Genomic DNA, 40,674 nt, shown 5'->3' on the forward strand with positions numbered 1-40,674 from the left:
CGGTACTTGTGCGCTATCGGTGTAGTAGTAGTATTTAGGGTTGGAGAGTGGTCTCCCCGGCTTCAGCCCGGATTTCCCGTGTCCTGGCCTACTCTGGATCCGGCTATCTAGGGTTTTCCTTTCGCATACAGGGCTATCACCTTCTATGGCTTGTCTTTCCAAACAACTTTGCTAGAAAAACCCCTTGAATGTTGCCGTCCTCAACCCCGAGTGCAAGCACCCGGTTTGCCCTCTTCCCCTTTCGCTCGCCACTACTGAGGGAATCTCACTTGATTTCTTTTCCTCTAGCTACTGAGATGTTTCACTTCGCTAGGTTCGCTCTCTATAAATAGAGTAATCCACATTGCTGTGGATTGGGTTGCCCCATTCGGACACCTACGGATCAATGCTTCTTGACAGCTCCCCGTAGCTTATCGCAGTCTAGTGCGTCCTTCATCGCCTCTACTACCCAAGGCATCCACCATCCACTCTTAATATCTTGCTTGCCACTCTAGCATATCCGCATAGAGCGTTGCATAAGAGCCACACCGCCTTATTGAGTATAATTCTTTTGGCTTTGTAGTTTTTACCTTTACATAGGCTATTGACAATAAAAAGTCAAATAACACGCTTTTAAGATTGATGCCTTAGAAAAAAGTTTTCACCTTTTCAATGTAAGCTTTCTTAGAAGCAAAACGCAATTTTAGCGATTTTAAGCTTAAGTGGGGCTTAAATGTTGGGGATTTTTGGGGGGTGGCAACGGATTTAAAAAAATTCGATTTAATAGAGCAAGTTAAAGGGGTCGCATGCACTATATTTTGATTTGGCTATGTGTGGAAGTGGGGTTGTTCTTAGCAATTGTGGCATTCCATGTGGTCTTTGCGATCTTGAAAGCCATCTTTCTTACCATCGCAACCAAAAAACCCAAGCCACAGCCCAAATCTACTGATGGTAAAATCACGCTCCAAGATTTAGAAGAATCGAAGAAGGGCGATTTGAGCGATGTCAAGCAAGAATCACAGGATATAGAGGTGGACACACAAACAACAAAGACAGACATAGAAAACACCACCCCACCAAAACAGGAGAAAGCCATGTCTAAAGCCCCAACAAAGGAGACTCCCATGCTAGAAGCTTCTAAAAACATGGGAATTTATGAGCTAAAACGCTTTTTATTGTTGCAAGGCAGAGACGATTTAGCACAATGGGCACCCAAACAGGCGTACCTCAATTTTGGCTGGCTCGTCTTAGACGGGTTGTTCCAATACGATCGTTTTGCGTGGGAGCAAATCGCTAATCAAGTGTTTTGCCACAAAGAGCAAAGCCAAACCCATTACTTTTTTGCAGGCATTCACGCCCAAAGGAGGAACGATTGCTCCCGCTTTGGTTTTTATGGCATGTATGAAATTGCACACTTCCTGGTGGGTTTATGTACCCCTTTTGCCTCTTACGATCCCTATTATTTAGAGTGCCAGCGCGCCCTTAAAAAAGACCTTGAAGGCTTAGAGGAAGAGGAGAGGGTGGAACTCTTGCAGGGCGAACACCCCGAGGATTATGCCGCACACCAAGCCTTAGAAAAATGGAAGTATCATTTTAAAAACATGCTCATCTCGCGTTTGGAGCGTGCTGCTACCCACTTCCAAATCCACGAACAAGTCTTTTCAATTTTTCCCCCATGCATCGCCCAAGCCTTAGAAACGCATCGTGAAGGAAATTTCTATCGTTTTCAAATCACCGACACCTCTTTAGAAACAATCCAATTTGACCCCGAGATTTTGCGCGCACACCTCCTTAAATCTCTCAAATCATTCCAAGAACACCTAGAGGAATGCGCCTAAAACCTAGCCCCGCCCTTAAAAAACCTCCTCCTCACCCATGAAATACGGCAACAACTCGCCAAGCTTTGCTTGGCGCAACATTGCGGTCTCATCACACCCGAATACACCAAACATTTCAAACTCCACGACCCCGAAGATTCCGAGGCGATTCAAGCAGTTGCTAAACAATTCATTGAAGAGAATCTACCCAGTTTTAAAGATAAAATTAAAATCTCTGAAGAGAATGCATACTTTACTTTGTGGCGTTTCTTCGTGGAGGGGCAAAAGCACTACTACATGGAGCAGGCATTATGGGTGTGGGTCTACCAACGCTTGCTAGAGATTTTTAACGGCTCTTTAGAAACAAGGCAGGTGCGCGCCCAACTCTTAGTCCGCTTAAGCCCAGAGCAAGCCCAAGAATTTACACAGGCTTTTAGTAAAAATATTGAGGAGAAACAAAACACAGCCTTGTGGTGTCTCATCTGCCACTTGTCCTTCCCGCTTGCCCTTTTTCAACACGAGAAGCAGCTCATCATCGCCAAGAACCCCGCTTTTAACCCCGCTGTGTTTCTAAGAGAGAGTGCGCATAACAACGATATTTTGCGTATTTTATTCTTTTTTGGAAGGGTGTTGAAAGAAGAGGACATAAGCGACCTGCTCCAAACTAACAGCGATCACATCCCCGCCTACACCTCTAAAGGGAGCACAGAAGCCAAACCCACAGAAAATAAGGCTACAATCACAGGCAAAACAAGGGAGTTAGAAATCCACGCGTATAAGGGGGTTTATATGGATCGTTTTAAAACACCCATGGACTTTTACGATCTCAGGGCGTATTTAATTAAGCACAAAGCAGGCTGTCTTTCATGGATCGCTGAAAAAGCATATCAAAACTTTGGCTGGGTGGTCTTGGATCACTTCCACCAAGCCCAAGGCGCGCACATCGCATGGGGGGACATTACAGACGATCAAATTTATAAGGGCAAATTTATAAGGGCAAAGAAGTCCATTACTTCTTTGCGGGCATTTGCGCCCAAAGGCAGGCCGCCCAAAACCCCATTAGTTTTAAAGACAAGACAGAAGTCTTCATCTTTCTAGTAGAGTTGTTTAAGCCCTATGCCCTCCAAGACCCAAACCATGTCTATCATCTCAAAAAAGCCCACGACAATTTGCAAAGCGTGGATATCCCTACTAAGCGTTTTGGCAGGCGTTTATATTTAGAGATTGTCAAAATATGGGAGGTAGAGTTTGCCACGACACTAGAAAAGATTTTGCAAAGCCAAGAAGATTTGTTTGGCAACCCCATGTGTGTAAAACTCCCTTTAAAAGACTTACCCTTTTTGCCTAAAGAAGCCGCCCTAGCCTTAGAGAAATACCGCCAAGGCGATGTCTATGTTTTTAAAGAAACATACAAAAGCCCCAAGGATTTGCCCCCCTTTGATCGCCAAATCTTACGCAGTGTTTTAAACCAAGCCTTGAAGTTGTGGCAAGGGAGTTTAGCCGGCATGGCCGATCGTTTGGTACGCCCTGAGAGAGAGCCCACACTAAAACGCAAGGCGCGCAAACAGCTGGCTAAAATTTGTCTTAAAAAATTTTATGGGGTGCTGCCCCTTGAGCGTTTTACAGAGTTTAGGCTAGACACCCCCCTCAAAAACAGCCCCTTAGAACAACACGCCTTTATGTGTCAAGGGCAAAAACACTACTACATAGACAGTGCCTTGTGGTTATGGACGGCTGCGCGTTTATTGCAAATTTTTAACGGCTCTGTAGAAAGTCGGGGCATCGAAGAAGAGTTATTGAGCCGTTTAAGCCCCAAGCAAGCCGAAGATTTTACATTAGCCTTTGGCAACGATCCCATTAAGTGTTTAAAAGGCTCTGTTTCATGGGATCTCATCTCCCATTTGCACTTGCCCCTTAGTGTGTTTAAAGATCAAGATCATTTAATCATCGCCCCCAACCCCAACTTTAAACCAAATGTCTTTTTAGACAAAAAACCACATGATAGAGAAATGGTACGCCTGCTTTATAGTTTTAATAGCCTAAGCCCCCAAGAGAAACAAGACGAATTAACTAATTTACGCCATTTAATCCCCGATTACGCCTTGCGCCATAAGCTCCCTATCATCCCCGAAATTTTAAGAGCAGAGTTTATCAAATGGTGCAATGACGGCCTAGACGAAGACACAGAGGTTTTATTTTTTGACGATAGAGAGGAATTTCTTAAAATAATCCTTGACATGCAAGAGCAGTTTTTAACGAAAAACTTGATTCCCAGCACGCCAAAAATTTTAAGTCCAGAAGAAGCCAAGGAAGCCAAAGAAAAAGCCCTTCAAGCCGAAATCAAGCAAGCTAAACAAGCCTTAGAAAAAGACTTTGCGAAGTGGTATGACAACAACATAGACGAGAACACCGAAGCCCTGTTTTTTGACAATAGAATCAAATTTTTTCAAAAAATGCTTCAAATGCAATGGCAATTCATCCACAAAAAAGCAAACCCCCAAACAAGCTTAAAACAAACCCCAACCCCAAGCAAATACTCCCCCAAGGCGATTAAGGCGTATTTAGATCAATTTGTCATCGGGCAAGAAAACGCCAAAAAGGGCATGAGTTTGGTTTTTAGCGACCACTACAAGCGCATCAATGGGCAATCTACTCTAGAAAAGGCGAATGCCATTTGTATCGGACCCTCGGGCAGTGGCAAGACCTACTTAATTGAAATGGCGACCAAGTATCTAGACATCCCCTATTGCATCGCTAATGCCGCCGCCTTCACTCCCACCGGCTACATCGGCAATGAAACCAACCAAATGTTTGCCACACTCTACGCCAATGCAGACAATGACAGAGAGAAAGCCGAGCAAGGGGTGCTAGTTTTAGACGAAGTGGATAAGCTCGGGCAGGGCAGCTGGCATGACAAAGAATGGCGCCAGGGGGTGCAAAACGAACTTTTAAAAGTCATTGAAAAGGGCTTTGTATCCTTTGACTATGGAGATAGAGCCACGGGGCAGAAAATCACCCTTAAAACCGAAAACATGCTTTTCATCATCTTGGGGCATTTTGAAAAGTTATGGCACAACAACGCACCCAAAGAACCCGACAATGTACTCTTTGGCAAAGTCCCCCAAATCCCCCACTTCACCAGTGAAGATTTAATCGAATGCGGCATGAAGCGGGAGTTTTTACGCCGTTTTGCCGTGCGGGTTGTCTTTGATCCAGTGGATGTAGACATGCTCACCGAGCTTTTAGATCGGCGTTTAAAGCCCTTTGAGGAAGAATTTAAAGCCTATGGGAGCGTGTTAGAATTTAGCCAAAACGCCAAACGGGCGTTGGTGGAGAGCGCGCTACATGAGGGCATTGGCATGAGTGGCTTGGATCAAAAACTACATGAAATTTTAATGCCCCTGCGCTTTGACTTGGAAGAGTACACGGGGTTTAAATGCATCATCACCCAAAGCACGCTTAGAAGCGGGCGGGTGCGCAAAACCGAGCTTTAATCAACCCTGCGTACTTCCTTCATAACTAAGTCAAAGGCATCTTTGGTGCCCGGACGCACGGAGCCAAGTAAACTAAAGATAATGATTGCTAAAGAACTGGTGATGAAGCCGGGCACGATTTCATAAATGTCTAAAATACTTCGACCAAACTTGTCATATAAAATCACAGTGCCCGCTCCAAAGACCATCCCTGTGATCGCCCCAAGTCTAGTCATGCGCGCCCAAAAGAGGGAGAATAAAATCACGGTGCCAAAGCTTGCTCCAAAGCCTGCCCACGCATAGGACACGATTTTAAGCACGCTGGCATCGCGGTCGGTGGAGATAAAAAAAGCAATGAGTGCCACTGCCAACACCGAAGCCCGGCTCACCAACATCACCGTTTTAACTGGGGCATTTTTGTTGAAAATCTTGGAGTAAAAATCCTCGGCGATGGTGGAAGAACTCACTAAAAGTTGTGAGCTGGCAGTACTCATTACGGCAGCCAAGATCGCGCTCAGCAGAACCCCACTGATCCATGGATTGAAGAGATCTGCGCTCATGTGGATAAAGATTTTTTCAGGGTCGGCTAGATTTAAGTGGAACTTTGCCACATACGCCACACCAAGTAAGCCGATCAAACACGAGCCAACTAAGCTGATCGCCATCCACGAAATACCCACGGTGGTGGCCTGCGGAATCTCTTTAATGGAGCGAATGGACATGAAGCGCACGAGAATGTGCGGCTGCCCAAAGTAGCCAAGCCCCCACGCCAAACTAGAGATCACCGCCACCACCGAGCTGCCCTCAAGGAAAATTAAATTGCTAGGCTTGACTTGGGAAATGAGGCTAAAACTCTCTTTAAATCCGCCCAAGTGATAGAGCATCATGCAAGGCACCGCCACCAACGCTCCCATCATCAAGAGCCCTTGGATCAAGTCCGTCCAACACACCGCCTTGTAGCCACCCAAAAAGGTGTAAGTAACGATGATTAAAGTCCCCGTGATGAGCGCGTGGTTATACTTCACCCCAAAGGTCGCCTCAAAAAGCTTTGCCCCACTCACCAGGCCTGAGGACACATAAAAGGTAAAGAAAATTAAAATCACCACCGCCGAGATCAAGCGTAAAATGTGCTTATCGTCGCTAAAACGGGTTTCAAAGTAATCGGGGATGGTGATGGAGTTGTCGATCACGCTGGTGTACACCCGCAAGCGTTTTGCCACCAAAACCCAGTTGATCGTAGACCCGATGGTTAAACCGATGGCGATGTGGCTGTTAATGAGTCCGCCCACATACAGCGCACCGGGCAAACCCATTAAAAGCCATCCACTCATATCGCTTGCCCCCGCACTAAGGGCACTCACCACAGGCCCCATCGAGCGATCACCTAAAAAATAATCCTCTGTCGTTTCATTGTTCTTGTAAAAATAAAACCCAATGGCGAGCATTAATAATGAGTAAAGAACAAAAACAATCACAATCTGGTAACTAATTTGCATGGATCTCCCTGATTTTTTTAAGTCCCTGCATTTCAACTGTCACAAAAGCAAAAAAAATCAAAATTACAACCGCCAAATCCCCCAATCTTGGCCTTTATTCTGCGTGTGCCTTAGTTTTAAGCCCCCTTGCACCCAAATTTCCGTAGCGGTGGTAGGAAATGCTGATGGACTTTTCTAAATGGTAGTTTAAGAGCTCAAAGCGCCCACAGCACAGAGCCTTAGCATTTGCCACCACAATCCCTAAAGCCCCGCTGGCTTCATAAAGCGCATCCAACTCTTGGCTAAAGTAGCGCACCCGCCCAAAATTGCCAAGTTTTTGGCTAAACTCCTCTAAACTCTCGTAAACAATGGTGGGGTTGAAGTGGTGTTTTAGATAGTCCACGCACTCTAATAAGAGCGGGGTGTGGGGGTTGTCGCTCTTGCTAACGAGGCTAATGGTGAGCGGGATTTGGCACACAGCCGCAGCCATCAGCACGCTGAAAATGTCAATGAGACTATCCTCAGCACGCATGCGGTAGCCAATGCTAGACACCTTAGTGTAGGTGAACCAATTTTCCTCACCGCGGATTTGCACAAAGTCTTTTTTTTGGCTGAACTCGGTGGCGTGGTAGTGGGCGTAGTTGCGTGCCATTTGCACAACCTCTTTGAGTGTGTCGCTATGGTGTTGGTTGAAAGACTCTAGGGCTTGGATGAAGGGCGTATTCCCTCTGTGGGTGTTCTCTGTAGGGATTTCCTCGATATGGACAAATTGTGTGATGTAGTTGTAAATCCCCACCTTGCGCCCTAGACCCACCGCCGATTTTTTGATCCCGCCAAAGGGCTGGCGCAAGACAATTGCCCCTGTGGTGGGTTTGTTGATGTAGAGATTGCCCACTTCAATGTTGTTAATGTAATACTCCCACTCGCGCTCATCTAAAGACTCCAAAGCCCCCGTGAGGCCATAGCCCGTAGCATTAGCGATCTCTACGGCCTCTTTTAAGTCTTTGGCTTTCATCACAGACAAATAAGGCACAAACAACTCGGTCATGTGCGTGTAGTCGCCCTTTCTAGTCCCGTACTTGATACAGGGCTTCATTAAATAGGCGTTTTCATTCAAAAATTCTGGTTTAATCGCCCACTCCTCATGGGACTCGATGTTGTTGAGTGCCTTTTGCACCTTGGGGCTGGGCGTGTCGGCGAGTGTCCCGATTTTATTCCATAACACCAAAGGATCACCCACGCTTAGGGACTGGGTTGCATCCACAAGAGTGCGTTTAAACTCAGGGTCGTTATAGACTTCCTCTTCTAAAATCAAGAGCGAAGTTGCCGAGCATTTTTGCCCAGAATTGCTAAAGGCCGAATGCACGACATTGCGGATCGCCTGATCTCTATCTGCCATTTTGGTAACAATAGTGGCGTTCTTGCCTCCCGTCTCGGCACTGAGTGCCAAAGTAGGGCTGGCTTCTAGCATGCGTTGCGCCGTATCCTCTGAGCCGGTGAGCACCGAAAATTTAATGTCCGGGCTTTTTAAAAGGAATTTGCTGACATCCTCACCTTTGCAGGGCAAGTAAATTAAGGCATCGCGTGGCACGCCCGCATCCCAAAAACATTCACACAAGCGGTAACCCACCACTGCGCTAAGGCTAGAGGGCTTATAGATCACGCTATTGCCCGCTGCTAAAGGGGCGGCGATCGTGCCTACGGAAATGCCGATGGGGAAGTTCCAGGGGGCGATCACCACGCCCACACCTTTAGGCTTAAAGCGCACTTCGGGGTGCTGTTCTAAAAGTTTTTGTAGGCTGTGGGGGTAAAACTCCAAAAAGTCAATTGCCTCGCTCACCTCAGCATCGCTTTCCATAAAGGTCTTGCCCACTTCAAGCGCACTAAGCCCGATCAAATCCCCCCGTCTGTCTCTAAAGTTCTGCGCCACCTTGCTTAAAATGGCGTGGATTTGGTTAAAGCTTTGATGTCCAAAGGTGCTCGCCTTGGCCGACTCTAGGGCTTGTTGCATCACCGCTTCGTTGGCTTGGGCAATGGTGGCGATTTTTTGGTGGGCAATTTTGTCAAAGACTTGCAAAGTTTTACAGCCCTCTTTGTCGTAATCGCGCCCGATCACAGGGAAGAGCTCCACAATGGCAGCGTTCTTGGTCTTGTCGACAATTTGATCCGCCCATGCGCGGTTTGCCCGCAAAATAAAATCTGTGTCGCTTTCGTTTTTAAAGGGGTGGTTGGGGTAGGTGCTTTGCGCGGGCTGGTGGGTGTTGCGATCCTGGGTGCGTCTAGGGCTGTTGTCTATACTTTCAATACCCGCAATGCTTCTTAAAAAGCGCTCCTCTTGATCCTTCCACGCAGGCGAGTCCACCTTAAGGTTAAAAAACGCCTTCATAAAGTTGTCTGCGGCCGTGTTTTCATCGAGGCGGCGCACCAAATAGGCGATGGCGTTGTTGAAGTGTTTTTCATCACACACGGGGGCGTATAAGATGAGTTTATGCATTTCTTTGAGCTCAAAGCTGGCTTGCAAGCTCATGCCCTCTAGCATTTCAAAGGTGAAGTGCTCCAAAGCTACAGGGTCGTTTAGGGTGTGGATGCGGGTGTAAGCGTAGGCGATCTCAAAGAGATTGTGCGAAGCGATCCCGATGTGGATGTATTTGTAATTTTCGTCGCTAAGCACATAATCTAACATTTTATTGTAGTTGGAGTCGGTGTCTTGCTTGCTGCTAAAGGTAGGTAGCGACCACCCGCGCACGGATGCAATCGTTTCCTCGCTCTCCATGTTTGCGCCCTTAACAAAGCGGATCTTAATGGGGGGCAAATTGCTTAGCACCCGTTCTTTAGAAAACGCCACCAACTCTTTGAGGTACTCATAAGACTCAGGGATATAAGCTTGCAACACAATACCCGCCCTTATAGGGAATTTAGAGATGGACTCTTTAAACGCTGCCACTGTGAGCTCTAAATCCTTATACTCCTCCATGTCTAGGTTGATGAATTTACCCATGCCTTGTTTTTCTTCTTCTTCCAGCGCGAGACCATAGAGTTTGTCCAGTCTTTTCACGATCTCTTCTTTGGACTGCTCGAAGTCTAGGATATTAATTTGGGAGAAAATAGTGGTGATCTTGATAGAAATGTATTCAATATAGCTAGACTTGATCGCCTCCTCGTATTTGTGCATGCGGTAAGACGCTTCCGATTCGCCTAGCACCTCCTCCCCGATTAAATTGATGTTGAGTGTGATTTGGGCTTGCTGGCGTTTTTCAATCTTGTCTTTCAAACTGTCGCTGCTCTCATCAAGCACCAAACTTTGGGTGTCTTGGCGGATCTTACGCACAAAGAAAGGCACACTCACAGAAGGTGCTAATTTGCCCACGCTTAAAAAACCAAAAAGCAGGAACTTTTCAAAACCGCTAAAAAAGTCGGCAATGCCGTATTTTTTCAGCGTGTGCTCGATCAAATTAAAACGGGCATGGTTGTCTTGGCAACGAAAAGAGCGATCTAAAAGCTCGATCAACATCACCTTATTTTCTGCGTTGGCCAAGAGCTTTTGCATCTTGTCGTGGAACGAGCGTTCTTCTAGGCTCAAGTGGTCGCTGATTTTGCTTTGCAAGGTGCGGGCTAGGGTTAGACTGGAGTGGATCACTTCCTTATCTGGTTGGGCTGGCATGCAAGTCCCCTTTCCATGAAAAACTTAAAATAAGCCCGCAGTATAGAGCAATAAAGTTAATAAAATGAGACTGGTGAGCCAAAACTAAGGTAAGTAAAGCGTAAAAAAAGGACAAGAGTGGTGCGCTTGACAGGACTTGAACCTGTGGCCTACGGCTTAGAAGGCCGTTGCTCTATCCAGCTGAGCTACAAGCGCATGGTACGCTTGAAGGGAGTCGAACCCCTAACCCCCAGATCCGAAGTCTGGTGCTCTATCCAATTGAGCTACAAGCGCCTAAACCGATGCAGTAAAATAAAGTAATGGGGAAATGGGGTGGGTGATGGGGCTTGAACCCACGACCCCCAGGACCACAATCTGGTGCTCTAACCAACTGAGCTACACCCACCATAAAAAACTTTCGCTGGTCGGGGCGAAAGGATTCGAACCTTCGACCCCTTGGTCCCAAACCAAGTGCGCTAACCAGGCTGCGCTACGCCCCGCTACTTCATAAAAGCGAATATTTTAGCTGAATTTATATTAATTGTCAAGGTGTGCCAAAATGGGGTGGGCACCCTATCAAAGCCCCAAAAAGCTGGTTTAGCCATATCTTACCTAAATTATGGTATATAGACCCCCCGTAAAAGTCATTTATGGGATTTAAAATCCAAAAAAAGGAGCTTGGATGCTAAAAGAAAAACTAAAACAGCTAAGAAACGCTAATAACTTGACCCAAGAAGAACTGGCACTCAAATGCGGCGTGAGTTTGCAGAGCATCAAGCGCTACGAGAGCGAGCAAAAGAGCAACATCACCCTAGACACCCTAGAAAAGCTTGCCAGTGCTTTAAACACCGATCTGCACTTTTTCACTTCAACACACCAAGAAATGGAAGACATCATTATGGTGCCTTATCTTAAAGACATTAAGGTGAGCGTGAATAAAGACTCCTATAACGCCGAAACCATGACCTTTTTGCCCCAAAGCAAGTCGTTCTTGGTCCGGCGTTTTGGACTCTCTTCCACCGAGCATTTGGGATTTGTGCAGGCGGTGGGCAACTCTATGGAGCCACGCATTAAAGAAAACGATCTCTTACTCTTTCAAAGCGATGGAACGCGCTATGAGGGGGCAGTGTATGTGGTGAATTTGGGCGGGGAGTACTACATCCGCCGTTTAAGCAAACGGCCCGAGGTCTATTTGCTCAGCGACAACCCCGTGTATAAACCCATTGTGGTGGATAACCTAGACGAGCTCACGATTTTAGGGCGTGTTGTGGGCGTGTTACATACCTTTAATATTTAATATTATCTAGAGAAGGTGGGATTTGTTAACTTTTTTATGCCATTATAAAAGGGAGATTAGACTTAAAAACAGATCAATTTATTAAGCGGGTCGTGATGGGTTTTTTGCGTGCGTTGCGAGAAAAGCGTTTCTTTTTGTTTTGGCTCTTTTGCGGGGGGTGTGTGTTGGGCGTGGTGCTGACGGTCTTTACTGTGCAAGCAGTGGAGTGGACGGGGGACGATAAATTTTGTGGCATGTGCCACATCATGACTCCAGAGTTGGACGCCTACCATTTAGACAAGCACGGGGGCCATAACCATGTGGGGATGAAGGCCGAATGCGTGGATTGCCACCTACCCCACGATAATATCATCCATTATTTCGTGGAAAAGACCTTGCTTGGAATGGAAGATGTTTATGGCAACACCATGAAAAACCCCCGCAAATTCGACTGGGAGATGAACCGCCGCGAAGCAAAAAACTATGTTTTTGACTCCGGTTGCTTGCGTTGCCACACTGATTTAAGAGAGGCCACACAATCGAACATGAAGGCCTTCTTGCCTCACAGAGACTACTTTGAAAAATTGACCAAAAAGCACTGCGTGGAGTGCCACTTAGACGAGGTGGGGCATAAGAATCTGAGTATCCATCTTAAGAAATTTTTAAAAGAAGACTACAAACCAACCGTGCGTGCCTTGATCGGCACGATCCAAAAATGAAGGAGCGAAGATGTTGATTTTACTTGAAGGAGAAAAGCATGCGTGTTAGCTTGGCTGGATTCTTGGCCTTTGTGTTGTGTTTAGGGTGGCTTAGCGCACACCCGCCCAAGGGAGGGACGAGCGTAGACAATGCGATGGACACACAACTGCCCTTAAAGACCTTTAGGGGTATGCAAGCCGAGGCAAAGGGCTGTATTGAGTGCCACGCCAAGAAAAATCCGGGGATCGTGGCCGACTGGAAAATGAGCCAACACGCCCACGCAGGGGTGAGCTGTATCGATTGCCACGGCGTTACCAAAGACAGCCCCATGCTCACCATGGATGGGCATGAAGGCTCTAAGGTGCCCATCTCTGTGTTGGTGTCCACCAACACCTGCGCTAAGTGCCACGAAAAGGAAGTGACCGAGTTTCGCCACAGCGGGCATGTGAGAGGTGCTGTGCAAATTTGGGCTAAGGCAAACATGCGCGATTTGATGGTGATGGTGGAGGGTAGAAACCACCCCGATTTGAAACACGCCCCCGCAGCTACGGGCTGTCAACAATGCCACGGCTCCATCATCCAACTGAATAAAAACCACCGCCCCACTCCCGAAACTTGGCCTACCTATGGTATTGGCACTGCTTTTCCCGATGGCTCCGTGGGCAATTGTGCCAGCTGCCACAGTGCGCATAAATTTAGTCTAGAAGAAGCACGAAAACCCGCCGCGTGTGCGAGTTGCCACCTAGGCCCAGATCATCCCGACATTGAGATTTACAACAACTCCATGCACGGGCACATCTTCAACGCTGAGGGGGCAAAATGGAACTTTAATGCAGCCCCTGGCACTTGGAAAGTCCCTGACTTTAGAGCCCCCACTTGTGCCACATGCCATATGAGCGGAAACGCCAAAAGTGCCGTAACCCACAATGTGAGCCGCCGTTTGAAATGGAATTTATTCATGCCCCTTAGCAAACTGCGCACGGGAGGGTATGAAACCGCCAGCGATGATTACAAATATGAAAACAAAATCACCATCGGCAACCCTCTAGCAGGCAACCCTAAAGGCCCTGAGGCCGCCCGTGCGGAAATGGAGGCGGGTTGTGTGGATTGCCACAACAAGCAACACATCGACAACTTCTTTATTATGGCGGATAAAAACATCATGCTCTACAACGAGTATTGGAAAGAAGCGGTGAAAATGAAGGATGAGCTCGCTAAAAAACACCTGCTTGGCAAAGACATGTGGGCAGATGACTTCCAAAACACCATGTACCACATGTGGCACCACGAAGGCCGCCGCATGCGCCAAGGTGGCATCATGGGCGCGCCAGACTACTCTCACTGGCATGGGGTTTTTGAAGTCCAACAAGACATCAGAAAACTGCGCAAAATCTACGCCAAACGCCTCAAAACCAATAAAATTGAGGACTAAGCCCCAAGCCGCCCCCCTAGCGGGGCTAGCCCCCACCGCACTACACACCCTTGTTTGTTTTTTGCAAACCCAAGTTGCCCAAAGGGGCTTTAAGCGGGTGGTTTATGGCCTTAGCGGGGGGGTGGATAGCGCGGTGGTCGCACTCCTGTGCCAAAGGGCGTTTGAAAACAACGCCCACGCCTTGCTCATGTCCTCTCTTAGCACCCCACCAAGCGCGCTAGAACATGCCAAAGAACTTTGCGAACACTTCAACATTGCCTACAGCCAACGCCCCATCGCCCCCCACCACGCCCTTTTTCAAGATAGCCACAAAGACGCAAGCCTGATTAGGCAGGGCAATTTTTGTGCGCGCTTACGCATGGCCACGCTGTATGACTACGCTTTGCAATATCACGCCTTGGTGATTGGCACGAGCAACAAGAGCGAGCGGCTGCTAGGCTATGGCACGATTTTTGGGGATTTGGCATGCGCGATTAACCCCATAGGCGATCTATACAAAAGCCAAATTTACACCCTTGCCCGCCTTTTACAAGTCCCTGAAAATATTCTAAGCAAGCCCCCAAGTGCGGACTTTTACGCCGGGCAAAGCGATGAGGCTGAGCTTGGTTTTAGCTACGTCCAAATCGACCCCCTGCTTTTTGCCATAGAGCAAAACCCGCATTTAGACGCAAAGGGGCTCATTGCCCTAGGCTTTGCCCCCGCTTTGGTTGCAAGCGTGCAGGAGCGCATGGCAAAAAACGCTTTCAAGCTAGAAATGCCCGCAATCTGCGCGTTATGACTTGGCTTGAGCGGTATTTTTACGCCCCCACACTCTGCCAAAAAGCCCTAGCCTACACCCTAAGTCCCCTCTCTTTCATCTATGAGACAATCGCCACCATAAAACGCCAAAGCGCACCCTTTGAAGATTTAAATATTCCCATAATCAGCGTGGGTAATTTAGTCGCCGGGGGTAGTGGCAAAACCCCCTTTATTTTGGCTTTGGTGCAGGTGTTAGCCCCGCTTTATAAAGTGGTGGTGGTGAGCCGGGGATATGGGCGTGCTTCTAGGGGACTTGTGGTGGTGAGCCGGGGGGGCAGGGTGTTGGTCGAGCAAGAGAGAGCCGGCGATGAGGCGTTTTTGATCGCAAGCAAGTTAAACACTTGTGGCGTGGTGGTGAGCGAAAAGCGCAAAGAGGGGGTGCTTGAGGCCAAAAAGATGGGTGCGCAGGTGGTGCTCTTAGACGATGGCTTTCGCTTTAATTTTAAAAAGCTCAACATTGTGCTAAAGCCCGCCTTAAAGCCCTATTTTGACTTTTGTCTGCCCAGTGGCATTTATAGAGAGAGCCCTAAATGCTATGCCCTAGCCGACCTTGTGCTGCAAGAGGGGATTGATTACACGAGACATACACAGCTTTTAAACCCCACTCAGCGTATGCTTTTAGTAACTGCCATTGCCAACCCCACCCGCCTAGACCCCTTTTTGCCCCCCCTTGTAGGTAAGCTCTACTTCAAAGATCACGCCACTTTTGACTTCAAACGCCTTGAATGCGCCTATCAAGAACACAGTGCCACTTCACTGCTTGTTACGGCTAAAGACGCGGTGAAACTTACAAACTGCTCCCTGCCTCTAAGCCTTTTGGATTTGCACCTAGAGATTGCGCCCCAAATCCTAAAGCAAATCTTAGATTATCTCGCCCATTAGCCGAAATTTGCTAGAATGCCTTTTATTTTCATAAAGGAGTGCTTATGTCTGTCAGTTTAGTCAAAGGGGGACGGGTGTCTTTGAGTAAGGAAAAACCCGGCTTGTCTAAAATCGTTGTGGGCTTGGGCTGGGATGTGAATAACACGGACACGGGTGCGGATTTTGACCTAGACGCTTCGGTGTTTTTGACCGCGGGCAATGGCAAAGTGAGCGATGACGCAAACTTTGTGTTTTACAACAACCCTAAAAGCAAGGACGGCGCGGTGGTACATACGGGCGACAACCGCACGGGCGCAGGCGAGGGCGATGACGAGCAAATCAAAGTGGATTTAGCCAAAGTGGATAGCGGGGTGCAAGAAATCCATATCGTGGTTACCATCCACGAGGCAGACACGCGCAAGCAGAACTTCGGCATGGTGCGCCACGCTTTCGTGCGGGTGGTGGATGAGAGCGACAACCAAGAAATCTTGCGCTACGACTTAGAAGAGGATTTTTCAGTAGAAACCGCCTTGATGTTTGGCAGGTTGTATCGCGATGGAGCGGATTGGAAATTTGCTGCTGTAGGCACGGGATTTAAAGAAGGTTTGGCGGGCTTTTGTAAACAATTTGGCGTGAATGTTTAAGGGGCTTAAATGGCGGTTAGTCTAGTCAAGGGGCAGAAAATCTCGCTGAAGAAAGAGAGCGGGGAGAAGCTGAGTGCCTTTTGCGTGGGGGCGAATTGGGGGGCACTCAGTAAAAAAGGCTGGTTTGGCAACACCAAGACGGAAGCCGTGGATTTGGATTTGAGCGTGGGGCTGTTTGCAGACACGAAGTTTGTGGATTGCGTGTATTATGGCAAGCAGGCGGCTAGCGGAATCAAGCACAGCGGGGATGACCGCACGGGCGATGTGGGTGGCGATGACGGGCTAGACAATGAAGTCATTAGCATTGCCTTAGATAGCCTGCAACCGGAAATCACGCAATTGGTCTTTGTGCTCAGTTCCTACACCCACATTAAATTTGATGCGATCCCCTTTGCCAGTATCCGCTTGTATGAGGGCACGCCCAGCCAAGTCAAATCCATTTTTGCCACCTACAACGCCGCCAACGATGCTGCCTTTGCGGGCAAGGAGGCCATGATTTTAGGCAAGCTCTACCTACATAATGGGGAGTGGAAATTTAGCGCAATCGGCGAGCCCACCGCAGACTCCAAACTAGAGGATTTATTGTTAAAATCCGTGCCTAAATATCTATGATAACCCCCCACTTAAACAAGGCGTTGTTAGAGCGGCTCTTTGTGGCCGCCTCTATCCGTCGCTGGAACGACCAGGCCTGCCCCATTGAGTTTAGCGAATTAGACAAACAAGCCCACAAGGCGGTGGTGGTTATCTTGTTGGCTAAACACCATGCGGGCGTGGATTGGGACAAGTTGCTTACTTATTTTTGCTTTGAGTTTTTAAGCCGTGTGGTGCTGACCGACATTAAGCCCCCCATTTACTACAAGCTTTTAGAAAAGCACCGCGCGGATCTGGCCGCCTATGTGTGGGGGGTGCTCTCCCCAGAAGTGCAGGGCTATGGCATTTTTGAGCACCTGCAAGATTATTTTTGTAACCCCCCTAAAGATTTAGAGAGTCAATTACTCAAAGCCGCCCACGACTATGTGTCGGCGTGGGAGTTTGGCTTCATTGAGCGTTTTTACCCCGAGGGCTATGGGGTGCAAGAGATCAAAGCGCATTTAGACAAGTCTTTAAAGGCGCACGCCCCCCTTTTAGAAAAAGTGGCGCATTTAGAGCTCTTGACTTCCATGTTCGGACAGCTGCGTTTTCAAAAGCGTTGGAGCCAAACTCCCCGCGTACCGCCAACCAGCGTGCTAGGGCATGCGCTCTTTGTCGCCTTTTGCGCCTTTTTGCTGAGCTTTGATTTAAAAGCCTGTAAGCAAATGCGCTTAAACCACTTCTTAGGCGGACTGTTACACGACCTGCCCGAAGTGCTGACTAGAGACATAATTTCGCCCATAAAACACGGCGTGAAGGGGCTAGACAGCCACTTAAAAACTCTAGAGGCGGAGGCGATGCAAGAGCACATTTGGCGCTACTTGGATGCCAATTTGGCTAAGGATTTGCGCTACTTCACGGAAAGAGAATTTGACGACCGCTACATAAACCCCACCACAAAAGAAGTGCAAAGTTTAGAGAGCCCCACCGCGCTTTGGGAGGGCTTTAATGAAGACCAATTTAATGGGGTGAGTGGGCGGCTGTTGAAGTTTTGCGACCAGCTAAGTGCCTTTTTAGAAGCCAAAATCTCCATAGCGCATGGCATTAAAAGCGATGTGTTGGTGCATGGTGCAAAGAAAATCCAGCAAAAATGCCAAAGCACTTTTTTACAAGGGGTGCATTTGGGGGCGTTGTTTGGGGAGTTTGCCTGAAGTTTTTATTCTTTTGCCTGTTTGGCTTGTTGCACGCGGCGGCGGTGATCACTTTAGATGTGCAGGCTAACGCTAGGCTAGCCACTTCTAACGCCAATGAGGGTACGATGATTGCCAAAATCCAGGAGCATTTGCACCTCTTTAGCCAGTTGCTTATGCGCGCTAGAGAGCAGGCCGCCACCCTAGAGAGCATGCGCCACACCCTAGAGCAAAGCCAAGCCCTGAGTGAAGCCAACATTGCCCCCCTAGAGCCCATGCGCGCCTATTTAGAACAGGAGTTGCAGCACGCCAAAGAGCAAGAGCAGGAGTTGCAAACACGCCTCAGTGCCTATGAGCACGCCCAAAACGCCCAACTTGCACGCCTAAAACACGCCTGTGCGTGGCTAGATTTTGGCACCGCAACGCTCAAAAGCCCCAATAAACACGCCCAAGAGCTTTTAAACCAGCTCAAAGAGCAAAACCCGCCCCTAGCCCCCAAGCCCTTAAGCGTCCTTCTTTGCCAAAAGATGCAGGCTAGAGAATCCCAAGAGCAGCACCAAGAGCGGCTAAAAAGCATGCAAGAAGCCTTGCTTAGAGGGGATTTTACCCACTATGAAGAGCTGCAGGCGAAGGATTTTCAAGAGCTGGCTAGTTTTAGTGCAAATGCGCCAAAGCTTCCCATCCACGCTCTAGAACAACGCCTAGCAGAATTGCAACATAGGTTTGCTAAAAACCCCCTAGAGCAGCAAATTAAAAGCCTCAATAAAAAACTTGCTACTGATTTAAAGCAGGCCAAAGACACGAACACAAGGGCTAGTGCTTATGCTGCCTACAACCAGCAAGCGCGGGGCTTAGAGCTCAAATTGCTTTTAGAGCTCACGCGGCATTTAGCCTTTTTAAACGAAACGATGGCGATGCAGGTGGGGGTTTTGGCTAAGAGTGCAAACACGCCTTTAAACCCGCCCCTAAACACCCACACCCCCCTAAATGCCTATGGGTTTCCTAACTAGCCCCTTGTGTCTAATAAATTTTCTTCAAAGTTAAAGAGCGGTTCGGGTAGGGTTTTGGCGGTGTAAATTTCTATATGGCTAAAGCCCTTCAGGCTACCTGTTTGTTCCCTTAAAAGGTTTGCCACGCTCTCATATGCCACGCCGAGCGACAGACACACCCCCCCATCTTGCTTGTAAAGCACGCCCTGCAGGGGGCCTAAGTGTGGGTAGAGGGCGTAAAACTCTAGCCTCTCCTTTTGGCCCCCCTTTTTAAACTGCACCAACGATTCCTTATGCCCATCTGTGATGACAAAGCTCGCCACCTCGTGCTGTAAAGATAACAATAGATTGCCAAAGAATAAAAAGTCTTGACGGGTGGGGGCGTGGGTGAAGTGCTGTAAAATCTGCTCGTGGTAGTCTTTAAAGACTTCCTTGCTCTCGTGGCTTAAAAGCTTGTGTAATTCTTGCAAGTCTAGTTTTAGGGGGGCGTTTTTGAGCTCTGCTAGGATGGGCGGTTGGGGGATTAAATTAGAGAGCATGGTCGCGCCCACTGAGCTTTTATGCACCAACGCCCAATAGGTTTTGCCTAAAACAAGGTTCTTTTGGCTCTTGCTCTCGAGCACTTGGTTGCCTAGTTGCAACAGGTATTGATCCGCCCCCTTTTTTTCTAAAACCTTTAAGAGCAGGGGCAGCGTCCCGTTGAAGTTTTGTACCCGCGGGTGGTCTTTTAAGAGGTCTTGGAGCAAGCCGAGTTGTTGGAGTGCATTGATGGGGTTTAACATGGGAGCAATTCTAGCATAAAGCCCTTGTAGGTTAAGTCAGCATTAAAATATTTCACAATAAAATGGGGGCATGTTGAGTCATTTTGATGTAGTTGTTGTGGGTGGTGGGCACGCCGGCATCGAAGCGTCTATTGTGGCGGCAAAGATGGGCGCAAGGGTGCATTTACTCACCTTGTTGATTGAAAACATTGGGCTAGCCAGTTGTAACCCCGCCATTGGCGGGCTTGGCAAGGGGCACTTGGTTAAGGAAGTGGATGCTTTAGGCGGGGTTATGGGGATGCTTACGGACATGAGTGGGTTGCAGTTTCGCACCCTAAACGCCTCTAAAGGCCCTGCCGTTAGAGGGAGTCGGGTACAGATTGACATGGATGCTTATCGCATTAATGCCCGCAATTTGGTGCTAAACACCCCGAATTTGAGCGTGTCTCAGGAGATGGTAGAGGGGCTTTTAGTAGAAAACGGGGCGGTGGTGGGCGTGAAAAGCGCGCTAGGCAAAGAGTATCGCGCTAAAAAGGTCATTTTAACCACGGGAACTTTTTTGCAAGGCCTGGTGCATATCGGCACCCACCAAAGCCAAAATGGGCGCTTTGGCGAGAGCGCGGCGGTGGCGCTGTCTTTAAACCTTGCGGATTTGGGCTTTGAAATGGGGCGGCTTAAAACCGGCACTTGCCCTAGGCTTGCCGGGCCAAGCATTGATTTTAGCCAATTAGAAGTGCACGGGGGCGATTTAACCCCCCCCAAGTTTAGCCACTACACCAAGGACTTTAATCCCACGCAACTGCCCTGTTTCATCACCTACACGAATGCCAACACGCACGCGATTATCCGCCAAAACTTCCATTTAGCCCCCATGTTTAGCGGGCAGATTGAGAGCGTGGGGCCGCGCTATTGCCCGAGCATTGAGGATAAAATTTACCGCTTCCACGAAAAAGAACGCCACCAACTCTTTTTAGAGCCGCAAACGAGGAGCTGTAGCGAGTATTATGTAAATGGCTTAAGCACTTCCTTACCCTTTGATGTACAAGAGCAGGTGATCCACTCCATTAAGGGGCTAGAGCATGCCAAAATCACCCGCTACGGCTACGCCATTGAATACAACTTCATTCCCCCCACACAGCTCAAATACACTCTAGAAACAAGGCAGGTGGCCCATCTCTACTTAGCCGGGCAAATCAACGGCACCACGGGCTATGAGGAGGCAGCAGCGCAAGGATTAATGGCGGGCATTAACGCCACTTTAAGTCTACAAAACAAGCCCGAGCTCGTCCTACGCCGCGATGAGGCGTATATCGGGGTGATGATTGATGACTTGGTGAGTAAGGGCACCCAGGAGCCTTACCGCATGTTCACCTCAAGGGCGGAGTACCGCTTGCTCTTAAGAGAGGACAACGCCCGCTTGAGACTGGGCACATATGCCCACGCTTTGGGGCTGATGGACGGCGCAGAATACAACGAACTTTGCGCCCAAAAAGCGCAGATTCAAAGTGCCCTAGAGAGGCTCAAAAACACTGCTATCACGCCCACTAAAGAGGTGCTAAAACAACTCAAAAGTGGCAACCAAGCCCTCCTAAATGACAAATGTGATGGGATGTTTTTAATGGGACGGGAGGGCTTTAGCCCGGACATTTTGCCCGCGTTTTTGGGCTTTTTAATGGATCTTGAGCCTTTTATTTTAGAGCAGATTAAAATTGAGTGCAAATACCACGACTACATTGCCAAACAAAGCGTATCCATTGCCAAAATGGCGCAAATGCTAAACACCCCAATCCCCCTAGATTTTGATTACAAGAGCATTACAGGTTTGGGGCTAGAAGCGTGCGAAAAATTAGAGAAATTCCGCCCCAAAAGCCTTTTTGAAGCCTCCCAAATCAGTGGGATCACCCCTGCAAATTTAGAAGTTTTACAGCTTTACTTGCACCTACACCAAAAATTGAAGAAAACCCCCTATGAACCCTGTTGAAATCGCCCAAAGACTTATAAGCTACAAAACCATCACCCCCAAGGAGGAGGGGATTTATGACTACATACAATCGCTTTTGCCCGACTTCACGCCCCTAAGGGCGGATAAAAATGGGGTGAAAAATCTTTTTCTCTCTAGGGATTTTGGCGGGGCGAACCCCCTGCACTTTTGCTTTGTGGGGCATGTAGATGTCGTGCCCGTAGGGCAGGGATGGCGTTTTGACCCCTTTGGGGGAGAGATTTTAGAAGGGTTTTTGTATGGGCGTGGGGCGCAGGACATGAAAGGCGGGATTGCGGCGTTTATCTATGCTCTGCAAGAGTTTTGCGCTAAAGTTGCACCCAACACACCTTTAAAGCTCTCGGTGTTACTCACAAGTGATGAGGAGGGCCCAGCGGAGTTTGGCACAAAATACATGCTAGAGGTGTTGCAAGAGAAAAATCTATTGCCCGATTTTGCACTTGTGGCTGAGCCCACTTGCGTGCAACATTTGGGAGATAGCGTAAAAATCGGCAGGCGTGGCTCGATTGCGGGCAGACTCATCATTTACGGCGTGCCCGGGCATGTTGCCTACCCTAAGACTTGTTTAAACCCTATAGACATCATCGCCGACAAGCTGAGTTTGATTGCAGGGGCATTCTTAGATAAGGGCGATGCCTTCTTTGAGCCCTCCCGCCTTGTCATCACCTCCATGCAAACCGACTCGCTGGCAGAGAATGTTATACCCAAGACTTTAGACATTGCCTTTAATGTCCGCAACTCCCCCGCCACCACCCTCAAAGACCTGGAAAACTTTTTAGAAATTGTGCTTGCCAAAATCCCCCACGATTTGAGCTTAAAACAAAACTCCATGCCCTTTCTCTCGTCTAAGAACTCGCTGTTGGTGGGGTGTTTAGATCAAGCCATTGGTGAAGTTTTAAACACCACACCCACACTCAACACAAGCGGAGGGACAAGCGACGCACGATTTTTACACGCTTTTGGGGTGGAGGTGGTGGAGTTTGGGCTCACCAATGAGCGCATACACGCCATCGATGAACACTTAGAGATCGCCCAACTTGAGAAACTGAGCCTTGTCTTCTTAAGACTCTTGGAGCTCATCGCTCAAAAAGGCTTAAAGACTTAGTTATCTGCGCTGCCCTTAGGGTAACAAAAACGATAGCCCCTACGGCGCACAGTCTCTACCGTGGAGATGCCTAGGGGTTTATCCATTTTTTGACGGATTTGGTTGATGGCGACTTCAATGACATTGGGTGTTACGAGTTCGGGCTCTTCCCAAATCGCATCTAAAAGCTGTTCTTTGGAGACGATTTGATCTCTGTGCCTAGCAAGGTGTGTCAACACTTCAAAGGGTTTACCCTTCACTTCAATTTCCTTGCCCTTATACACGATCTTTTCTTCATCGGGATTAATGATTAAATCCTCAATCTCAATGATGCTAGAGCCCCAAAAACGCAAGCGCGCCTCAATCCGTGCCACCAACACGCCCATGTCAAAGGGCTTGGCGATGAAGTCGTCCACGCCCTCTTTAAACGCCTTGATCTCTTGCTCACTGGATTTATGTTCAGCTAAAATGATGCTAACAATTGAGGGGTGTTTGGCTTTGGCGTAAGGCACTAAGCTTAAACCATTGCCGTCTTTGAGTTCAAACCCAATCAGCACCAAATCATAGTTGCGGATACTGATATAATATTCCCCATCCTCAAGATTTTCGGCGACATCAACTTGAAAACCCTTTTCGTTGAGAAAGGTGCTAACCTCTTTACTCAAGTCCCCATCGTTTTCTACCAATAAGATACGCATTTCAATCCTTTACCTTAAACTTAAACTTAAAGGATTATAACATAAGTTTTTAAGCTCTTGTAAAGTTTAAGAGAAAGATACAAGTTTTTTAGATATAATGCATCTCGGTTGGTTTTCCAACCGGGCACGGGCGGGGTAACCTCCCCCTCCTTATCCCCGCCCACCCTACATTTTCTTTTTGGCTTCAATCCCTAGTAGTTTTAACCCGATTGTTAAACTCAAGCTCACCATTTGGCATAGCTTCAAATAGGGCAATTCTTGGGGCGTGTCTAAAATGCGGTGAGCGTTGTAAAAGCTGTGTAAGTCCGCTGCAAGGGCTTTTAAATAGTCGCAAATTTTTTGCAATTCCCTGTCGTTGAACGCTCCTTGCAAGACTTTAGGTAGGTTGAGGGCGTTGAAAAGCAAGTTCTGCCCTGCAGGGGGTAAGTCCAATAGTGGGCTTTGGCGCACCTTTTCTAAATCCCCTCCCTTGTTGATAAACTTCTCTAGCATGGTGTGGATACGGGCGTTGGCGTAATGGATATAAAAAATGGGGTTTGTACTGTCCGTGTTCTGTAAGCTCGCTACATCAAAGTCTAAATGCGTGTCTAGCTTTTTAGACAGGAAGATAAAACGTAAAGCGTCCTTACCCATGTCTTGCAAGACATCTTTAACCAAAACATAGTTGCCCGCCCGCTTACTCATTTTATAAGGTTGCCCATCTTTAATCAAGGCGACCATTTGCACCAACAAGACTTCTAGCTTGGACGAGTCGTAACCTAAAAACTGCAAGGAGGCTTTAATGCGGGGGACATAGCCATGGTGGTCCGCCCCAAAGATATTGATGTAGTGGTCGTAGCCCTGCTGAAACTTATAGTCGTGATAAACGATGTCTGGGGCTAAATAGGTAAAATCCCCATCGGCTTTACGCACCACACGATCTTTCTCATCTCCAAAGGCACTAGAGCGCAACCACAACTTGCCTTCCTCTTCATACACTCCCTTGCCAGCCTCTAGGCGTTTAAACACCTCTGCACTCTTAGAAAATACCGCCTTTTCGCTCACATACGCGTCCATATGCACGCTTACCTCGGCCAGGGTTTCTTGGATCTCTGCCAGCATTAAATCTTTGGAAAACTCCCCAAACTTTGCGCTTAACGCTTCCTCATCCACTCCCTCCAAACTCTCTACTTTAAAATGCTCTTTAGCGGCCTGGGCGAGCTCATAGATATACTCACCCCTGTGGCAATTCTCGGGATAGTCCACTTTGTAGCCAAAATTTTCTTTGAGCCTTAAAAACACGGACAGCCCTAAAGTTTTGATCTGCGCGCCTAGGTCGTTAATGTAATACTCGCTATGTACCTTATAGCCCAAAAAGCGTGCTAAGCGGCAAAAGCTGTCTCCAAACACCGCCCCCCTAGCATGCCCAATATGTAAAGGCCCCGTGGGGTTTGCGCTCACAAACTCCACATAATAACTCTCCCCTTTATCCTCTTGTTTACCAAAACCCTCTCCTAGTGTTAAAGCCTCATCGCAAAGGTTGTTTAAAAACGCCTCTTTGAGTGTGAAGTTGATATATCCATTGAGCGGAGCGATTTGGCTAAACACTTCTTGGCACTCAGGGTGGGTGCTTAAGCTCTGTGCCAACTCCTCAGCAATGAGCTTAGGGGCTTTTTTACGCACCTTGGCTAGGGGGAAGGCCACAACGCTGGCGTAATGCCCTAAAGAGCGATCCTTAGGGTGCTCGAGCACCACTTCAGTTTGTAACATCCGTTCTAATAAATCCTTGACTCTGCGGTGCATGGCTAGCTTTGTTGTTCTTGTTTTGGGGGGGTGGGCTGGGGAGTTTGGGGAGCAGATTGCATCCCCACGCTCTCGGGTTTCTTGCCCTCCTCCTCGTCCTCTTTAACCGCCTTTTTGAAATTCTTAATCCCGCTACCTAGCCCCTTTGCCAGCTCTGGAATTTTCTTTGCCCCGAATAAAAGCAAAATCACCGCTAAAACAATCAACCAATGCCAAACACTAAAAGTACCCATTTCTATCCTTTCTTGAAATACAAGCCTAATAATTTGCGCCCCACGCCTTACAAAACGCCTCTTTAGGGAACATTTGCTGTTTATAGCCTAAAGTGTGGGCGACTTCTAAAACTATTTTTTTAGACAGCTCCAAATCCTCATTGATCAACACATAGTCAAACAGCTCGATCTCCTGGATTTCTTGTAGGGCAGTTCGCAAGCGCCGCGCGATCACCTCGTGGCTGTCCGTGTGTCTTTGCTCGAGCCGTTCTTTTAAAATGTGGATATTTTTCGTGGTGATGAAAATAGAAGTCGCTTTTTGATAAAGCTCCTTCACACTGCGATGTCCCTGTACATCAATGTCAAACAAAACCAGCTTGCCTGCCTTGAGGGCTCTCTCAATAGGGGCGATTGAAGTACCGTAATAGTGCCCATGCACCTTTGCCCACTCCAAAAACTGCTTATTTTCAATACCCTCAATAAACGCCTCTTGGCTCACAAAGTAGTAATGCTTGCCCTCCACTTCACCTATACGCTTAGGGCGGGTGGTGGTGGAGATAGAAAAATAAATATCGGGGCAATGCTTGAGTAAGTGGCTGATTAAAGTGCTCTTGCCCGAGCCACTAGGCCCGGCTAAAACCAACATGCGGTAGGCGTATTTAGGCATCTTTATCCACTAAATTGACTTGGATTTTTAAAGTTTTGCCCTCTAAGAGTTTGGGGTCAATGGGCAGGTCTTTGAGTAAATCTTGCAAGTTCAAATTTAAATGCAAGGGTACGGCTTTTAGCTCTGTTGTGGGCGCACCCTCTTGCTCTTTGGGGCTTGCTGTAACTTGCTCTTTTAATGCCTCAGGGCTTTGGGCTTCTAGCTCTTGTGGGATTTCTAACTCTTTAGGAGTTTTAGGAGTTTGTTCTTTGGGGGTTTCGGGGCTTATAGCTTGGGGCGGGGGCGTGCCATCCACCACACTAGACATCACGGGTTCGGGTATGTCCTCAATGTGTTCGTACTCCTGCGGGTCTTTCTCCAAGTCCACCCCCGCCTTTTGTGCACCTTTTATGGGCGGTTGCTCTGCCAACTCTTGCGCTTCTAGCCCCCCTATGTCCTCTTGGGGCTCTAACTCTGCTCCCTCTAGCGCGCTTTCTTGGAGTTCTTTAGGGGTGTCTTGGGTTTTGGTGCCCTCCTCTAATTCCAGCCCTTTCAATGCGTTTTCCACATTTTGTGGCTCTAATTCTTGCGCCCCTTTTTGGGCTTGGGGCTCTTGCTCTGTAGGCTCTTGTGGAGCTTGTGTTTCTAGTTCTGTAGGTTTTTGTTCTGCTTTTGTTGGTGTTATGTCTTCTTGGGGTTCTAACTCTAGACCCCCTAGCCCCTCTAGCTCAGACACTCGCGCTTCTTGTATCTCCTGGGCTTCTTGGCCCTGCACCTCTGTGGACTGGGGTTCTGTGGCTTCTTTAATTTTTGGCTTTTGCTCTAAATCATCCAACCCCTCTAAATCCTCTAAGCCTAGTTTATCTAAATCTTTCCCTGTTTGGAGTGCTTGTTGTGCAACTTGAGGGGTTTCTTGGTCTTGTATTTCTAGTTCTGTGGACTTTTGTCCTAATTTGGCTTCTTTTGGGGTCTCTTTGGTTGGTGGGGTTTGTTCTTTGGTTTCTTGCGGTGCTAAATCGTCTAGCCCCTCTAAGCCTTCCAACTCTAGGGTTTGTGCATCCTCTAGAGCCTCGTTAGGGGTTTGGACTTCTTGTATTGTCGCTTCTACTTCAGGTTCTTGTGGGGTCGGAGTGTTTTCTTGGGTTGCTTCTAGGGTTTCTAGTCCCCCTAGTATATCCATGGGGTCTTGATCTGTGCTCGCTGTAGGGGCATCAGGTTCTTTGGGGGTTTGCAATTCGGGCTCCTTAGTCTGCTCAATCTCGTGCCCGGCAGATTGCATGAGCTCATCTATGTTTTGCATGCCATCCATCAAATCCTGCGCTTTAGAGGAGTCCTCTTGTACCAAATCCTCTAGCATCTCATCGTGTTCTAAGCCGGCATGGGTTTCATCCTCGCTGTCGTCTATGGGCAACAAGTCGTCTAAATTTAACGCTAAAGGATCATGCGCTTCTTGTGCAAGTGGAGTGGTCTCTTGAACTTCCTCTTCTTTGGGGGACTTGGGTTTTACTTCCTCTGTTTCTACTTCTTCTTTTTGCTCTACTTCTGTTTTTGCTTCTTTTTGGGAAGTTATCGGTTCTTTCTGCGCTTCAAATTGGGGTTCTTCTTGTTTGGGTTCTTCTTTGGCATTAATCTCATCCAAAGAAGGGGATTCTAGGTTTTTTGTGTCCAACAAACCTTCTAATTGGCTGAGGTTTGAATCGATATCCTTAAAGAAATCCACATCTGAGCCAGAAGACACCGCCCCAAGGTCTTGCGGGAGTGAAGGGCAAGTAGCGGGCGTGGAAGGGCCCATGTTTCTTTGCAAGATGTGTAAAATGTCTGTGGGCAAAAAGGGTTTTTTGATGTAGTGGGTGAACTCCCCAAATTCCTCAATGCCCTTACGCAACAAGAGCCCACTTAAGGGCACCCCATCTAAATGCGGTTTTAGACGCTCGTATTCCTCGCCATCTACCGCCGTGTCGTCAGCAAAGAAAAAACATTCCTTGCTTTCATCAAGGGCGGGTAAAATCTCCTCGGCATGTTCTTCAGCCACAAGCTCCAGATCCAGCTTTTTGGCGATGTTCTCAAAAAGTTTGCCCACCATTTTATTTTGGTTCACTAACAGAATTTTCAAGGACACTCCTTAAGCCAGGTTACCTAAGCTGTGGATTATAATACAACTTCCCTTGTTTTGGTTTAACAACAATGTTTAAAGGAAATGTATGGGCCACTTGAAGTCTTTTTTACTCCCCTGTTTGCTCGCCACAACTTTGCAGGCTGCCCCTACTTTATACATGCTTCCCTATGAGCAACACGAGGCACTAAAGAGCCTCATTAGCGGGATCAATGCCGCTAAAAGCCAAATCAACATTTCTATCTATAGTTTCACCCATAAAGACATCGCCAAAGCCTTGAGAGATGCAGCTGCGCGGGGTGTGCAGATCCGCATCATTTACGATCAAGGCGGGGCGCACGGCAAATACTCCACCATGGGCTACTTAGCCAAGTATCGTGGCATCTCCACCTGCATGCTGAGCGGCAAAGAAGCCAGCTACTTTGGCAAAGGCAAGGAATACCGCGGGATCATGCACCAAAAACTTGCCATCATCGACAACAACACGATCTTTTTAGGCTCAGCCAATTGGAGCAAAAATGCCTTTGAGAACAATTACGAATTGTTGCTAAAGGACAACGATCCCTCCCTTATCCAAAAAGCTCAAAGTTATTACAAAAAAATGTGGAGTGAGTGCCGCTAAAAGTGATAATTGTAGCCAATATAAAAGGCAAAGGTTCTGCGGAAGGTAACGCTACAATCACCCCCACTGTAGTAAATGTGGTTGATGGTGGGGATTTTAAAGCCAATATCGATGCCGTGCTGGCCTACAATTAGAGCCCTCACCCCGATGTTAAAAAGAAACTGAAACGCACTTGTGCTAGGGTTAGCATAACTGGGTAGACCCATCGCATTGTTTCCGGCTGTGCCCACAAGCCATGATGTCCCCGCAATGGCAACCCCCACATAAACACCTAAGTCGAGCGAAATGTCGTTTCTGTAAAACGCCCCTTGAAAAAAGTTATAGAAAAAGTCCGCAGCTGCGCCATAAGTGAGCAGGTTATTGCCCCCATAGTACTGCCCTCCGCCATAGGGGGTTCTTGGGTAGCGCGCGCCAAAGCCCTGCCAGTCTAAAAAGGCGTAGTAGCGCGCTCCAAACATCTGGTCTTTTCTAAAGTAGCCCGTGTAGCCTATATTAAAACCTAGCCCATTTGCCCCCACATTCATGTCATCGCGCCCGGGGTGGCGGATGCTCATTGCGCTGGAATTGCTGGTTAAAATCGTAACGGTGCCTGTTTGGTAGCTCGCGCCCACAAAGAGCCCATCGGTCCAAGAATCGTGATGCCTAAATTGATCGCTGCTCTGCGCATGCGCGAGTGTAAACCCTAGTGTCATCCCCAAAATACATCCCAATGCCTTCTGCTTTGCCATATCGCTCCCTAAAATCTTTGGTGCATGAATAGGCACTTATTATAGTATAATTTGGGATAAAGTGTTTATGTTATTTTTTAAAGGATGCTCATGGCTCGCATGGTGGCAATGGTTTTAGGGCTTTGTGTTTCTTTGGTGTGGGCGGTCGAGCCGGGCATGAAATTTGACCCCCCCGATTATGTGGAGGACATGCCCTCTAAAGACTTCATCCCCCAAATCGCCAAACCCGGTAGCTTGTTCGGGCAAGGCGAGCGCCCCCTATTTTCTGATAGAAGGGCAATGAAACCAAATGACCTCATCACCGTGATAGTGGCAGAGAACTCCAGTGCGAATTACAACACCGCCAAAAACTACGCCAGTACCTCCAATGGCACCGCCACAGCCCCGCGCCTCACTTACAATGGCACAAACCCTAATAAGCGCAACCAAGCGCAATTTTTAGACGACAATGCCAACTACAGCCTCACGCAATCGGCAACCAACAACACCTTTAAGGGCGGGGGCTCACAAAAGAAAAGTGAGGATTTAAAACTCACCTTAACCGCCCGCATCGTCAAAGTCCTTGAAAATGGCAACTACTTCATTTATGGCAGCCGTGAGGTTTTGGTGGATGGAGAAAAACAAGTCATTAAAATCAGCGGAGTGATCCGCCCCTTTGACATCGCCCGCGACAACACCATCCAATCCAAATACATCGCCGATGCCAAGATTTCTTACACGAATTTAGGGGCTTTGAGTGCCAGCAACAAGAAAAAGGTGGGCGCAGATGTTCTAGACTCAAACTTTCCCTACTAATGATCGCCCTCATCCTAGCCCGCGGGGGCTCTAAGCGCATCCCGCTTAAAAACATCGCCCCCTTTTTAGGCAAACCCCTTTTAAGCTATGTGGTGCAAATGGCGCGCTCTTGCCCGCTTTTTCGCCAAGTTTTTGTCTCCACCGACCACCCCAAAATCGCCAAGGTGGCTAAGGATAGTGGTGCAAGCGTGCTAGAGCGCCCCGCTCGCCTTGCGGGAGATTTTAACACCACCCTAGAGGTGGCACAAGATGCCGCCCTGGTGCTTAAACTAGAGCCTACAACTTATCTTTGCGTGCTTTACGCCACCAGTGTGCTTTTAAAGCCCGCATACATTAAAAACGCCCTGCACGCCCTGCAAACCCACCAGCATAAAAAATACGCCTTTGTCTGCAGTGCTTATAGTACCTCGCCTTACCGCAGCTTTTCTATCCAAGAGAACACCCCCACCCCGCTTTTTAAAGACTGCATGCAACAACGTTCGCAGGATTTGCCCCCCCTCTATCACGATGCTGGGCTTTTCTACTTAGGCCAAGCTAAACACTTCATCGCCAAAGAGCCCCTGCTGGCCCCCCACTCTTACCCGCTCATCTTGCCCCAAACTTGCGTGCAAGACATAGACAGCCTTGAAGATTTAAAACTCGCTGCCTTGAAATACACTGCCTACCATGAAAACGATTCACCTCTTTGCTGATGCGCACCCACAAAGCGGGCTTGGGCACTTAAGGCGCATGCAAAAATTAAAAGCCCTGCTAGATCCCATCGCTAAAGTGCACCTCTTTGCCCCCCACCCTCTAGCCGATCGACCCACAGAGTGGCTAAATGCTAACATCCCAGGGGCCAGTTTAACGATTATAGACAGCTATTTAGCTCCGCTTTCCTTTTACACTAATATCCAAACCCCCATGGTGATCTTTGAAGACTTTTTTTGCAAAGAACACCTGCCCACCGCAACAAGCCGCGCTTGCCCCACTTACATTTTTAACCCCGGCCACAATGCCCACAACGCCTACCCTAAAGAGCTACATGCCCACCCGCATTATTTTTTAGGCAGTGGATATCACCCCATTGACCCCGCCTTTTACCACGCAAAACCTTTAAAGCCCACATCTAAAGAAATTTTGCTCTGCTTTGGAGGTAGCGATTTGGCCATAACACCTCTAAAGCGCACTCTAGAGCTTTTAAAGCTCACCCCCCTGCACATCCACACCCTCGCCCCTAAATCCATGCTATCTGCCCTGCCACGAGCCCCTAACTTCAGCTTTGAGCCACTTTTAAACCCTACGGAGTTTGCCACGCGTTTAAAGCAAGCCGACCTTGCCCTTTTTGGTGGGGGGCAAATGCTTTATGAAGCCATTTTAAGCCAAACCCCTTTAGTGAGCCTGCCCATCGCCTCTAACCAACTTGCCCAAGTGCAAGAGCTCGCTAAAGAAGGGGTGTTGCTGCCTGCTAGCTTAGACACCCTCTTAAACGCTATAAAAAGCCTTTTAGATTTGCAAGCTAGAGAGCGCATGCAGGCCGTCCAAAGGGTGTTAAAACTTGGCACTAAACTCTTGCCCGCTTTGCAAAAGATTTTAGCCCATGCATAATCCCTTAAACCAGAGCTTTGAAATCCCTAGCCAAGATTTTAAAGACCACCCCCCATTGCACGCCTGCCACTTCTGCCATGCCACCAAAAACGAGAAACTCCAAATCCTTGCCTTTAGAAACCACCCCTCCACCACCGCGTGGATGTACACCCAGCAAATCTCTAAAGAAGCGCACATGCACTTCATCGAGCAGTTGCAATTTAGCCAAAACGCCGCCTACTACCTCTTTAAACAAGGCCAAGAGCTCTTAGGTGTGGGCTCGCTCACCCGCATAGATTTTGCCCACAGCCACGCCTTTTTAGGCATTTATAAAAACCCCAGCCTAGAGCGCGTGGGGGCACTGATCTTAGATGGGCTGGAATTCATCGCCTTTTTTAAGTTTGGCCTGCATGCCCTGCATTTAGAAGTGATGGCTAACAACACCCGCGCCATCGGCTTTTACGAGCGGCATGCCTACCGCAAAGGTGGGTTTTTACGCGACTTCGTGCAACGGCAAGACAACTACTACGATGTGTGGCTGTTCTCCAAAATCTCCCCCCTAGACAAAGGCTTAAAATGACCCCTCTTCTTGTGGCAGAATTGAGTGCCAACCACGGCCACTCCCTAGACACTGCACAAAAATCTTTAATTGTGCTCAAAAACATGGGTGTTGGGGCGGCAAAACTGCAAACTTACACCCCAGATTGTTTGACCCTACCCATCAACAAGCCCCCCTTCATCATTGAAGGCACGCTCTGGGATCAGCAAAGCTTGTATGCGCTCTATCAAGAGGCTGCCATGCCACTAGAGTGGCATAAGCCCCTTTTTGAACTTGCCAAGAGCTTAGACTTATGTCTCTTTAGTTCGGTGTTTAGTCTCAAGGGTTTGGAGCTGTTAGAGAGCCTAGATTGCCCCCTTTATAAAATCGCCAGCTTTGAGATCACGGATTTAGAATTGCTACGCTTAGTGGCTAGCACTAAAAAGCCTTTAATCATTTCTACGGGCATCGCCACGCATGAAAATATTTTAGACGCTTTAGAGGTGTGCCACAAGGCGGACAACACAGACATCACGCTGTTAAAATGCACCAGTGCCTACCCAGCCCCCTTAAAGGATGCTAATTTGTTAACCATGCCCAAACTTAAAGAGCTGTACCACACCCCCTATGGCCTAAGCGATCATACCCTGGGGAACACCAGCGCAATCATCGCCACCTCGTTGGGCGCAAGTGTGATTGAAAAGCACTTCATGCTCGATAAAAGTTTAAGAACCCCAGATCGCGCCTTTAGTTTAGACACCAAGGAGTTTAGCGCGCTTGTGCAAGCCGTGCGCGAAACGACAGAGGCTTTAGGCTGCGCTAACCCCACCACAAAAGAAATCAAGGGAGCGCAATTTGCCCGCTCGCTTTTTGTGATCAAACCCCTTAAAAAGGGCGAGACCCTCACTAAAGAACACATTAAGGCCCTACGCCCCAATGCCGGACTTGCGCCTAAATTCTTAGAGCAAATTTTAGGCCAAAAGGCAACCAGGGATTTAGAAGTGGGGCATCCTTTAAGCTGGCAGGATCTACTCCGCCCCCTCGGCTAAACACTTTGAGCAGACCACGAATAATTTCATATCATGGCTCACTAATTTGGCCTGGTGTTTTTTAGCAACTTGGTTTTGCCGCTCCTCGATCTCGCGGTCCACAAACTCAATAATCTCCCCGCAGTGTAGGCAAATGATGTGGTCGTGGTGCTCCTTAGCTGCGATCTCATAGCGCCTCCCGTTTTTATTAGTTTCTAGAGTGTAAATGAAGTTTTCTTTTTCTAAAAAATTTAAGATGCGGTAGACCGAAGAGATGCTTGTGTTCTTGTCATTTTGGCGGATGCTTTGTGTAATCTCTTCGGGACTTAAATGTGTCCCACTTTTATAAAGCACGCTCACCACTTCCTCACGCTGCTTAGAATTTTTCAGCCCATTTTTGCGGATCGCCAAGCGCAAGCGCTCTAAAATGGACTCTAAAGTTTCTAGCCGGTCCATGCCAACTCCTATATAATATCACCCTCCCTAAAAAGAGAGTCAAACACACCATTATACACTAAATGTGGTGAATATAGCTTGCCCGCTTAAATGTGTAAAATTAAAGATTTAGGGTATAATCAAAAACTATTACTTGAGAGGATGTGGTATGTTTTTTGGCAATAAGGATCTGACGGCACAATTAGAAAAGAAGGATGCAGAAATCAAAACCTTAGAAAAGAAGTTAGATTTTTACCAACAACTCGTAGATTTATGCGGACACATGGGCTTTATTGGCATTAAGGATCACAAGATCGTGTTTAAAAATGGCGATGTGGTGGATTTGGCCGGGATCGACACCAAGGCAAGCGACCTTAGCAACCCCAATCAAGACTTTAGTCTGAATAACCGTCTTTATAAGACCAAGAGCAAGCGCATCGATGACACACTTTACCATTCCATCACAGAAACCGTTGACCTGCTCACAGAGTGTGGCAGAAATGGCATTTTTAATCTCTATTACACGGGCATGCGTGAGGGACTGGAGGGTTTGCAGGGCACGATGCAAGAAATCTTTAAGGGTACAGATGAGCTTTCCCATGCCGCAACGAGCGGGGGGGAGCACTCTCAAAGCGTCATTGATAAGGTGGTGAAGGCGAGCGAAAACATCAATGGTCTATATGAGAAAATGCAAAACGCCACCTCTTTGGCAGACTCGCTCAACCAACGCAGCAGCGAAATTACACAGGTGATTTCTTTGATCGATGACATCGCTGAGCAAACCAACCTACTTGCCCTCAATGCTGCCATTGAAGCTGCTCGCGCGGGCGAGCATGGCCGCGGCTTTGCTGTGGTGGCCGATGAGGTGCGCAAACTGGCTGAAAAAACCCAAAAGGCGACTAAAGAGATCGCCGTGGTGGTCAAATCCATGCAACAAGAGGCCAGCGACATCCAAAGCAACACCCACGACACTAATGCCATCGCCGAGGTGATCAAAACCGATGTGGAGAATATCAGGGGCATTGCCCAAGCCAATGTGAACACTGCCGCCGCCGCCAAATATTCCATCGAAAACCTCAATAATCTAGTTTTTTGTGGACTGGCTAAAACCGACCATGTTGTCTATAAGGCGAATTTATACGGTGTGGTCTTTGACATCCCCAATAACTTTAAAATCGTGGATGGACACAATTGTCGCTTGGGCAAATGGTATTACGAGGGCGATGGTAAAGAACACTTCAGCAACACCCCAAGCTACCGCTCTTTAGAGCCCTGCCACAACACCCTACACGAGGATGCCAACAACCTAGTCGCCATGCTCAAAGACCGCATGCATATAACCTCTGATGCGATTGAAAAGTCCATCAGTGCTGTGGAACAACACTCTAAAAATGTCCGCGATGCTATCAACAAAATGTTTGAAGAAAAACAAGCAGAATTGCGCAAAGAAATCGACAATCTCTTGGGCACCAACCAGTAGTTGTACACCCACGCCCTCAATGCCTTAAAAAAGGCGCATTTGTACAGAAAACGCCATCTCTACCCCCCCCATCTAGCCGACTTTGCTTCTAACAACTACTTAGGGCTTAGCGGGCGTAAGGATTTGTTGCAAAAAACTTTTGAGCTTTTGCAAGCACAACCCCCCCACGCCCCCAAAGCGTCCATGTTAGTGAATGGCTACCACTCTTTGCACCACGAGTTAGAGAGTTATTTATGCCAGCTTTTGGGTTTTGAGGCGTGCGTGTTGGTGGGAAGTGGATTTTTGGGCAATGTGGCTTTGATCGAGGCACTTGTGCGTAAAAACGACCTGCTCTTTATGGATGCACACTACCATGCCAGTGGACAGTTCATCGCTAAAAAATCTCACAACACAATTTTTTTTAAGCACAATGACCCCAAGGATCTACAAGCCAAGCTAGGACAGCATAAACCCAAGGGGCAGGTGTTGATCGCCATTGAGGGGGTGTACTCCATGGATGGTCATATTGCGCCTTTAGAGATTTTAAAGCACGCTAGAGAGCACAATGCCTATTTAATTTTAGATGAGGCGCACAGCCTGGGCAGCATCGGGGCAAATTTAAAAGGGGTCTTGGAACACTACAATCTAAAACCCACAGAAAAAACGATTGTTTTGGGTACTTTTTCTAAAGCCTACGGCAGTTATGGGGCGTTCATTGGGGCAAGTGCCGAGATCGTGGATTTTCTGTGCAACCGCGCTAAAAGCATCATTTACACCACCAGTTTATCCGTGCTCGACACTGCTTTAAGCTTCGTGAATGTCCAAGAGATTTACAACGACCCAAGCCCCTTTGTGGCACTCTTAGAACAAATGCGTGGCTGTGTGGCTAGTTTTGGCTGGCACACCAAGAGCAATATTTTAACCCTACCTTTTGGCAATGTCCAAAGCTTGCTAACAACCCAAGAACAACTATTAGAAAAGGGGTTTATTTGCGGGGCGATCCGACCCCCCACAACTGAAAAGCCCTTGCTGCGCATAGGTTTAAACATCCAACCCACAAACACTCTAGAGCATTTAAAGTGCCTATGTCAAGCCTTGGGCATCAATTCCCCCTATTTTTTATTGGACTAGGGCATGCAGTGTGGATGGGTGCTAGGCCTCACTCTAATTTTGATATTGAGGGCACCGGCGTTTTCGAGGTGCCACCACAGGTCTTAAGGTCTAATCGTTCCACCTTTTGGCTCAATTTAGTAAAAATACCTCGATCACTTCCTCGGCAGATTTACATAAATAGGGTTCGTTGTCAAAGGATTCAATGAAATTGCTCAATTTGGCATGCACAAGGGGTGACCCGCCCTGTTGTTTTAAGACGGTGAAACAGCCATGCTTGTCAAAGTGGATCATCACGGACACAGGTTTTAGCAAACGGCCTTTTAGCTGGGTGTTTTCTAAGTTTTCTAGGATGTAAAGCCCCTGATCCTTAAAATATCGCTGTGTTATAAGAGAGCACTAGGAAATGTCTTGCCCCCCTCTAGATGCCCTAAAAGAGCACCTGTAAGCCACTGTGCCTTGCTAACTTCAAAAGCGCGGACAAGGTCCGTGTCTTTGCTAAAAATCAAGATACAATCCACTGGCTTATTAAACAAATGGGCATATATTGAAGTGGTTGTTCTCATCGGTAAAATAGTCAAGGTCGCCCATATGCAAGGCAAAATACTGCTCTCAAGTAATCCTCTCATTGAAGCTTGCGATCCGCTTGTATTTTTGCAAGATTTTATGGAATTCCCCACTGCCACACACCGATTCTTCTATATTGTCTATGTGGATGGGTTTAGATACATATAAGAAAATGCGGTAAAGCTCCTCAAATTGAGGGTCTTGGAAGACAGGTTTTGTGTTTACAAAAAAGGTGAGAAAGACAAAAACACAATGCGGATCGTTGTAGCCAAACATATGGGCGAACTTCGCCAAATCTTCCGCATTTTCACCGCCTACCCCCTCCTTAGCCTTGGATACGAGGGGGCTTAACTCTTTTAGCAAATTCTCCCAATCCACGAAAATAGCCACTTTTTTATGTGTGCTCCTTAGATTAAAAACGGTATTTTAGCAGATTTAACACCCCAACCAAAAACGGGGGCTCCTTTGAATGTGGTCGAAGCTTGAAAAACTTTCCACGCCCCCGATGAGAATGGAGCGTTTGAGAGAGGGACTATTTGCCGAACCTTCCGCCCGTGGTGGGGTAGCCATAGATAGAGCCATCTTTAATTTTCATGTGGTCTTCCCAAGGCAGTTTGTATTTGCCCGCAGCCAAGTCTTTAATGTAGGTCAAGCCCGCATCGCTTTCGCCACCGGGTTTAGCTACATAACCGCGGTGGCCGAGGTTGTAAATATTGTTTTCTAGGCCCCAACTTAGGCGGGCGTTGTCTGCCATTTTGGGATAGATTTCGCCGGTAACGATCTCCCATGGGTTTCTATGCCCTTGCACTAAGGTCGTGCCATCAAAGTTACAAATTTGCCCTTCCCCAAAGTAGTAAAAGACATTGTCATACCCAGCCAAATTCACGCTCACCGTGTACATGAGGTTATGCCACGCGTTGGAGCGGTTGGTTAAAATCCATTGGTCGTTCACTTGTGTGCTGTAGCCGGAAATGCGGATGTAGACATTGCACCCTTTATAGGCAGCCTCTCGAGCAAGCTCGGGGATCATGCCATCGTGGCAGATACACACGGCAAGTTTAGAACCCCCGGGCCCATCGCATACGGGCATGCCCAAATCTCCGGGATACCAAGGCTCGATGGGGTTCCAGGGGAAGAGTTTGCGGTATTTTAAGATGATTTCACCTTGGGGGTTGATGATGATGGCGGTGTTGTAGGGGTTTTTGTTGGAGTCTGGATTGCGCTCCATAACAGAGAAGACCCCATACACTTTCGCTTCTTTACACGCCTGGGCGTACATTTCTGTCTCTTTGCCGGGTACATCACATAAAAACTCTTCGCTGAGCCATTTAGCGGTGTTTAACCCTTGCGTGCTGTACTCTGGGAAGATGATGAGCTCCACCCCGGGGTAGCCTGCCTTCGTGGCATGTAGGGTTCTAATGATGCTTTCAATGTTGTGGTCAATGTCCTTGCGGCTATTGACAATGGGGACAGGAAATTGGATTGCAACGACTAAAAAACCTTCAATGGGCTTACCCATACTACCGATACTTCCCATAAAGTGCTCCTTTGGCTGTTGTTGTTATTTTTCTGTGCTTTGCAACACGCGGGCATGTTAGGATTGGATTCTTAACGCTGGGTAAATCGGGCTTGCTGTGCTAAAATAGCGGGGTTTTGTTGGATATGAGGATGGATGATGAAATTTAGCGTGGCAGATATTTTTTGTGGGGCGGGGGGATTGAGCTATGGTTTTGCACAAAACCCTTTATTTGATTTGGTGTGGGCTTTAGACCACGATTCAAGCGCGCTTGCGAGTTACCAAAGCAACCACAAAACCACCAAGACCATATGTAAGGACATTGCACAATTTTCAAAAGAAGAGTGTTTGGGTTATGGCTCGATTGATGTGTTGTTGGGCGGCCCTCCGTGCCAAAGTTACTCCACACTTGGCAAAAGACAGATGGACACTAGGGCGCATTTATTCCAAGAGTATTTAAAGATTTTGGCAGCAGTACACCCTAAGATTTTTTTATTTGAAAATGTCGTGGGTTTGCTCTCGATGCAAGGGGGCAAGCTTTTTCATTCTATCTGTGCTTGTTTTGCCCAAATGGGCTATCAAATTTATTCTAGAGTTCTCAACGCCATGCATTTTGGAGTCCCCCAAATTAGGCAAAGAGTGATCCTTGTGGGCGTTGATCACAGCTATCAAAAACCTTTTGTGTTCCCCAAACCAACCCATGAAAAAGAATTTATCAATCTTAGATTGGCTTTAGATGATTTGCCACAAATTAAGAGCGGTGAGAGCGGCGATCATTTGGGTTATAGACACCCTGCCAATAACCCCTTTTTGGAGTTTGTGCGAGACAGCCCCACACTGAGCGAACACATAAGCCCCAAGAACAACCCTAGGCTTGTCCAAATCATGGAGGCGTTGCAAGATGGGCAAGACAAGAGAGATTTACCCCCAGCCCTACGCCCAAAGTCGGGTTACGCCAACACCTATGCCAAAATGCATTGGGAGCAACCCGCCCCCACAATCACAAGAAATTTTGCCACACCCAGCAGCTCAAGATGCATACACCCTAGAGATTCTCGGGCTTTAAGCATTAGAGAGGGGGCAAGGCTACAAAGTTTCCCAGATAGCTATATTTTTTGTGGCAATGCAAGCGCAAAGAGATTGCAAATTGGCAATGCTGTTCCCCCACTTTTGAGCATTTCGCTAGCCCAGACAATTGGAGATTATTTACAGGAGTTGTAAATGCTTGAGAACACAGATTTTAACAATACAGAGAAAGCTTGGGGTTTAAATCCCAACAAAATTTTAAGGCGTTTTTGAGTGCCAAGGACATTAAGCCACAAGTTGATTTTAGCTACATTGATGCGCTCAATGCTAGACTTTGTGAAATATTTAACAGACTCAATGGGATTTACTACAAGCCCCGCAACATAGAAGTCTTTTTGCAAGACTCGTTGTTTAGGGTCTATGAAATCATGAGAAAACAAGGCATTTTAGAAAAACTCACCAACCAAGGCAGACGCAAGGAGGAGGTGTATTTTAGTTGGATGCGTGGGTATTTGATTTGTGCATTTTTTAAAGAGGCCTTAGCCACTATTTTTGATGTCCCCTTAGATGAAATCCAAAATATCGGCGCAGATGACTTTTCTAATCTCGAAGTGTTTAAACGCACCCCTAAAGCGGATTTGCAAATTGGCACAACAAGGCTAGAAATCCAAAGCGGTTTTCAGGGTGTTAATGATATTAAAGCACATAAAGTGTGGGAAGCTAAAAGGGTTTTTGAAAAAGAGGGGCAAGAAACTTTAGCCATGCACATTGACCTATTTAATGGGCAAGTGGCTCTTGTCAATCTCTCTAAGATTGAGGACAACCATGTAAATTGGATCATAAGGGCACAAATGGAGGGGTAGATGGTGTTTAACATAGATCCAAATGACTTTAAATGGTTGTTGCTCACCCCACCCCCTAAATTATCTGCCATGCTCCCTTAATCCACAGCCAAATTAGCTATGGGTGCTTGACACACACTCCCCATAACTAGAGTTAGCGGATTCTAACTCTAGCGGGGATCGTGGCTTCAAACCAGCTCCATGTTGGAGTCTTATACTCACTATTCTAAAGGTTAATACCCCAACCCAGGTGTTGCCCTTGATTGTGGCTTGGAAACCAGCCACTATCCAATACAAGAGCAAC

General features: G+C 47.6%; 37 protein-coding genes, 4 tRNA genes and 1 pseudogene. 25 read left to right on the forward strand and 17 right to left on the reverse strand.

From position 1 onward, the window contains the following. The first annotated feature begins 785 nt into the window (after positions 1 to 785). The 3 genes from AOG36_RS01990 to AOG36_RS02000 all read left to right on the forward strand — a co-directional run bounded on the left by AOG36_RS01990 (position 786) and on the right by AOG36_RS02000 (position 5,290). On the forward strand, positions 786 to 1,817 hold the full coding sequence (locus AOG36_RS01990; RefSeq protein WP_015106129.1) for a hypothetical protein: 1,032 nt from the start codon (positions 786 to 788) through the stop codon (positions 1,815 to 1,817). 69 nt (positions 1,818 to 1,886) lie between these two features. After that, entirely contained in the window at positions 1,887 to 2,894 is a 1,008-nt protein-coding gene (locus tag AOG36_RS01995) for a hypothetical protein (RefSeq protein WP_015106130.1), read from the forward strand. Between the two features lie 5 nt (positions 2,895 to 2,899). Beyond that, positions 2,900 to 5,290, forward strand: coding sequence for an AAA family ATPase (locus AOG36_RS02000; RefSeq protein WP_015106131.1), 2,391 nt, complete (start codon positions 2,900 to 2,902; stop codon positions 5,288 to 5,290). On the opposite strand, the gene putP is transcribed toward AOG36_RS02000, so the two are convergent. The 6 genes from putP to AOG36_RS02030 form a co-directional block, all read right to left on the reverse strand. Next, complete coding sequence (gene putP, locus AOG36_RS02005; RefSeq protein ID WP_015106132.1) at positions 5,287 to 6,765, reverse strand: sodium/proline symporter PutP; 1,479 nt, start codon at positions 6,763 to 6,765, stop codon at positions 5,287 to 5,289. The two genes, AOG36_RS02000 and putP, sit on opposite strands and share 4 nt — an antisense overlap. A gap of 94 nt (positions 6,766 to 6,859) precedes the next feature. Further along, the gene (locus AOG36_RS02010) at positions 6,860 to 10,405 is read right to left on the reverse strand and encodes a proline dehydrogenase family protein (protein WP_015106133.1); all 3,546 of its coding nucleotides are present in this window, start codon (positions 10,403 to 10,405) and stop codon (positions 6,860 to 6,862) included. Positions 10,406 to 10,523: 118 nt separating this feature from the next. After that, positions 10,524 to 10,600, reverse strand: a tRNA-Arg gene (locus tag AOG36_RS02015). A gap of 1 nt (position 10,601) precedes the next feature. Beyond that, positions 10,602 to 10,678, reverse strand: a tRNA-Arg gene (locus AOG36_RS02020). Positions 10,679 to 10,713: 35 nt separating this feature from the next. Then, positions 10,714 to 10,790: transfer RNA gene (locus tag AOG36_RS02025), tRNA-His, on the reverse strand. Between the two features lie 16 nt (positions 10,791 to 10,806). After that, positions 10,807 to 10,884: transfer RNA gene (locus tag AOG36_RS02030), tRNA-Pro, on the reverse strand. A 182-nt stretch (positions 10,885 to 11,066) separates the two neighbouring features. Here AOG36_RS02030 and AOG36_RS02035 point away from each other — a divergent pair. From AOG36_RS02035 to AOG36_RS02075, 9 genes are all read left to right on the forward strand, one after another. Further along, a complete protein-coding gene (locus AOG36_RS02035) occupies positions 11,067 to 11,681 on the forward strand; it encodes an XRE family transcriptional regulator (RefSeq protein ID WP_015106134.1) in 615 nt (204 codons plus the stop codon). A 95-nt stretch (positions 11,682 to 11,776) separates the two neighbouring features. Next, positions 11,777 to 12,379 carry a cytochrome c3 family protein gene (locus AOG36_RS02040; protein ID WP_015106135.1) on the forward strand — a complete coding sequence of 201 codons (603 nt, stop codon included), beginning with the start codon at positions 11,777 to 11,779 and terminating at the stop codon, positions 12,377 to 12,379. A gap of 38 nt (positions 12,380 to 12,417) precedes the next feature. Continuing rightward, the gene (locus tag AOG36_RS02045) at positions 12,418 to 13,791 is read left to right on the forward strand and encodes a multiheme c-type cytochrome (RefSeq protein ID WP_053825411.1); all 1,374 of its coding nucleotides are present in this window, start codon (positions 12,418 to 12,420) and stop codon (positions 13,789 to 13,791) included. Further along, positions 13,781 to 14,569 (forward strand): NAD+ synthase, encoded by a 789-nt coding sequence (locus AOG36_RS02050; protein WP_015106137.1) that lies wholly within the window; start codon positions 13,781 to 13,783, stop codon positions 14,567 to 14,569. Before AOG36_RS02045 ends, AOG36_RS02050 begins: the two co-directional genes overlap by 11 nt. Beyond that, entirely contained in the window at positions 14,566 to 15,471 is a 906-nt protein-coding gene (locus AOG36_RS02055) for a tetraacyldisaccharide 4'-kinase (protein WP_053825412.1), read from the forward strand. The genes AOG36_RS02050 and AOG36_RS02055 overlap by 4 nt, the downstream gene beginning before the upstream one ends. Positions 15,472 to 15,515: 44 nt before the next feature. Beyond that, positions 15,516 to 16,094 (forward strand): TerD family protein, encoded by a 579-nt coding sequence (locus AOG36_RS02060; RefSeq protein WP_015106139.1) that lies wholly within the window; start codon positions 15,516 to 15,518, stop codon positions 16,092 to 16,094. A 9-nt stretch (positions 16,095 to 16,103) separates the two neighbouring features. Further along, positions 16,104 to 16,706: a TerD family protein gene (locus tag AOG36_RS02065; RefSeq protein WP_015106140.1), complete on the forward strand. Its 603-nt coding sequence runs from the start codon at positions 16,104 to 16,106 to the stop codon at positions 16,704 to 16,706. Further along, positions 16,703 to 17,875: an HD domain-containing protein gene (locus AOG36_RS02070; RefSeq protein ID WP_053825413.1), complete on the forward strand. Its 1,173-nt coding sequence runs from the start codon at positions 16,703 to 16,705 to the stop codon at positions 17,873 to 17,875. Before AOG36_RS02065 ends, AOG36_RS02070 begins: the two co-directional genes overlap by 4 nt. A gap of 44 nt (positions 17,876 to 17,919) precedes the next feature. Beyond that, entirely contained in the window at positions 17,920 to 18,864 is a 945-nt protein-coding gene (locus AOG36_RS02075) for a coiled-coil domain-containing protein (RefSeq protein WP_053825547.1), read from the forward strand. On the opposite strand, the gene AOG36_RS02080 is transcribed toward AOG36_RS02075, so the two are convergent. Continuing rightward, the gene (locus tag AOG36_RS02080; protein ID WP_015106143.1) at positions 18,861 to 19,625 is read right to left on the reverse strand and encodes a hypothetical protein; all 765 of its coding nucleotides are present in this window, start codon (positions 19,623 to 19,625) and stop codon (positions 18,861 to 18,863) included. The two genes, AOG36_RS02075 and AOG36_RS02080, sit on opposite strands and share 4 nt — an antisense overlap. A gap of 70 nt (positions 19,626 to 19,695) precedes the next feature. On the opposite strand from AOG36_RS02080, the gene mnmG reads away from it, so the two are divergent. Both mnmG and dapE read left to right on the forward strand, forming a co-directional pair. Beyond that, positions 19,696 to 21,585: a tRNA uridine-5-carboxymethylaminomethyl(34) synthesis enzyme MnmG gene (gene mnmG, locus AOG36_RS02085; RefSeq protein ID WP_053825414.1), complete on the forward strand. Its 1,890-nt coding sequence runs from the start codon at positions 19,696 to 19,698 to the stop codon at positions 21,583 to 21,585. Further along, the gene (dapE, locus tag AOG36_RS02090) at positions 21,572 to 22,708 is read left to right on the forward strand and encodes a succinyl-diaminopimelate desuccinylase (protein ID WP_015106145.1); all 1,137 of its coding nucleotides are present in this window, start codon (positions 21,572 to 21,574) and stop codon (positions 22,706 to 22,708) included. Before mnmG ends, dapE begins: the two co-directional genes overlap by 14 nt. Here the strand turns inward: dapE and hsrA are convergent. The 5 genes from hsrA to AOG36_RS02115 all read right to left on the reverse strand — a co-directional run bounded on the left by hsrA (position 22,705) and on the right by AOG36_RS02115 (position 28,138). After that, on the reverse strand, positions 22,705 to 23,385 hold the full coding sequence (gene hsrA, locus AOG36_RS02095) for a homeostatic response regulator transcription factor HsrA (RefSeq protein WP_015106146.1): 681 nt from the start codon (positions 23,383 to 23,385) through the stop codon (positions 22,705 to 22,707). The genes dapE and hsrA overlap by 4 nt on opposite strands. 165 nt (positions 23,386 to 23,550) lie before the next feature. Beyond that, entirely contained in the window at positions 23,551 to 25,167 is a 1,617-nt protein-coding gene (gene argS / locus AOG36_RS02100; protein WP_015106147.1) for an arginine--tRNA ligase, read from the reverse strand. A 2-nt stretch (positions 25,168 to 25,169) separates the two neighbouring features. Beyond that, the gene (locus AOG36_RS02105; protein ID WP_015106148.1) at positions 25,170 to 25,400 is read right to left on the reverse strand and encodes a twin-arginine translocase TatA/TatE family subunit; all 231 of its coding nucleotides are present in this window, start codon (positions 25,398 to 25,400) and stop codon (positions 25,170 to 25,172) included. A gap of 25 nt (positions 25,401 to 25,425) precedes the next feature. Continuing rightward, positions 25,426 to 26,046 carry a guanylate kinase gene (gene gmk / locus AOG36_RS02110; RefSeq protein WP_015106149.1) on the reverse strand — a complete coding sequence of 207 codons (621 nt, stop codon included), beginning with the start codon at positions 26,044 to 26,046 and terminating at the stop codon, positions 25,426 to 25,428. Further along, a complete protein-coding gene (locus tag AOG36_RS02115) occupies positions 26,039 to 28,138 on the reverse strand; it encodes a hypothetical protein (protein ID WP_015106150.1) in 2,100 nt (699 codons plus the stop codon). The genes gmk and AOG36_RS02115 overlap by 8 nt, the downstream gene beginning before the upstream one ends. An 88-nt stretch (positions 28,139 to 28,226) precedes the next feature. Between AOG36_RS02115 and AOG36_RS02120 the strand changes: the two genes are divergently transcribed. Continuing rightward, the gene (locus tag AOG36_RS02120) at positions 28,227 to 28,760 is read left to right on the forward strand and encodes a phospholipase D-like domain-containing protein (RefSeq protein ID WP_015106151.1); all 534 of its coding nucleotides are present in this window, start codon (positions 28,227 to 28,229) and stop codon (positions 28,758 to 28,760) included. Here the strand turns inward: AOG36_RS02120 and AOG36_RS02125 are convergent. Continuing rightward, positions 28,757 to 29,488, reverse strand: a complete 732-nt coding sequence (locus AOG36_RS02125; RefSeq protein WP_082334175.1) for an outer membrane protein — start codon at positions 29,486 to 29,488, stop codon at positions 28,757 to 28,759. The two genes, AOG36_RS02120 and AOG36_RS02125, sit on opposite strands and share 4 nt — an antisense overlap. 90 nt (positions 29,489 to 29,578) lie before the next feature. Here AOG36_RS02125 and flgH point away from each other — a divergent pair, with 90 nt between their 5' ends. Genes flgH through pseI form a run of 5 tightly spaced genes read left to right on the forward strand, consistent with a single transcriptional unit; the run spans position 29,579 to position 33,436 of the window. Continuing rightward, complete coding sequence (gene flgH, locus AOG36_RS02130; RefSeq protein ID WP_231622531.1) at positions 29,579 to 30,283, forward strand: flagellar basal body L-ring protein FlgH; 705 nt, start codon at positions 29,579 to 29,581, stop codon at positions 30,281 to 30,283. Continuing rightward, positions 30,283 to 30,975 carry a pseudaminic acid cytidylyltransferase gene (pseF, locus tag AOG36_RS02135; protein WP_015106154.1) on the forward strand — a complete coding sequence of 231 codons (693 nt, stop codon included), beginning with the start codon at positions 30,283 to 30,285 and terminating at the stop codon, positions 30,973 to 30,975. Before flgH ends, pseF begins: the two co-directional genes overlap by 1 nt. A gap of 37 nt (positions 30,976 to 31,012) precedes the next feature. Next, the gene (locus tag AOG36_RS02140) at positions 31,013 to 31,870 is read left to right on the forward strand and encodes a hypothetical protein (protein ID WP_129593176.1); all 858 of its coding nucleotides are present in this window, start codon (positions 31,013 to 31,015) and stop codon (positions 31,868 to 31,870) included. Then, complete coding sequence (gene pseH / locus AOG36_RS02145; protein ID WP_015106156.1) at positions 31,863 to 32,429, forward strand: UDP-4-amino-4,6-dideoxy-N-acetyl-beta-L-altrosamine N-acetyltransferase; 567 nt, start codon at positions 31,863 to 31,865, stop codon at positions 32,427 to 32,429. The genes AOG36_RS02140 and pseH overlap by 8 nt, the downstream gene beginning before the upstream one ends. Continuing rightward, positions 32,426 to 33,436: a pseudaminic acid synthase gene (gene pseI, locus AOG36_RS02150; RefSeq protein WP_015106157.1), complete on the forward strand. Its 1,011-nt coding sequence runs from the start codon at positions 32,426 to 32,428 to the stop codon at positions 33,434 to 33,436. The genes pseH and pseI overlap by 4 nt, the downstream gene beginning before the upstream one ends. Here pseI and fur read toward each other — a convergent pair. Next, positions 33,416 to 33,871 (reverse strand): ferric iron uptake transcriptional regulator, encoded by a 456-nt coding sequence (fur, locus tag AOG36_RS02155; protein ID WP_015106158.1) that lies wholly within the window; start codon positions 33,869 to 33,871, stop codon positions 33,416 to 33,418. The genes pseI and fur overlap by 21 nt on opposite strands. Positions 33,872 to 34,538: 667 nt before the next feature. Between fur and AOG36_RS09315 the strand changes: the two are divergent. From AOG36_RS09315 to AOG36_RS02165, 3 genes and pseudogenes are all read left to right on the forward strand, one after another. After that, positions 34,539 to 34,823 (forward strand): annotated as a pseudogene (locus tag AOG36_RS09315) (methyl-accepting chemotaxis protein); the annotation flags it as partial. Positions 34,824 to 34,886: 63 nt separating this feature from the next. Next, entirely contained in the window at positions 34,887 to 35,330 is a 444-nt protein-coding gene (locus AOG36_RS09320) for a CZB domain-containing protein (protein WP_370696094.1), read from the forward strand. Continuing rightward, on the forward strand, positions 35,331 to 36,440 hold the full coding sequence (locus tag AOG36_RS02165; RefSeq protein ID WP_015106160.1) for an aminotransferase class I/II-fold pyridoxal phosphate-dependent enzyme: 1,110 nt from the start codon (positions 35,331 to 35,333) through the stop codon (positions 36,438 to 36,440). A 111-nt stretch (positions 36,441 to 36,551) separates the two neighbouring features. On the opposite strand, the gene AOG36_RS08505 is transcribed toward AOG36_RS02165, so the two are convergent. From AOG36_RS08505 to AOG36_RS02175, 3 genes are all read right to left on the reverse strand, one after another. Further along, positions 36,552 to 36,734, reverse strand: a complete 183-nt coding sequence (locus tag AOG36_RS08505; RefSeq protein WP_015106161.1) for a hypothetical protein — start codon at positions 36,732 to 36,734, stop codon at positions 36,552 to 36,554. A gap of 297 nt (positions 36,735 to 37,031) precedes the next feature. Next, a complete protein-coding gene (locus AOG36_RS02170) occupies positions 37,032 to 37,376 on the reverse strand; it encodes a hypothetical protein (RefSeq protein WP_015106163.1) in 345 nt (114 codons plus the stop codon). Between the two features lie 142 nt (positions 37,377 to 37,518). Further along, positions 37,519 to 38,523, reverse strand: a complete 1,005-nt coding sequence (locus AOG36_RS02175; RefSeq protein ID WP_015106164.1) for a formamidase — start codon at positions 38,521 to 38,523, stop codon at positions 37,519 to 37,521. A 138-nt stretch (positions 38,524 to 38,661) separates the two neighbouring features. On the opposite strand from AOG36_RS02175, the gene AOG36_RS02180 reads away from it, so the two are divergent. Both AOG36_RS02180 and AOG36_RS02185 read left to right on the forward strand, forming a co-directional pair. Continuing rightward, the gene (locus AOG36_RS02180) at positions 38,662 to 39,723 is read left to right on the forward strand and encodes a DNA cytosine methyltransferase (RefSeq protein WP_015106165.1); all 1,062 of its coding nucleotides are present in this window, start codon (positions 38,662 to 38,664) and stop codon (positions 39,721 to 39,723) included. Positions 39,724 to 39,761: 38 nt separating this feature from the next. Then, entirely contained in the window at positions 39,762 to 40,391 is a 630-nt protein-coding gene (locus AOG36_RS02185; RefSeq protein WP_231850675.1) for a restriction endonuclease, read from the forward strand. The last annotated feature ends 283 nt before the right edge of the window (positions 40,392 to 40,674 follow it).

Origin of the sequence: Helicobacter heilmannii (assembly GCF_001283065.1) — a bacterium.
GTDB lineage: Bacteria > Campylobacterota > Campylobacteria > Campylobacterales > Helicobacteraceae > Helicobacter > Helicobacter heilmannii.

Coding starts and splice junctions, on each gene's coding strand:
- fur (WP_015106158.1), bottom strand. CDS start 33,871: ATGGACCGGCTAGAAACTTTAGAGTCCATTTTAGAGCGCTTGCGCTTG.
- AOG36_RS02035 (WP_015106134.1), top strand. CDS start 11,067: ATGCTAAAAGAAAAACTAAAACAGCTAAGAAACGCTAATAACTTGACC.
- hsrA (WP_015106146.1), bottom strand. CDS start 23,385: ATGCGTATCTTATTGGTAGAAAACGATGGGGACTTGAGTAAAGAGGTT.
- AOG36_RS02010 (WP_015106133.1), bottom strand. CDS start 10,405: ATGCCAGCCCAACCAGATAAGGAAGTGATCCACTCCAGTCTAACCCTA.
- AOG36_RS01990 (WP_015106129.1), top strand. CDS start 786: ATGCACTATATTTTGATTTGGCTATGTGTGGAAGTGGGGTTGTTCTTA.
- AOG36_RS02040 (WP_015106135.1), top strand. CDS start 11,777: ATGGGTTTTTTGCGTGCGTTGCGAGAAAAGCGTTTCTTTTTGTTTTGG.
- AOG36_RS02080 (WP_015106143.1), bottom strand. CDS start 19,625: ATGTTAAACCCCATCAATGCACTCCAACAACTCGGCTTGCTCCAAGAC.
- pseI (WP_015106157.1), top strand. CDS start 32,426: ATGACCCCTCTTCTTGTGGCAGAATTGAGTGCCAACCACGGCCACTCC.
- AOG36_RS02055 (WP_053825412.1), top strand. CDS start 14,566: ATGACTTGGCTTGAGCGGTATTTTTACGCCCCCACACTCTGCCAAAAA.
- argS (WP_015106147.1), bottom strand. CDS start 25,167: ATGCACCGCAGAGTCAAGGATTTATTAGAACGGATGTTACAAACTGAA.
- pseF (WP_015106154.1), top strand. CDS start 30,283: ATGATCGCCCTCATCCTAGCCCGCGGGGGCTCTAAGCGCATCCCGCTT.
- dapE (WP_015106145.1), top strand. CDS start 21,572: ATGAACCCTGTTGAAATCGCCCAAAGACTTATAAGCTACAAAACCATC.
- AOG36_RS02045 (WP_053825411.1), top strand. CDS start 12,418: ATGCGTGTTAGCTTGGCTGGATTCTTGGCCTTTGTGTTGTGTTTAGGG.
- AOG36_RS02105 (WP_015106148.1), bottom strand. CDS start 25,400: ATGGGTACTTTTAGTGTTTGGCATTGGTTGATTGTTTTAGCGGTGATT.
- AOG36_RS02180 (WP_015106165.1), top strand. CDS start 38,662: ATGAAATTTAGCGTGGCAGATATTTTTTGTGGGGCGGGGGGATTGAGC.
- AOG36_RS02060 (WP_015106139.1), top strand. CDS start 15,516: ATGTCTGTCAGTTTAGTCAAAGGGGGACGGGTGTCTTTGAGTAAGGAA.
- AOG36_RS02120 (WP_015106151.1), top strand. CDS start 28,227: ATGGGCCACTTGAAGTCTTTTTTACTCCCCTGTTTGCTCGCCACAACT.
- pseH (WP_015106156.1), top strand. CDS start 31,863: ATGCATAATCCCTTAAACCAGAGCTTTGAAATCCCTAGCCAAGATTTT.
- mnmG (WP_053825414.1), top strand. CDS start 19,696: ATGTTGAGTCATTTTGATGTAGTTGTTGTGGGTGGTGGGCACGCCGGC.
- AOG36_RS02125 (WP_082334175.1), bottom strand. CDS start 29,488: ATGGCAAAGCAGAAGGCATTGGGATGTATTTTGGGGATGACACTAGGG.
- putP (WP_015106132.1), bottom strand. CDS start 6,765: ATGCAAATTAGTTACCAGATTGTGATTGTTTTTGTTCTTTACTCATTA.
- AOG36_RS02140 (WP_129593176.1), top strand. CDS start 31,013: ATGCAAAAATTAAAAGCCCTGCTAGATCCCATCGCTAAAGTGCACCTC.
- gmk (WP_015106149.1), bottom strand. CDS start 26,046: ATGCCTAAATACGCCTACCGCATGTTGGTTTTAGCCGGGCCTAGTGGC.
- AOG36_RS02175 (WP_015106164.1), bottom strand. CDS start 38,523: ATGGGAAGTATCGGTAGTATGGGTAAGCCCATTGAAGGTTTTTTAGTC.
- flgH (WP_231622531.1), top strand. CDS start 29,579: ATGGCTCGCATGGTGGCAATGGTTTTAGGGCTTTGTGTTTCTTTGGTG.
- AOG36_RS02065 (WP_015106140.1), top strand. CDS start 16,104: ATGGCGGTTAGTCTAGTCAAGGGGCAGAAAATCTCGCTGAAGAAAGAG.
- AOG36_RS02070 (WP_053825413.1), top strand. CDS start 16,703: ATGATAACCCCCCACTTAAACAAGGCGTTGTTAGAGCGGCTCTTTGTG.